Genomic DNA, 49,492 nt, shown 5'->3' on the forward strand with positions numbered 1-49,492 from the left:
CGCGCGGGGCCGGGCCCGCCCTCGCCCTGTTCGCGCCCCAGCTCGACCGCGCGCGAGCAGCAGCTGTTGCGCGTGAGCGCGCACGCGCAGGTGGGGGCAGGTGGCAGCGCGATATATGTGAAGTCGAATCGGTCCCAATTATTGTACCGCGCGCGCGCGAAGCTGCGGGTAACCCGGGCGATGTCGGGGAGGACGGGGAAGGCGGCGATGGCGAGGGGCGAGCGTGTAGTCATGCGCGTGCGCATAATCGTTATCGGCCCAAAGCAAAACCCCTCCCGCAAGCGGGAGGGGCAAAGATCCTCCCCATGGCGAAGCCAAGGGGAGGTGGCAGCGCGGAGCGCTGACGGAGGGGTTGGCGCTGCCGTAGAAACCCCTCCACCACCGCTTTGCGGCGGTCCCCCTCCCCAACGCTTCGCGATGGGGAGGATCTTCGGCTTAACCCGGAATGCCGCTGATCGACTTCACTTCCATGAAGTCCTTGAGCCCGAACACGCCGCCTTCGCGGCCGTTGCCCGACGCCTTGTAGCCGCCGAACGCCGCGCCCGGACCGGGACCCCACGCGTTGACCGCGACCATGCCGGCGCGCAGCTTCGGTGCCACGTCGGCCGCCTTGGCGGGGTCGCCCGAAATCACCGCCGACAGGCCGTATTCGGTATCGTTGGCGATATCGACGGCTTCGTCGAGGTCGCCATAGGCCATGATCGTCGCGACGGGGCCGAAGATTTCCTCGTTGGCGATGCGCATGTCGCGCGTGACGCCCGAGAATACGGTCGGCTTGATATAATAGCCGCGGTTGACGTTGCTCGGCAGGCCGGTGCCGCCGGTTTCGAGCGTCGCGCCTTCGTCGATCGCCGACTGGATCAGGCCCTGGATCTTGTCGAACTGCGCCTTGTTGACGACGGGGCCGATGTGGCCGCCCTCGGCCTGCGGATCGCCCACGGAAGTGCCGTCGAACATCGCCTTGATCACGCCGACCGCCTCGGCCTCGCGCTCCTTCTGGACGAGGATGCGAGTCGGGGCGATGCAGCTCTGACCGGTGTTGACGAGCACGCCCTGCACCGTCGGCGGCAGCACCGCGGCGAAATCGGCGTCGGGCAGGACGATGTTCGGCGACTTGCCGCCGAGTTCCTGATGGACGCGCTTGACGGTGTCGGCGGCCGCCTTGGCGACGAGGATGCCCGCGCGGGTCGATCCGGTGAAGCTGACCATTTCGATGCCGGGATGCGCGCTGATTGCGTTGCCGACGGTGGGTCCGTCGCCTTGCACGAGGTTGAACACGCCCGGCGGGACGCCCGCGGCGTCGAGGATTTCGGCGAAGATCGTCGCGTTGCCGGGGCATTCTTCGGAGGGCTTCAGCACCATCGTATTGCCGCCGGCGAGCGCCGGGGCGACCTTCAGTGCGATCTGGTTGAGCGGCCAGTTCCACGGCGTGATCATGCCGACGACGCCGATCGGTTCATAGGCGATGACGCCCGCGGCATATTTTTCGGTGAAGGCGAAATCTTTGAGCGCCGCGATCGTGCCGAGGAAGCCGCCGATGCCAGCGCCGACCTGTGCGGTGCCCGCGAAGCTGACGGGAGCGCCCATTTCGCTCGCCATCGACTTGGCAAGGTCGGGGGCGCGCTTCTTATATTCCTCGACGATGCGGTTCAGCAGCTCGAGCCGTTCTTCGCGCGTCGTCCGCGACCAGCTCTTCAGCGCTTCGCGCGCCGCGGCGACGGCATCGTCGACGTCGGCGGCGGTGCCAAGGACGATCGTCGAGGCGGCTTCCTCGGTCGCCGGGTTGATGACGTCGTGCGGCTTGCCGCCTTTGCTGTCGACCCAGCGGCCGCCGATGTAATTCTGTTTGAGGTGCGTTTCGGTGCTCATGTCCTGTCTCCCATCGGCGGTGAATCCGTCTCGGATTGCTACCTAATCACTGTGGCGGATGAATCAAGCGAAGGCCAACTGCCAATTGCGGCAGGTCAGCGTTTTTCAGCAGAAAGGCGTGACATCAGGATGGCAGCGCGCGTTGCCTGCCGCGCGATGCTGGGGATGTCGACCGCCTCCCCCGGGGCATGGTCGCCCGTGCTGTATGGCCCGAGTCCCGCCAGTCCGTCGATGTCGGCGGCGACGAAGCTGATGTCGCCCGCGCCGCGCTTCAGCGGGTCGAGCGGCGCCATTTCGGCGAGGCCGAGGTCACGGTTCACGCCGTTGAGCTTCGTGAGCAGCGCGCGGTTGCCATCGGTCGGCGCCATCGACGGATAGCCGCCCGGATCGAAAGTAATCTTCGCATCGGTGCCGGGGGCGTGCTCGGCGACGATCGCCGTCATTTTCGTCTTCACGCGCGCGATCTGTTCGGGCGACAGCGCGCGGAGGTCGCCGCGCGCGACCGCGATCGGCGCGATGATGTTGGTCTTGCCGGTCACCGTCGCGCGGATGCCGCCCGCGTCGAGATCGGCCTGCTGCCCGCCTGCGATCAGCCCGACGTTGAAGGTGAGGTTCGGCTCGGGCAGCTCGGTGCGGAAGCGGTGGACGATGCGCGTGAGTTCATAGATCGCGCCGTCGCCCGCCGCGGCGCTGAAGATACCCGAACTGTGCGCGCTCTTGCCCGTCGCGGTGACGGTCCAGCTGTCCGACGAGCGCCGCGCGACCGAACCCATGTCGGCACCACCATCGCGCACAAGCCCCTCGAAATCGAGCGCGACGTCGCTGCGCTTGCCCGCCGCGATCAGGTCCGCTCGCGCCTTCTCGATCGGGCTGCCCGAATCTTCCTCGTCGCCGGTCATGTGGATTTCGATATTGGCATCCTTCAGCGTCCCGGCCGCCTGCATCGCGCGCAGCGCCGCGACGATCACGACCATACCGCCCTTGTCGTCGCCCGCGCCGGGGCCTTCGCCCATATCGCCCTTGCGCGTGAATTTCTGGAAGGGCGAGTCGGGCTCGAACACCGTGTCGAGATGCGCGATGAGGAGCAGGCGCTTGGTATCGGGTTTGCCGCTGTGCGTGGCGATCAAATGGCCGGCGCGGCCGGTGTCGCGCATCGGCTTCCATTCGACCTTGAAACCCAAGGGTTCGAGTTCGGCGCGCATCATCGCCCCGACCTTCTCGACCCCTTCGAGATTGAGCGAGCCGCTGTTCTGATTGACGAGCTTTTCGAGCAAGGCGAGCGAACGATCCTGCTCGGCCGCAACCGTCTTCGCCATGCCGCTCTCGGCCTTCGAGAGCTTGGCCTCCGCCGCCGGGGCGAGTGCGAGCTGGAAGGCGACGAGAGCGGAAAACGGCAGTGATTTCATGGGGAGGCTCCTCTGGACACCCTCTTGTGCAGCCTCGACCGCGCCTCGGCAAGCGCTCAGCCGGGATAGGGCGCTTGTTTGAGTAGTCTTGCGAGGTGCGCCGCGTTGGCGGCAACCATCTTCGCGGTTTCGGTCACCTTGCGCGGCCGGTGTTCCAGATCCTTAAAGTCGGTCGATCCCATCGCCTCGCCGACCCAATAGCAAGCGGCGACCGCGGGGATCGTCCAGCCGACATCGTTCAGCGCCTGGAAGATTTGCGCCGAGACATTGTGCGCGCCATCCTCATTGCCGACGATCGCGGCGACCGCGACCTTCGAATAGCTCGGCATGCGCCCCCGATCGTCGGCTTCCGACAGGAAGGCGTCCATGCGCTCCATCACGAGCTTGGCGACGCTCGACGCCTGCCCCATCCAGATCGGGGTGCCGAAGATCAAGATGTCGGCGGCGAGGATCTGTTTGCGGATCGCGGGCCAGTCGTCGTCCGGCCCCTGGTTTGAGGTCACACCCCATTTGACGTTGTGCGCGGCGATGCGGATCGGGTCGGCGACCGTCACGCCCAGCGCCGCGAAATGTTCGGCGAGCACGGCGATCATTGCGTCGGTCGAACTGGCGCGGCCCTTGGCCGAAAGCGAGCAGTTGATGGCGGCGGCAGTCAGGGGAGCAGGCATGTCATGTCCTTGCGGGCTGGCACCCCCCGCAAGGAAATGGCCGGGAACCCGCTCAGGTTCCGGGGCGGACCATGAAAATATCGCCGCCGATGCTGATCAGGAAGAGGTTGCCCGCGCTGTCCTCGCCGAACGAGGCGATCGAATTCAGCGTCCCGGCGTCGGGTGCAAAATCCTCGTTCCGCCGCGCGAAGCGCGAGGAGGCGAGCGTCTGGCCGGGGACGAGGCTGGCGAAAGGCACCGACCAGATATTGCCCGAGACGAAATCGGCGAAGACATATTGACCCTGCAAGGACGTCACCGGGCCGCGATAGACATAGCCGCCGGTGATCGAATTGCCCTGCCGCGGACCGCTGCCATGGCCATATTCGGCGACCGGGTCGGTGAGCCCGCCGGGTGCCGTGCCGGTGAAAGGCTGGGTCCCTTCCTTGAAGCGCCAGCCGAAGTTCAGCCCCGGCCCGGTGGTCGTCACCATGTCGATTTCTTCGACCGCGCCTTGCCCAACGTCGCCGATGATCAGCGTCGAGCCCGAGAAGGAGGTACGGAACGGATTGCGGAGGCCAAGGGCATAGACGTACGGATCCCCGCCGCCGCTGAGATAGGGGTTGCCCGGCGCCGGGGTGAAGAAGGTCGGCGACGCACCCGCATAGGGATCTTCGACCACCCTGATCCGCAATATCTTGCCGAGCCGCGAATTGGGGTTCTGGGCGTTGTTGCCGGGATCGCCCGCGCCGCCGCCATCGCCCACCCCCACATAGAGAAAGCCGTCGGGACCGAAGACCATCGAGCCGCCGTTATGATTGTTCGCGCCGGGATGCGGTATCGTGAGCCTTTCCAATATTTGCGGCGATCCGGAGAGGGTTCCATATTCGCGAAGCTCGATATCGCCCGCGGCATTGGTGCAATAGATCATGAAGCGATCGGAATTCGCCGGGTTCGGCAACAGCGCCATGCTCAGCAATCCGCGCTCGCCGTCGGTCGATAGATCGCCGACCGTGTAGCGCAATGTCTTCACGCCGGTCGAGGGATTCAGGCGATAGACCCGTCCCGCCTTTTCCAGCACATAGACGTCGCTGCTGCCCGGAATGCCGAGAACATAGGTTGGCTGGCTGAAACCGGTCCCGACGCGCGCGACAACGATGCCCTCGCGGCTGTTGGTGACGGTGATGTTGACCGTTTGCGTCGCACTGGCGCTGGCGTCGCTGACGCGGAGCTGGACCGTATAGACATTGTCGCCATTGGCATCGCCGGGCAGGTCGTAATCGGGCGCCTCGTTGAAGCGGAGCGCGCCGGCGGCGGTGATCGAGAAGCGTGCCGCGTCGGCGCCGCCGTCGATCGCAAAGGTCAGGACATCGCCATTGGGGTCGCTCGCGGTCGCCTGATAGGCGGCGGCGGTGTTTTCCGCGACGCTGGCGGTCTGGAGCGAGGTGAAGGCTGGCGGCGCATTGGCCGCGGGCGGTGTGCTGCCCCCGCCATCGCCTCCGCCGCACGACGCGAGGAGGAAAGGGGCAAGGGCGGCAAAGACGCGCATCCGCATGGCCGAACAGCCTTTCGTGATCGAACCCCACCCCGACTGCAATCTGCCATCGGGGGGCGGGGATCGCAACCCCGCCGGGTTCGCCATACGGGCGGCGATCCCGGGCCGCCTCAGGCGGGCTCTTTGACCTCCTCGAAATCGTCGAGCTTGCCCAGCGCGTCGCGGGCAATTTTGGTCAGTGCGGAGCGATTGACCGCCAAGCCTTTCGTCTCGGTGCCCGTCAGGTCGTCGATGGCGAACGCGACGCGGGTGCGATCGGGCGCCAGCTCGTCGAAGGTGAACTTCAGCCCCGTGGACAGCGCGCCGTCGTCGACGCTGTAGATCAGATGCGCTTCGCGTGGGATCTCCATCGCGACGGCGATCTTGACCTTATATGCCTCGGGCCGCTCGTCGGGCACCATTTGTTCGAACCCGGGTTCGCCCTTTTGCACGACGAGTTCGTAGAGGCGCGTCGACCCGCCGTTGGTGACGAGCGGAAGCCCGGCGAACGCGCTGCCGTCGCCGAACATCTTGGCGAACACCTGTTCGCGCGGCGCCGCGACGGTCCGCGTCTGGTTCGCCAGTTCAGCCATTTTGCCGCAGCCGGTCGCGAGCAGCATCGCTGCAATCGGCACCATCATGCGAAACATCGAGCATTCCCCCCGGAAAGACTGGCCCTCTCTTAACGCGAAGGGCTTACCAAAGCGTAATGGGGACGGGCGGCCAAAATAAGGAAAGGGCGCCCGGTTCCCCCGAACCGGACGCCCTCCCTTAGGCGATCTGACCCTGTAGGATCAGGCGCTGTAGTACATGTCGAATTCGACCGGGCTCGGAGTCTGTTCGAAACGATAGACCTCGTCCCACTTCAGTTCGACATAGGCTTCGATCTGATCCTTGCTGAACACGTCGCCCTTGAGCAGGAAGTCGTGGTCGGCGAGCAGGCTGTCGAGCGCTTCGCGAAGCGAACCGCAGACGGTCGGGACTTCGCTCAGTTCCTCGGGCGGCAGGTCGTACAGATTCTTGTCCATCGGGTCGCCCGGGTGGATCTTGTTCTGGATGCCGTCGAGGCCCGCCATCAGCAGCGCCGAATAGCAGAGATAGGGGTTGGCCATCGCGTCGGGGAAGCGGAATTCGACGCGCTTCGACTTGGCGCCAGCACCGTACGGGATACGGCACGACGCCGAACGGTTGCGGCTCGAGTAAGCGAGCAGCACCGGCGCTTCGAAGCCCGGGACGAGGCGCTTGTAGCTGTTCGTCGTCGGGTTGGTGAAGGCGTTGAGCGCCTTGGCATGCTTGACCACGCCGCCGATGAAATAGAGGCACATGTCGCTGAGGCCAGCATAGCCATTGCCGGCGAAGAGCGGCTTGCCCTTTTCCCAGATCGAGATGTGGGTGTGCATGCCGCTGCCGTTATCGTCCTTGATCGGCTTCGGCATGAAGGTCGCGGTCTTGCCGTAAGCATGCGCGACCTGGTGCACGACATATTTGTAGATCTGCATGCGGTCGGCGGTTTCGGTCAGCGTGCCGAAGGTCAGGCCAAGCTCGTGCTGCGCGGCGGCGACCTCATGGTGATGCTTGTCGCACGGAAGGCCGAGTTCGAGCATCGTCGAGACCATTTCGGCGCGGATGTCGACGGCGCTGTCGACCGGGGCGACGGGGAAATAGCCGCCCTTGGCGCGCGGACGGTGGGCGAGGTTGCCGCCTTCGTACGCGCGGCCGGTGTTGGTCGGCAGTTCGATGTCGTCGATCTCGAAGCCCGACTTGTTATAGCCGGTTTCGAAGCGGACATCGTCGAACATGAAGAATTCGGCTTCGGGGCCGACATAGACGGTGTCGCCGATGCCGGTCGAGGCGACATAGGCTTCGGCGCGCTTTGCGGTGGTGCGCGGGTCGCGGGCATAGCCTTCGCCGGTCGACGGTTCGACAATGTCGCAGAAGATCACGAGCATCGGGGTCGCCGAGAAGGGGTCGTCATAGACGGCGTCGAGGTCGGGCTTCAGGATCATGTCCGACTCGTTGATCGCCTTCCAGCCTTCGATCGACGAGCCGTCGAACATCAGGCCGTCTTCAAGCTCGTCCTCGCCGAGGACCGAGGCGACCATCGTCAGATGCTGCCACTTGCCCTTGGGGTCGGTGAAGCGCAGGTCGACCCACTCGATGTCGTTTTCCTTGATCCGCGCGATGATATCCTTGGGCTTCGTAGCCATCGTCTATGCTTCCTTCTTGCGAAATGGTCCGGCGTGCCGGGGATTGTTGAGGGTATGAAAAATGCGAAAGATTAAAGCGCGTCCTCGTTGCGTTCGCCGGTGCGGATGCGGAGCGCCGTCTCGACCGGAATGACGAAGATCTTGCCGTCGCCGATGCGGCCGGTCTGCGCGGCGGCGGCGATCGCCTCCACCACACGTTCGGCCATCGAATCCTCGACGATAACCTCCAGCTTCACCTTGGGCAGGAAATCGACGACATATTCGGCGCCGCGATACAGCTCGGTGTGACCCTTCTGCCGGCCGAAACCCTTGGCCTCGGTGACGGTGATGCCGCTGACACCCACTTCGTGCAGCGCTTCCTTCACTTCGTCGAGTTTGAACGGCTTGATGATCGCCTCAATCTTCTTCACGCTTCTCGTCCCCCTTTGGGCTGGCCGCCGCCCCTTGCGCATCGAGCCGGATCAGGTGTGCCTGCCCGGTTCGCCGTCGAGTCGGTGCGGTGTCCCGCCATCTTGCACCAATCAAAAGCCGTGCCAATTGGCGAATCGCGGGGTTTTGGTAAGAAATTTGAAACGAAATAACGCCGTTGCCCAAGGGGTGGGCAGCGGCGTTATTTGGATGCCTAAATTTTGGGCAATCAGCGGCCCATCGGCGCCGCGGAGTCCGCCAGATTGGCCTTGGTCCAGTTCGACCGCTCGATGACATAGGCGCGAATCGCCTCGGCATCGGCGGGCGTCAGCACCTTCGCAAAGCTTACCATCCCGCGGTCCTTGAGCGCGCCGTCGATGATCACCGACTTCCACGCATCCGCGTTGGTGAGCGTGCCCGAGACGCGCAAATCGGGGGTGAAGCCGTTGCCGATCGCGCTGTCGCCGTGACAGACGATGCAATAGCGCCCGAAATGCGCCTTGCCCGCTGCGACCTGCGCGGGCGTGCCGAACTGCGGCGGCGGGTTCCACGCGAGCGCCGCCGCGGCGGGTGGGGCGGGGAGCTTTACCGTGCCGCCGATCTTCATCACGACGAGGCGCGGGATATTGGGCACCTTGCGCGTCACACCGCCTGCGACCCCGGCGACAAGCGGAAAGGCGCCGCCCTTGCTCGTCTGGAAGGCGACATATTGCACCCCGCCGACGCGGAAGGTCGAGGGCGCGCTGACGATCCCCGACTGCATGTCGAGGTCGAGGAGTTGCTTGCCGGTGTCGGCGGCATAGGCGCGGAAGCGGCCGGTGCTCGTTCCTTGGAACACCAGATTGCCCGCAGTCGTCATCGTGCCGCCGTTCCACGCCGCGGGATGGTCGACCGCCCACGCGACCTTGCCCGTGCGCGGATCGAAGGCGACGAGGCGGCCGGTCGTCGCGGCGACCGCGGCGCGATACGCCGCCTTGTCGTCGGGCATCATCGTTGCGGTCAGCGACGAGCCGATGTTGAAGCCGACCACCTTGCGTTTGTCGAGTTCGGTCATGTCGGCGAGATAGCCCTGCGGAATCTGCTGTGCGGGGATGTAAACGAGCCCTGTCGCCGGATTATAGCTCATCGGGTGCCAGTTGTGCGCGCCCAAGGCGCCCGGGATCGCGATGAAAGGCTTACCCGTCTTGTAAAAGCGCGCCTCGGGATTCTCGATCGGGCGGCCGGTGGCCATGTCGTAGCCGGTCGCCCAGTTGATCCCGTCGACGAAGGGCTTAGCGTCGATCAGCTTGCCGCTCGCGCGGTCGATGGTGAAGAAGAAGCCGTTCTTCGGCGCATGGTACAGCACTTTGGTCGGCGTACCGTTCACCGCCTGCTCGGCGAGGATGATCGGCTGCGTCGCGGTATAGTCCCACGTCTCGCCCGGGGTTTCCTGATAATGCCATTTATACTTGCCGTTCGACGCATCGAGCGCGACGACCGAGGAAAGGAACCAGTTGTCGCCCTCGCCATTCGAGCGCGTGCCATGGTTCCACGGATTGCCGTTACCGACGCCGAGATAGATCTGGTCGAGATCCTTGTCGTAGACGATCGCATCCCACACCGTGCCGCCGCCGCCCGAGGTCTGCCACTCGCCCTTGTCGGACCAGGTCGCGTTCGCCTTGCTCGCAAAGATGTCGTCCGATGCCGCGCCATCCTTCGCCCTGGTCGGATTAGGCGCGGTGTAGAAGCGCCAGCGCTCCTTGCCGGTATCGGCGTCGTAGGCGGTGACATAGCCGCGCACCCCGAATTCGGCGCCGCCGTTGCCGATCAGCACCATATCCTTCACGACGCGCGGCGCGCCAGTGATGGTGTAAGGTTTCGACGCGTCGAAGGTCTGCGTCGACCACAGCTCCTTACCCGTCTTTTTGTCGAGCGCGATCAAGCGGCCGTCGAGGGCGCCGACGAAGACCTTATCGCCCCACACCGCGACGCCGCGGTTGACGACGTCGCAGCAGGCCGAAACCGCGCGCTCGCCTGGAACTTTGGGGTCGAATTTCCACAAGGGTTTGCCGGTCGCCGCATCCCATGCGCTGACCTTCGACCAGGCGTGGGTCACATACATCACCCCGTCGACGACGACGGGGGTCGCTTCCTGCCCGCGCGCATCGTCGAGGTCGGCAGTCCACGCAATGCCAAGGGTGCCCACATTTTTGTCGTCGATATCGGTCAGCGGGCTGAAGCGCTGCTCGTCATAGCTGTAGCCGATGGCGCCCCAATCGTCGCCATTGCCGCCGGTCTTGAGCAGGGTCTCGCTGGCTTTCTCGGCATCGTCGAGCGATCCGGTCCCCGAGATGCTCTCATTCTTCGATGCGTTGCATGAAGCCAGTGCCAGTGCCGCGCAGCCCAGCAGCGCGGCCGAAAAGACCCGTTTCGCCATCCCTTGCTCTCCCGTTCGACGCCTTGTGCTTGACGTTCACGTCAAGTCTGCGTCCGAAGCTATAACGGCGCAAGCGGGAAATTGAAATAACGATTGTTGTCTTTATTTCCAGGGCGGCGCGTTCAGGCCCGTCGGGCTCGCGGTAAAAATCTCGCAGCCTGTCTCGGTGATCCCGATGCTGTGCTCGAACTGCGCCGAGAGCGAACGGTCGCGCGTCACCGCGGTCCAGCCGTCGGCGAGCATCTTCACCGCATATTTGCCGGTGTTGATCATCGGCTCGATCGTGAAGAACATGCCGGGGCGCAGTTCCGGCCCGGTGCCGGGGCGTCCGGCATGGACGACCTCGGGCGCGTCGTGGAACATCTGGCCGAGTCCATGGCCGCAGAAATCGCGGACGACCGAATAGCGATGCTTTTCGGCGTGGGTCTGGATCGCATGCGCGACGTCGCCCATGCGGTTGCCGGGCTTCGCCTGCTCGATGCCAAGCATCAGGCATTCATAGGTGATTTCGACGAGGCGCTTCGCCTTGATCGGTACGTCGCCGACCAGATACATGCGGCTCGTGTCGCCGTGCCAGCCGTCGACGATGCTGGTGACGTCGATGTTGACGATATCGCCTTCGCGCACCGGCTTGTCGTCGGGGATGCCGTGGCACACGACATGGTTGATGCTGGTGCAGCAGCTGTGCGTGAAACCGCGATAACCCAATGTCGCGGGAATGCCGCCGCCGTCGAGCATCATCGTGCGAACAAGGTCGTCGATCGCCGCCGTGGTCACGCCGGGCTGGACGAAGGGAACGAGCGCGTCGAGGATTTCGGCCGACAGCCGCCCCGCCTTGCGCATGCCGGCAAAGCCCGCCTCGTCGTGCAGCTTGATCGTGCCATCGCGAACGCGGGCGGGGGCCGAGGCTTCGTCGGCGGTTACTGAGACATAGTCGTACATAAGAGCGATATAGTCGCTGGAGGCCGAAAAAGCGAGGGGCGGCCACCGGCCGCCCCGTCACCTTTATTCCGCCGCCTTCTTCGCCTTGTCGGCTTTCGGCTTGCCCTTGCTCGCCTTGGGCGGGGCGGGGGTGATTTCAAAGGCCAGCGGGTTGCCGACATGCGCGTCGTCGCCGGTCTTCATCTTCACCTTGACCTCGCCGCCATGAACGAGCTTGCCGAACAGCAGCTCCTCGGCGAGCGGCTGCTTGATCTTTTCCTGGATCAGGCGGCCCATCGGACGCGCGCCATAGAGCTTGTCATAGCCCTTGCCGGTCAGCCATTCGCGCGCCGCATCGTCGAGCTGGATATGGACGTTGCGGTCGGCGAGCTGCAGCTCGAGTTCGAGGATGAACTTGTCGACGACGCGTGCGACCACTTCGGGCGGCAGATAGCCGAAGGGCACGATCGCATCGAGGCGGTTGCGGAATTCGGGGGTGAAGAGATTCTTCACCGCTTCCTCCTGCACATCCTCGCGGGTGAACTGGCCGAAGCCGATGCCCTCGCGCGCCATGTCGCTGGCGCCCGCATTGGTCGTCATGATCAGGATGACGTTGCGGAAGTCGACCGTCTTGCCGTGATGATCGGTCAGTCGGCCATGGTCCATGACCTGCAACAATATGTTGAACAGGTCGGGATGCGCCTTTTCGATCTCGTCGAGCAGCAGCACGCAATGCGGGTTCTGGTCGATCGCATCGGTGAGCAAACCGCCCTGATCATAACCGACATAGCCCGGGGGCGCGCCGATCAGGCGGCTCACCGAGTGGCGTTCCATATATTCGGACATGTCGAAGCGCTGGAGCGGGATGCCCATGATCGACGCGAGCTGCTTGGCGACCTCGGTCTTGCCGACGCCGGTCGGGCCGCTGAACAGATAGTTTCCGATCGGCTTTTCGGGATCGCGCAGACCCGCGCGGCTCAGCTTGATCGCCGACGACAGCACCTCGATCGCGGTGTTCTGGCCGAAGACAACGCGCTTGAGGTCGGTTTCCAAGCTCGCGAGCGTCGCCTTGTCGTCGCTCGACACCGATTTGGGCGGGATGCGCGCCATCGTCGCGATCACGGCCTCGATCTCCTTCGCGGTGATCGTCTTTTTGCGCTTCGACGGGGCGACGAGCATCTGCATCGCGCCGACCTCGTCGATCACGTCGATCGCCTTGTCGGGCAATTTCCGGTCGTTGATGTAGCGCGCCGACAGGTCGACCGCGGCGTTGATCGCCTCCTGCGTGTAACGCACCTGGTGGTGCGCCTCGAACGCGCTGCGCAGACCCGCGAGGATTTTTTTCGTATCCTCGAGGCTCGGCTCGATCACGTCGATCTTCTGGAACCGGCGCAGCAGCGCGCGGTCCTTTTCGAAATGGTTGCGGAATTCCTTGTACGTCGTCGAGCCGATGCAGCGGATCACGCCGCCCGAGAGCGCGGGCTTCAGGAGGTTCGACGCATCCATCGCGCCGCCGCTGGTCGCGCCGGCACCGATGACGGTGTGGATTTCGTCGATGAACAGGATCGCGTGCGGCAGGCCTTCGAGTTCGGTCACGACCTGCTTCAGCCGCTCCTCGAAATCACCGCGATAGCGCGTGCCGGCGAGCAGCGCGCCCATGTCGAGCGAATAGATCACCGCGGGCAGCAGCACCTCGGGCACGTCGCCCTCGATGATCTTGCGCGCGAGGCCTTCGGCGATCGCAGTCTTGCCGACGCCGGGATCGCCGACATAGAGCGGGTTGTTCTTGCTGCGGCGGCAGAGAATCTGGATCGTGCGGTCGACCTCGGCATTACGGCCGATCAGCGGGTCGACCTTGCCGACCTTGGCCTTTTCGTTGAGGTTGACGGTGAACTGGTCGAGCGCGGTCTCTTTCTTGTTCTTGCCGCCGCTGTCCTTGTCCTTCGTCTCCTCCTTTTCCTCGGGCTCGGCCTGCGGCGAGGGCTTGCCGCCCTTGCCGACGCCGTGGCTGAGGTAGGAGACCGCGTCGAGGCGCGTCAGGTCCTGCTGCTGCAGGAAATAGACGGCGTAGCTTTCGCGTTCGGAGAAGAGCGCGACGAGGACGTTGGCGCCCGTCACCTCATCCTTGCCCGACGACTGGACGTGCAGGATCGCGCGCTGGACGACGCGCTGGAATCCGCTCGTCGGCGACGGGTCGCTGTGCCCCTCGACCTTCAGGCTATCGAGTTCGGTATCGAGATAGTGGACGACCGCCGATTGCAGGTCGTCGAGCGCGACGCCGCACGCGCGCATCACTTCGGCGGCATGATCGTCGTCGATCAGCGCATAGAGCAGATGCTCGAGCGTCGCATATTCGTGATGGCGCTCCGAAGCGGCCTTCAGCGCATTATGTAGTGTCTTTTCGAGGCTTTCCGAAAAGGACGGCATGGTCTTCATCTCCTTGCGGGGACCAGGCCGGGGAGAGCGGCCCCCTTAGAAATGCAACGTGGCGATGCCGCCGCCCCACCGCAAGGGAAAAGCGGTCGGCTTTGTGAAATTACGATGACGGGGGTTGCAGTGTGGTTAACGGGGCGTTGAGAATTTGGATGGCCAGTGCGCAATTTCCTTTCAAAGGTCTCAAAGGTCACACTCCCCTCCGGTATAATGATACCTGTTGGCTGCGCGCAGGACTTAAGGTTCGAGGATCGCGGGAGCGCGGCAGGGGCGGTCATAGTCGGTCGAGGCCATGCGCTCCAAATAATGTAGGACAGCGGTTTTTCAGGATTGTAGCTGGTGTCCGTTCTGGGGTGGGAAGCTGTCATAAAGATCCTCCCTGCGGCGAAGCCGTGGGGAGGGGGACCGCCGCGAAGCGGTGGTGGAGGGGTGGCAACCTCGCGTCAAAACCCCTCCGTCAGCGCTGCGCGCTGCCACCTCCCCATCGCTGCGCGACAGGGAGGATCTTATGGCAACATTCGGTCGCTAGCCGCCGTTACTTTCGCCCGCTCGATCCACCATATCCATGAAATCGCGTGCCGTATTCCGCTCGCTCTCGTCCTTGAACGCTACGTCAAGATCGGGCGCAACGCCTAGCATGTACATCAGCGCCCACAGCGCGAAGCGGCGGCCGGGGTTGGTTTCGAGGCCGAAGTCGACGCGCATGCGTTCGGTGCCCGCTGCGTGCGCCTCGGGGTGGATCGCCGCGAGGTCGGCGGTGCCGAAATAGCGGCGGAGCTGGTCGTCGAAATCCATGCGCCCTTTTGGCGCCTTCGTGCCGCTTGGCAAGCTCGCGCGGCAAAATCGGGCGATCCGAAGACCCGCCCGGTTGTCTTTGCCCAAGCGCCCCGATAGGGCGGCGTCCGTGAAGACCAGCATCGAGATCGGAACCGACAGCACCGGGCAGGGCGTGCACATCAACGTCCAGGAACTGCTGGCGACGCGTCTGCTCGTCCAGGGCAATTCGGGGTCGGGCAAGTCGCACCTCTTGCGCCGTATCCTCGAGGAAAGCGCCGAGCTGGTGCAGCAGATCGTGATCGACCCCGAGGGCGATTTCGTCACGCTCGCCGATGCGTACAGCCATGTCGTGATCAATGGCGGCGATTATAACGAGCGCGAGATCGCGGCGATGGGCGCGCGCATCCGCGAGCATCGCGCGTCGATCATCCTCAGCCTCGAATCGCTCGATATCGAGGCGCAGATGACCTGCGCCGCGGCGTTCCTGAACGCGCTGTTCGATGCGCCGCGCGAGCACTGGTTTCCGGCGCTGGTGGTGGTCGACGAGGCGCAGATGTTCGCGCCGAGCGTCGCGGGCGACGTCGCCGACAATGTGCGGCGCGCGAGCCTGTCCGCGATGACCAACCTGATGTGCCGCGGGCGCAAGCGCGGCCTTGCGGGCGCGATCGCGACGCAGCGGCTGGCCAAGCTCGCGAAGAATGTCGCCGCCGAGGCGAGCAATTTCCTGATGGGGCGCACCTTCCTCGACATCGATATGGCGCGCGCCGCCGACCTGCTCGGCATGGAGCGGCGGCAGGCCGAGGCGATCCGCGACCTCGAGCGCGGGCATTTCCTCGGGCTCGGCCCCGCGATCTCGCGGCGGCCGCTCTCGGTGCGTATCGGATCGACGCAGACCGCGACGCGGATGGGAACGCACAGCCTGATGCCGCTGCCTGTCGCGGGCGGCGAGGATATGCGCTCGATGCTGTTCACCGAGATGGAGGCGCCGGTGGCGCCGCGCGTCTTTGCGCCCGAACCCGAACCCGTCGCCGCGAGCGAGCTGTTGGAGCGGATCGCGGCGAGCGAAGGGCTGCACGAGGATCTGGACGCGCCGCCGGTGCTCGACATCGTCGAGGCGGCGGAGGAAGCGGGGCACAGCGATGCGGTGGTGATCGCGATGCTCGAAGAGATGCTGTCCGACCCCGACAGCGCGTTCCAGCCCGAAGCCTATCTCTATCAGGATTTTTCGGTGCGTTGCCGGATGCAGAAGCTGAAGAAGGTGCCGCTCGACCTCGCCGCCTTCCGCCGCCGCTTCGCGCTCGCCAAGGGGGGCGTGTTCGATCCGTCGGAGCCGCGCTGGCGCGAGATGCTCGCCGTCGCCGATCGGCTTCCGCACGATATGTTCGCACCCTTCCTGCAGATCGCGCGCGCTGCGATGGACGGCGAGCCCTGCCCCGACGACGAGATTCTCGGCCGCGCCTATGGCAGCCGCTCGCCGGGGCGCATCCGCCGCCTCGTCGAATATATGGAAAAGCAGGGCGTGATCGTCGTGCGCGCCGATTTCGGCGGGCGGCGCTCGATCGGCATTCCCGAACTCGGCCTCAGCACCGAGGCCGAATAGCTAGCCCTTCCTGAACAGCGCCTCGGCGGCCGCTTTCTGGCTGGTCGCGGAGCTGCGGTGCGCTTTGACGCGCTCGATCTCGGCTTCGAGGATTTCGATGCGTTCGCCCAGTTCGTCGACCGACAGCGGGTCGAGCGGCTGCTTGATCAGCGCCGTCAGAACATCGTCGCGGCGGCGGGGAAGGTCGTCATCGTCCATGGCGCATCCTCCTGGTCCCTAAGGTTAAAAGGCGCGCGACTGTTGACCCGTGTCGCGGCTCTGTCAATAAGGCGAGGCAGGGGGTAGGGGACGAAGGACCAGTGGGGGAAATAGCAGCGTGACCAGCGTGCCAGTAGAGATGACCGCCATCGCCATCAGCGCGCCGGGCGGGCCCGAGGTGTTGCAGCCTACAACGCGCCCGGTGCCGCAGCCCGGAGCGGGCGAGGTGCTGATCCGCGTCGCGGCCGCGGGGGTGAACCGTCCCGACGTGCTTCAGCGCATGGGATTTTATCCGCCGCCGCCGGGGGCGTCGGACCTGCCGGGGCTCGAGATTTCGGGGACGATCGTCGCGGTCGGTCCCGGCGGCGATCCCGAGCTTTTGGGGCAGGCGGTGTGCGCGCTCGTCGCAGGCGGCGGCTATGCCGAATATTGCACCGCGCCGGCCGGTAGCTGCCTGCCGGTGCCGAAGGGCCTTTCGATGGAAGAGGCCGCGGCGCTGCCCGAGACGGTCTTCACCGTGTGGCATAACCTCTTTGAGCGCGGTTATGTGCGCGACGGCGAGACCGTGCTCGTCCACGGCGGCACCAGCGGCATCGGGACGACCGCGATCGGCCTTTGCAAGCTGTTCGACATCAAGATCATCGTGACCTGCGGCAGCGCCGACAAGTGCGCCGCCGCGACCGCGCTCGGCGCCGACCTCGCGGTCGATTATTCGGCCGAGGATTATGTCGAGGCGGTAAAGGGCTTTACCGGCGGCAAGGGCGTCAATGTCGTGCTCGACATGGTCGGCGGCGACTATCTGCCGCGCAACCTCGCCTGCCTCGCCGAGGACGGGCGCCATGTCACCATCGCGTTCCAGCGCGGCGCGAAGGTCGAATTCGACATCGCCGATGTGATGCGCCGCAGGCTGACGCTGACCGGCTCGACGCTCCGCGCCCGCAGCGCCGATTTCAAAGCGGCGCTGGCGGACGAAATCCATGGCACGCTCTGGCAGCGGCTCGCCGACGGCGGATGGAAGCCCGCGATGGATCAAGTCTTCCCGCTCGCCGACGCCGCTGCCGCGCACGCGCGGATGCAGGCGGGCGAGCATGTGGGGAAGATCGTGCTCCGCGTGGGATGAACCGAGGGAACATTCGATCAGGATCGGCGGTTGAGCGAGCGGGGGCCAATCAAAAGAGGATGATCTCTCCTGATGAAGATGCGTAGTTTGTTGCTTCTCGCCACCGCTCTCTCCTTTGCCCTTGCGGCCTGTTCCGGGCCCGCCGAAACCGAAAAGACCCCGACCGCATCCTATGACGGTGACGTCGTGCCCGAGGGCAGGGCGGCCGAACCGGCCGTGCCCGCGATCAAGCCCGTCGACATCCCGACGCGCGGCGGCGACGGATCGCCGATCGAACTGGCGGCGCTCACCGAAGCCGACGTCAGCGGCGCCAAGCTCAAGGGCGAACTCGCGTGCAGCTTCGCCGCCGACGAAGCCGCGCAACCGATCCTTCATGCGCAGGGCGACGTCGCCTCGGCGGACCCGTCGCGCGGCATCGTGAAGGTCGGCGATACGATCGAGGCCGTGTCGGCGAACGGCGGCTTCGATGCGATGGCAAAGGGCACCAAATTCTTCAGCAAGGGCGTGCAGCTCCGCGTCGCGCTGGTCGGCCCGGCGCCCGGCGGCGGCGAATCGCCGCCGCGTCCCGCGACGCTGACCGCCGACCGCGCCGACGGCGCACAGCGCGTCTTCGCGGGGCTGTGGCGCTGCGGTCCGTAACGCCTGCTTGCGGGCACCGCGCGCACGCCGCATAGAGGCGTCGCCGCGGTGTCGGGGGACAGCGGCGATTCATCGATATGGGGGCTGCAATGGGCGACAGGCCGATCCTTCACGAATATGCTGCGAGCGGCAATTGCTACAAGATCCGCCTGACCGCGGCGCTGCTCGACTGCCCGATCGAACGGCGCGAATATGACATTATGAAGGGCGAGACGCGCACGCCCGACTTCCTCGCGAACGTCAACGCCAATGGCCGCATCCCGGTGCTGCAGGTCGGCGACAAATTCCTGCCCGAAAGCAATGCCGCCTGCTTCTGGCTCGCCGACGGGACGCACCTCATCCCCTATGATCGGTTCGAACGCGCCGACATGCTGCACTGGATGTTCTTCGAACAATATAATCACGAACCCAATGTTGCGACCTTGCGTTTCTGGATGAAGTGGATCGGCGAGGCGAATTTCACCGAGCTCCAGCGCGCGCAGGTGCCGGCGAAGCAGGCGGCAGGCGCCGCGGCGCTGCAGCTGATGGACGACCATCTGGCGGCGCACGACTGGTTCGCCGGGCAGGACCTCTCGCTCGCCGACATCACGCTCTATGCCTATACGCATGTCGCCGAGGAGGGCGGGTGCTTCGCGCTGTCCGATTATCCGGCGGTGCAGCGCTGGCTGACGCGGGTGGAGGCCGAGCCCGGCTATATCGGGATGGGATAAAGGTCAGGCCGCCACGCACTGTTTCAGATCGGTAACCAACCGGTCGACCAGCGCATCGACGCGGCTTTCGGCGGCGGCGATCGATCGGGCGAGGCGTTCGTCGGCGAACTCGTCAAATTCGACCGCGATCGAATCGGTCTCGCGAAGCCCGATATAGGCGAGCGGCGCTTTCAGGCCGGTCTCGACGAAATTGACGTCGGCCTGGCGACCGCCCGGATCATAACCATAATCGCCGCGCGCGCCGAGGATGACCAGCCGCTTGCCGGAAGGCAGCATCGGCCAATAGGGATCGCCCGCTCGCGCGCGGTCGAAACCGAACGTGACGCCGACGCGAACGATGTTGTCGAGCCACGCCTTCAGCGGTGCCGGCATGCCGAAATTATACATGGGCGCCCCGATGACGACGAGATCCGCCGCGATCAGTTCGGCGACCAGCCGGTCGCTTTCGGCCAGCCGCGCGCGCTGTTCGTCGCTGCGCGCGCCGGGCGGGGAGAAAGCGGCGGCGATCCATTCGGCGTCGACATGCGACGGCGGAGCAAGGCCGACGTCGCGATAGACGATCTCATCCTGCGGCCGTGCGATCGACCAGCGGCGTATCATGCGTTCGCCCAGTCGCCGGCTGTGCGAACCGTGCCGGTCCTGACCCGAAATGCCCGGCCGGGCGCTGGAATCGATGTGGAGTATACGCAGGGGCGATGTTGCAGGGGCATTCATAGAAGAGTCCAGTTCATTTAATGAGGTGACTGAGTGCATATATCTCCCTATAATTTGGGTAGTCGAACGCGAATATCTCAGCCAATGGATCGATTTTACTCATCTATGATACGGAACCGGAAACTGCCGCCGCTCGCGACGTTGCGCGCCTTCGAGGCCGCGGCGCGCCATCTCAGTTTTCGAAAGGCCGCGGGCGAGCTGGGAGTGACGCCGACGGCGATCAGCCACCAGATTCGTCTGCTGGAGGATGTGCTGGGGCTCGCGCTGTTCACGCGCCGCGTGCGGCAGGTCGCGCTGACCGAAGCGGGCGAGCGACTATATCCAACTCTGCGCGACGGATTCGATGCATTCGACCGGACGCTCGCCGATCTCGCTCCGGAGTCCCGGCGTGCGGCGGTGACATTGACCGCGACGATCCAGTTTACGGCGCGCAGGCTGCTGCCCGCGCTTGGCTCGTTTCGCGAACGCTTTCCCGATTTCGACCTGCGGCTGCATTCCTCGAACGAGGCAGTCGATCTGGCTGCGGGACTGGCCGATGTCGCGGTTCGTTATGGTCGCGGGCCCTTCGACGGGCTGGTCAGCCGGCCGCTTTTTTCGGAGCGCTTCGGATTGCTTTGCAGCCCGAAGCTCGGTCTCACCGGGCCAGAGGACCTCGCGCGCGCCACCTTGCTGCACGTCGACTGGTGCCAGCCCGCCAACGCGTCGGACTGGCGGCGGTGGGCGCGGATTGCCGGGATGGAGGGGCTGGCCGTCGATGAAGGGCCGCGTTTCAGTTCGGACGATCACGCCTTGCAGGCGGCGGTCGCGGGGCATGGCGTGGCGATCGGCAGCCTGATCCTCGCCCGGCCCGAGATCGATGCCGGGCTGCTGGTCCACCCCTTTGGCCCGGTCATCGAAGGGGAGAGCTACCATATGCTCGCGACCCCCGCGAACATGGCCTGCGCCGACGTGCGGGCGGTTTGCGCGTGGCTGGTCGAATCTGTCGCGGGCTTCGCCGCCGGCGACCACCTCTTGCCCGCAGCCTAAAACAGGTCTACATCAGCCGCCGAACGGCCGCCCCGCGAGGGGCGGCCCTTATTATTTCCGCTTGGAGAGTTTCCGTCATGGCCAACGCCGATGCCACCCCGCTGATGCCGCACGCGACCGCCGCCTGGCTGGTCGACAACACTGGCCTCACCTTTGCCCAGATCGCCGAATATTGCGGCATCCACATCCTGGAAGTGCAGGCGATCGCCGACGAGACCGCCGCTACCAAATATACCGGACGCGACCCCGTCCGCGCGCACGAGCTGTCGATGGAAGAGATCGAAAAGGGTCAGAAGGACCCGAACTACAAGCTCAAGATGAGCAAGCAGGCGCAGGACACGATTCGCCGTACCCGCGGCCCGCGCTACACCCCGGTCAGCAAGCGCCAGGACAAGCCAGACGGCATCGCCTGGATCCTGAAGAACCATCCCGAGGTTTCGGACGGCGCGATCGGCAAGCTGATCGGCACCACCCGCAACACGATCGGCGCGATCCGCGACCGCAGCCACTGGAACAGCGCGAATATCGTGCCCAAGGATCCGGTGACGCTTGGCCTCTGCTCGCAGCGCGAACTCGACGCGCTCGTCGCCAAGGCGGCGAAGAAGGCCGGCATCAAGGCGCCCGAAGACAGCCGTTTCGAAGGCGACCGCGAAGCTTTACTCGAAGAACTGCGCGCCGAACGCACCGCCGCGAACGAAGCGCGCGCTGCCGAAGAAGCCGAAGCCGACGGCGAAGCCTGAGGCATGGCGGGGACGGACGAGGACAATATCCCGGCGGCCAGCGGCTCGCCGGACGCCTCGCTGACCCAGGACGACAGCTTTACCGCGACGAGCCATGCGGGCCTCACCTATCCGTGGGGCGAGGCGGCGCCGGGGGCGGGCGAGACGATCCGCATCGCGAACGGGATCAGCTGGGCGCGCATCCCGATGCCGGGGTCGCTCGGCCATATCAACAGCTGGCTGCTCGACGATGACGACGGCGTCGCTGTCGTGGACACCGGCATTTGCCTGACGATGTGCTCCGATGCGTGGAAGGCGCTCTACGCCGGGGCGCTCAAGGACAAGCGCATCACGCGCGTGATCGGCACGCATTTGCACCCCGATCACATCGGCCTCGCGGGCTGGATCGCGAAGAAACAGGACGTCAAACTGTGGATGACGCGCGGCGAGATGCTCACCGCGCGCGCGATCGTCGCCGATTCGTCCGACACCGCGCCCGACGAAGTGATCGTGCAATCGCGCGCCGCGGGCTGGGATGAGGCGGCGATCGAGGCACAGCGCTCGCGCGGCTGGAATATGTTCCAGCGGATGATCTTCACCCTGCCGCGCTCCTATGTGCGGATCAAGGATGGCGACCGGCTCGACATGGGCGGACACCAGTGGCGTGTCGTTACCGGGTCCGGACACAGCCCCGAACATGCGTGCCTGTGGAACGAGAAAGAGGGCGTGCTCGTCTCGGGCGACCAGGTGCTGCCGCGGATCAGCTCGAACGTCTCGGTCAACATCACCGAACCCGACGCCGATCCCTTGGGCGAATGGCTCGCGTCGATCGACAAATTGCTCGCGACGGTGCCCGCCGATGTTGTCACCTGCCCCGCGCATGGCGAGCCGTTCAAGGGGCTGCACGTCCGCCTGATGGCGCTGCGCGACGAGCATCGCATGCGGCTCTACAATCTGGCCGAAGCCGCGGCGAAGGCGCCGATGCGCGCGGTCGACAGTTTCCCGCTGCTGTTCAACCGTCCGATCGGCGAGCATAATCAGGGGCTCGCAACGGGCGAGGCGCTTGCGCATCTGAAGCGGCTCGAGGTCGAAGGGCGCGTGCAGCGTGAGGACCGCGACGGCGTGTGGTGGTATCACGGCGTAGCCTGATGCGCGGTCTGATGGCGATCCTGCTGGCTACCGCGACGGTGGCATCGCCCGCCGCGTGGGCGGCCGAGCCGCCGGCTACCGATCAGGCGAATGACGAAATCGTCGTCACCGCACGCCGGTCGGGCGCGCCGATGTGGACGATCCGGACGCGGACCGGTGTCGTCATCCTCGTCGGCGAGATCGCGGCGGTTCCGAAAGCCACACCTTGGCGTCCCGAGCGGCTCGAAGGCGCGACCGATCGGGCGCAGCGCGTCATCCTCGGCACCAAGGCGAAGGTGTCGCCGGGCGACATCTTGCGGCTGATCTTCAAGGGCGGCGGGCTCACCAAATTGCCGAAGGGGCGCGTTGCGGGCGATTATCTCGATGCGCGCCAGATGCAGCGGCTCCATGCGCTCGAAACGCGTTTCGATCAGGATTATGCGCGCGCGAATTTCCTGATGACCGCCTTCGACCTGCTGTCGAAACGCCTCGCTTTCAACAAGGACAGCGCCGACGACGCCTCCGACGTCGTGCGCAAGGCGGCGCGGCAGTCGAAAATTCCGACCCAGCCCGTCGGCGAGGTGCGCGGCGAGGATATGCTCGACAATCTCTTCGCCGCGGCGCCCGAAACGCATGTCCCGTGCCTCGAAGCCGCGATGGCGGCGGCCGAGGCGGGCGGCGATGTGGTGACCGAGCGCGGCCGCGCGTGGACCGAATTCGACGTGCCCGCGGTGATGGCGAACCCGCTCGAAGAAGCGCTCGGGCGCTGCTGGCCGTGGACGAACGACAGCTTCGGTCCCGCGCTGCGTCAGACCTGGGTCGGTGCGATCCGCGACGCGACGACGCAGTCCGGCGTGACGCTGGCGGTCGTGCCCTTGCGCATATTGGCCGAGAGGGACGGCGTGCTCGACCAGCTCAAGTTGCAGGGCCTGCCGATCGCCGGCCCCGCCTGGTAGCCACGGCCTATCGCGGTCTTTGCATGATCCAGCTGAACGCCATCGCGTTAAAGATCGTATAAAGGCCATAGAGCATCAGCGCGGTGAACCAGTTCCGCGTCGCGATCGCCATCGCGCCGACGAGCAGCAGGAATTCAAAAACATAGGTGATGTTCGGCCCGACCTTGTCCGCGAGCGGCTTGACCATCTGCTGGATCAGCGGATCGTCGCTTTCCATGAAGGCGCGGTGCATCGCGAAATTGCCGACCCCGGCGCAGAAAATGGCGATGAGCGCGATAACCATAGGTTTGCAAATGGGGGACGCGGGGTGGAAATGCCAGCAACTTTCGGTTTATAGGGACGCATCGCTCGCGCACCGGCCCCGCGCGAACGATCGAACGAACCCGGCTCCTGCCCCCCAGAGAAGGACGTCTTCGGTGACAACTCTCCCCCGCCTGGCCGCGCTTTGCCTGCCGCTCGCTCTTGCTGTTCCTTCGGCGCACGCGTCGCAGGAACCGGTCGATCCGCCGCAGCCGAACCCCGTGCTCGTCGACCCGGTACTGGCCAATCCGATTCCCACGGCACTGATGGAGCTCGACCCGGCGTTGCCCGGCTCGGTGCGCGCGATGATCGACGCCGCCTTCGCGAGCGGCGACAACGATGATGTCGAAGCGGTGGCCAAGGTCGCCAGACGGACCAACCCGCGTAATATCGGCGAAATCGACGCGCTCCTTGCTTATTATCGCAGCGAGCATCCACCGGAGACGCCGCCTGATCCGGTGGGCAATATGCTCGCGGCCGCGATGGCGACAGCCAAGGATGCCGAAGTCGAGGCGGTGGCAAAGCTCGCGAAGGAAACCAATCCCGAGAATGCGGCGGAGATCGAGGAACGGCTGCTCGCTTATCGCGCCGAACGAAAGCGCCTGCGGGACGAGGCGGCGGCGGCCGAGCGCGCCAGGCTGGCCGCGTCGAGATTCTGGCAGAATTGGAAGGGCGAGGGGCAGATCGGTGCGTCGCAGAGCAGCGGCAACACCGAGTCCGTCGGGCTGAGCGCCGGCGTCGCGCTCGCGCGCAAGGGGATCGACTGGACGCACAAGTTTCGCGCGCAGGCCGATTACCAGCGCACCAACGGCAAGACGTCGGTCGAACGCTATCTGAGCGAGATCGAGCCGCAATATCGGATCAACGACCGGACGTTCGCCTTTGGCCTCGGCCGCTGGGAACATGACCGGATACTCGGGTACGACACGCGCTGGAACCTGTCGGGCGGGCTCGGTTACAAGGTCGTCGATAGCAAGAAGATGACGCTGAGCCTGAAGGGCGGCCCGGCGTTCCGGCAGACCGATTTCGTGAACGGTGAAGAGGACACCGAACTGACCGCGCTCGCGGGGCTCGATTTCGGCTGGCAGATATCGCCGACGCTGCGGCTGACGCAGGTCGCATCGACGATTATCGGCGAGGCCAACGGGTCGACCAGCTCGCAGACCGCGCTGAGTGCCAAGCTGACCGGCGCGCTGTCGGCGCGCATCGCCTATTCGGCGCAGATCGACACGAGCCCGCCGCCGGGCATCGAAAGCGTCGACACGCAGACGCGCTTTACGCTGGTGTACGGGTTCTAGTCTGCTGCGCCGGCTGAAACATCGCGGCAATCGTGCCGCCCTTTGTCTTCGCCATCGCCTCGATCCGCTGCCGGCCCTCATAATAGGGGATGGCGGGATGAGTGGTGCCGCTCTGCTTGAGCCACTGATATTCCGCTGCGCTCAGGCTGGTTTCCTGTGCGATGTAATCGGCATATCCCTCGCGCTGCCAGTTCGGCAGCAGCGCGTTTTCGACAAGGCCCAGCGCGCGGCCGGTCCAGATATGCGTGCGTTCGTGCGCGATCACGCCGCTCAATTTCCGTCGCCCGCCGATGGGGCGCCCGTTGAACGCCATGTCGGCCATCGAGTCAGCGCGGTTCACGACGACCGCATCCGACACGATCGTCGAGATCGGGCGCGTATAGGCAAAGGCGCCGCGCGATGTCAGCGCGAGGATCGTCCAGCGCCATCCGCCGTCGGTGAGGAAGATACGCGTTCCGGCGGGGTCGGATCGGCCGGTGCGCAAGGTCAGCGCATCGGACCGCGCCAAGATCCGGCGCATGTCATCGGTGCGGAACGGCGTCTCCGAATAAACGCGCGTCGTCCCGATTTCGGCATGGTGGGGAAAGGCGAGCAATTGGGGCGCGGCGAGCGCCGACATCCAGAGCGCGAGCGGCAGGCCAAGGGCGAGCGACAGCCCGCGCCGCCGCTTCGCCTTCGTCTTTCGTTTTTTGTCCATGTTGCGACCTATTTGATCGCCGCCAGCACATAGAGGAATTCGGCGAAGCCCATCGTCGCGTCGACCAGCCCCGCGACCTTCGGATTGGTCGAATCGATCAGGAAATATTCGTCGGGGGCGTGCGCGCCCGAGCCGTGACCGATGCCGAAATGCGCCGCGGGGATCGACACCGGCGGCGCGGTGAAGGTCGATCCCGGCCAGCTGCCCGCCATCCGCGGGTTGAGGCTCGTCGCGACACCGAGCTTCTTGTAGGTCGCGAGTTCCGAGCGGATGAGGCGGCTGTCCTCGGCAACCTCGGTCGGATCGTAACCGCCTGATACATTGACCTCGACATCGGTGAAGCCATGCTTGTCGAGATGCGCGCGCAGCTTCTTCTCGGCCTCGGCGCGCGTCTGGTTGGGAACGAGCCGGAGGTCGAGCTTCGCGACCGCCTTGCCGGGCAGCACGGTCTTGCCGCCGGGGCCGGTGTAGCCCGCAACGAGCCCCTCGATATTGACCGTCGGTTCCTGCGCGAGGCGGATCAGCGCGTCGTCAAAGGACAGGTTGTCGATCCAGTGAGTGACGCCGAGCGCCGCCTTCTGCTGCGCCTCGTCGCCGGCCTTTGCCGCTTCGCGGATCAGCGATTTTTCGCGGTCGGTGAGCGGACGGACATTTTCGAACCAGCCCTCGATCGCCGGCTTATTGCCACCCTCGGTAACAAGCGTCTGGAGCGCTTGCACCAGCCGCCATGCGGGCGAATCGACCATCGCCTTCAGGCTCGAATGCACGTCGCCTTTCGGTCCGCGGCCCCACTTCTCGCCGCTCGCGACCAGTTCGAGTTCGATGATCCCCTTCGATCCCAGGTTGACCGTGACGTTGCCCGTCTTGCCCTGCGAGGCGAAGGGGATGAAGATTCCCTCGCACTTCTTCAGCGCGGCGAGGATGTTCGGCTTGGTCGCGATCTGGCGGAAGTGCGGCGATCCGATCTCTTCCTCGCCCTCGCACACGAGCACGATGTTGACCGGCAGCTTGCGCCCCGCGGCGCGGATCGCGTGGAGCGCGGCGAGGAAGGTCGCCTCGGGCCCCTTCTGGTTCACCGCGCCGCGGCCCATGATCGCCTGCCCGAAACCGGGGCGCTCGACCATCTTGCCCTCGAGCGGCGGCGACGACCATTCGGCGGGGTCGAATTGTTTGACGTCATACATGAAATAGATACCGAGCGTGCGCTTGGCGCCGACGTCGATCGTCCCGAACACCCCGGGGTGGCCGTCGGTGGGCACGATCTCGACATTGGTGAAGCCCGCGTCTTTCGCGAGTTCGGCCATATAGGCCGCGCCTTCGGGCATGCTGCGGTTTTCGGCAGCGATCGAGGGCAGGGCGATCCAGTCGCGGATGCGCTTGATCGACGCGTCCTTGCCCGCCTCGGCGGCCTTGCGGATATCCGTCATCGTCCCCGACTGCGCCCAGAGCGGAACAGGCTGCATGAACGCGGCGCCCGCCCCCAGCATCGCGGTGCCGCGCAACATGTCGCGGCGGTTCAGTCGGTTAAGCTCACGGAAATCCATCATAAGTCCCCTGCCTGCTTTGTATACGAAGCAATGTGCCGAATCGGCGGCGAAACGCAAGCGCGTGTCGGGGACTTACCGTTACAGGTGGGGCTAGCGTCGATTTTCGCGGCGCAGGAAGGTCCGTTGCCTCGCCGCCGCCACTTTTTGCGGGCGGTCAGCGAAACTCATGCCGCGCGTCGCTGCCAAGCGTAAGTTCGACAAAATCGACCAAAACCAACCCAGCGCGCCGCTCCCTGCTGGCACTCCACAGCAGCAAGATCAGAGCAACGGCGCATAGGGCCAGCATCATTGCGGCGGACGGGCCCATCTGGCCATCACGGTATAATCCTGCTGCGACCACCGCAAGCAACACCCCGGTGAGGGCTAGGTAGAGCATGCCGTTGATGTCAGAACCAGACCGGCCGGCGATCCGGCAGCCCATTCCGTCATCGCGAATCCGGCCGATCAGCATCGGACCCTGACTCTGGACAACGCTGCTCCACAAACAGATGAAGCGGCCGACAATGAAGCCGCGCGGACCGTCGGACGGATCATACCAAGGCTGTTTGCATTGCCGGATGCGGCGTTTGCTTTCGGCGAGATCGAGCGGCGTCCGCAGTTCAAAGGCAAAGCCAAAGGGACGAAAGGCCATGCCTTATGCCCGCTCCAGCAGCCCCTCGTCGGCGATGCGTTTCTGCCACAGCTTCGGCGCGTTGACGTGGACATTCTGGCCTTCGCTGTCGACCGCGACGGTGACGGGGAAGTCCTGGACCTCGAACTCGTAGATCGCCTCCATGCCAAGGTCTGCGAAGCCGACGACCTTCGACCCCTTGATAGCGCGCGCGACGAGATACGCCGCGCCGCCGACTGCCATGAGGTAGGCGCTTTTGTGCTTGGCGATCGCCTGCGTCGCGGCGGGGCCGCGCTCGGCCTTGCCGACACAGGCGAGCAAGCCCTGATCCAGCATCATGTCCATGAACTTGTCCATGCGCGTCGCGGTCGTGGGACCCGCGGGGCCGACGATTTCCTCGCCGACCGGATCGACCGGGCCGACATAATAGATGACGCGGCCCTTGAACTCGACGGGCAGCTCTTCGCCCTTCGCGAGCATGTCGGCGATGCGCTTGTGCGCGGCGTCGCGGCCGGTGAGCATCTTGCCGTTGAGGAGGATGCGGTCGCCCTGTTTCCAGCTCGCGACCACCTCGGGCGTGAGATTATCGAGGTCGACGCGGATCGCGGCCTTGTCGGGCGCCCAGTCGATCTGCGGATAGTCGGCGAGCACCGGCGGTTCGAGGAAGGCCGGGCCGCTGCCGTCGAGCGTCACATGCGCGTGGCGCGTCGCGGCGCAGTTCGGGATCATCGCGACGGGCTTCGACGCGGCGTGCGTCGGCCAGTCCGCAATCTTGATGTCGAGAACGGTCGCGAGGCCGCCGAGCCCCTGCGCGCCGATGCCGAGCGCGTTGACCTTTTCATACAGCTCGATGCGCAATTCTTCGGTCGGATTGCTCGGCCCGCGCGCGAGCAGCTCGGTCATGTCGATCGGGTCCATCAGCGATTGCTTGGCGAGCAGCATCGCCTTTTCGGCGGTGCCGCCGATGCCGATGCCGAGCATGCCGGGCGGGCACCAGCCGGCGCCCATCTGCGGGACCATTTCAAGCACCCAGTCGACGATCGAATCCGACGGGTTCATCATCTTGAACTTCGACTTATTCTCGCTGCCGCCGCCCTTCGCGGCGACGTCGATATGGACCTTCGCGCCGGGAACCATCTCGACGTTGAGCACCGACGGCGTGTTGTCCTTGGTGTTGACGCGGCTGAACGCGGGGTCGGCGAGGATCGAGGCGCGGAGCTTGTTGTCGGGGTGGAGATACGCCTTGCGCACGCCCTCGTCGACGACCTGCTGCAGGCTGCGGGGGCTGTCGAGGCGGCAGTCCATGCCCCATTTGATGAAGACGGTGACGATGCCCGTGTCCTGGCAGATCGGGCGATGCCCTTCGGCGCACATGCGGCTGTTCGAGAGGATCTGCGCCATCGCGTCCTTCGCCGCGGGCGACACTTCGCGTTCATACGCGGCGCCCAGCGCGCGGATATAGTCCATCGGATGAAAATAGCTGATGTACTGGAGCGCGTCGGCGATCGTTTCGATGAGGTCGTCTTCGCGGATGATCACGGTGTTCATGTGCAGCCCTTCGCCCTTTTGCAGGATTCGCGGCCTCCCTAGACCTGCACGGCCGGGGTGGACAAGGGGTCAGGTGCGGCGGCGGCCGAAGACGCGGCGCGTCGGTGAGGCGGGTTGTGGTTCGTCGGACACGGGGACCGCCGTCCCCAAATCGACAAGCGGGCGTTTGCGGATAAGCGCCTGCCAACTGCCTACAGCGGCGAGCGCAAGGAGCAGAAGCCAGCCGCCCGCCGCCGAGGGGATCAGCGCCCAGGCGAAGGCGGCGGGGGTGATGATCGCCATCACCGTCGGGATCGCGGCGAGGATCGCGATCGTCCCGAACAGCGCCCACCAGCGCCCGATCTGCGTCGCCGCCGCGCCGATCACGACATTGGTCGCGGCAAGCAGCAGGAACTTGGCGGCAACGGGATAGGGCAGGCTCGCCATTGCGGGCGAATAGTCGCCGAGCGTGAAAGCGGCCTGGATGTCGAAGAGCAGGTAATTCTCCCACGCGTCGCATAGCGCCGCGGCGACCGGCAGCACGGCGGCGGCAAGAAGCGCGCGGAGGCGAAGCTCGTGCCACAGCGCGATGCAGCCGCTGGCGAGGAAGCTGGCGTAGAGCAGCATATAGAGATAGTCGCGCTCGTTGCCGGTCCGCATCGCGGCGAGGCGCGTGACCTGCTCGGGATCGGTATAGAAGCCGAAGATCGCTTCGAGGTCGGCCTGCCCGCCGGCGAACTCGAAAGCGAGTACGGGGGCGCCATAGCCGGGCGCGATGTCATGGCCCGTTTGCGGGAAGACCTGACCCAGATACAGGCCGAAAAGCAGCGTCGCGATGCCGAACGCCAAGCTCCAATACCAAGCGCGCGTCGGTGCGGGCGGCCGCGTCCGCTGCGTTTCGATCCAATGCTGGAGCCCCCCGATCGGCATCTAGCCGTCCGGTGGAGCGCGCTCGCTCACCTTATTGGCACTCGGCGCATTTGCCGCGCACTTCGATCACCGGGCGCTCGGCGGCGAAGCCTGTCGCCTCGGCCGCGGCGCGGACGCCGCCTGAAATCTTGTCGTTGTCGACATGCACCGCGGTGCCGCACGTGTCGCAGATCAGGAAGATGCAGTCGTGGAGGCAGCCGGGGTGGCTGTTCGCGACAAAGGCGTTCGCGCTCTCGACGCGGCGGACGAGGTTGTTGGCCACGAACAGGTCGAGGATGCGATAGACGCTGTTCGGCGCGACGCGCTTGCCGCGTTTTTGCGAGACGATGTCGGCGATTTCATAGGCGCTCGCGGGCTTGCCGATTTCGGCGACCGCGTCGAAAATCTGCGAACGCATGTCGGTCCAGGCTTCGCCCGCGCCCTCGAGCGCCGCCTGCGCCGCCTTGGCGAGCGAGGCGCCGCTGGCCTCGACGTGCGGATGATCATGCTTGCCCATTGGCGTTTCCTCAGGCGTGGGAAATCCCGCGCTAACTATCGTCGCAATGTAGGCTGTTTAGGGGGCGCCCGCAAGTTGCGGACATCTCCGATGCGGTGGGATCAGTGCCGCGCGCGGCGGTTGAGGTCGTGACCCAGGGCGACGACCGCGACGCCGATCATCGTCGCGATCACTTCGCTGCCGTCGTGCGGCCGCGACAGCGCGCCCGCCATCATGCCGAGCCCGAAGCTACCGACCGCGAAGGGCATCATATAGCCGTGGCTGAGCACGCCCGAAACGAGCGTGATCAGGGCAAAGCCGATCGCGATGATCAGCCCGATCTCGTGGAACAGGTGATTGTCGAGAAACACCCCGCCGACCGAGGCGATCGAGGCGAAAAAGATCGTCGTCGCGAGGCAGTGGACGAGGCACAGCCCCGACAATCCCATCGCCAGCTGGTCGCCGCTCAAGGAGGTCAGCGGACGCGAATCGCGCGCAGCCCGAACCACCGCGCCGAGGCGCGTCAGGGCAGGGGCATGGCTGGCGACGTGCGTCACCCGATTCTCCGTTCGACGATTGCGGCGCTTGATATGGCATAACATGACCAAGGTTACAACATCACATACGCGAATCTTTTTGACTTGCCTCAAGGGGCCGGTCAGTCCGTTTCATAAGAAAACCAATGGGGAGGGTGCGCATGAGCCTTTTGTCGGAACCGCTGACGCTGCCCTGCGGCGCGACATTGCCCAACCGGATCGCCAAGGCCGCGATGACCGAGGGGATGGCGACCCCCGACGGGCGCCCGACCCCCGAACTCGACCGGCTTTACGGCCTGTGGTCCGACGGTGGCGCGGGGTTGCTGATCGGCGGCAATCTGGTGATCGACCGCGATCATCTCGAACGGCCGGGCAATGTCGTGATCGACCGTGCGCCCGACGCCGACATGCGCGAGCGTCTCTCGCGCTGGGCAGGTGCCGCAACGCGCGGCGGCAATCATTTCTGGGCGCAGATCAGCCATAGCGGGCGGCAGACGCCGGCGGTGGTCAACCGCCATCCCAAATCGGCCTCGGACGTCAAGCTCGGGCTGCCCGGCGGGCAGTTCGGCCAGCCCGAGCCGCTGACTCGCGAAGAAATTAGCGAACTGGTCGATCGCTGGGCGGTGGCGGCAAAGGCATGCCAGGATGCGGGCTTCACCGGGGTGCAGGTGCACGCCGCGCACGGCTATCTGATGTCGCAGTTCCTGAGCCCGCTTTCGAACCGGCGGACCGACGATTATGGCGGCACCCTCGAAAATCGGGCGCGTCTGTTGCTCGACGTAATTGCGGCGATCCGCGCGGCGACCGGGCCCGCCTTCCCGATCTCGGTCAAGCTCAACAGCGCCGATTTCCAGAAGGGCGGCTTCGCGTTCGAGGATAGCCTGACCGTCGCCGGGTGGCTCGAAGCCGCAAGCGTCGACCTGATCGAGATTTCGGGCGGCACCTATGAGCAGCCGAAGCTGCTCGGGATCGAGGGCATGGAGGAGAGCGCGCCGCAGAATGTCGCGCCGTCGACCCTCGCGCGCGAAGCCTATTTCGTCGATTTCGCGCTGGCGATGCAGGCGCGGGTGTCGGTGCCGCTGATGGTCACGGGCGGCTTTCGTAGCCGTGCCGCGATGGAGCAGGCGATCGAGCGCGCCGCCGCCGACGTGATCGGCCTCGGCCGGCCGATGTGCCTCATGACCGACGCGCCGAAACGGCTGCTCGCGGGCGCCGGGATATTGCCGCGCTATGAGGACGGCCTCGGGCTTGTTCCCGGCTGGCTCGGCTTCCTCAAGCGCCTCCAGATGGTCAAGGCGATCGACGGCTTCGCGGGCATCTACTGGTTCTACCAGCAGCTCTGGCTGATCGGCCACAAGGGGCGGATCGACGAAAGACTGAGCGTCTTTTCGGCCTTCCGCACGCTCGAGGCGCGCAACAAGGCGATTATGAAGGCGCGGGGCTAGCTGCCCGCTTCCTCCGCGCGCAACGCCTTGCGGTCGAGCTTGCCGATCATCGTCTTGGGCAGGTTCAGCCGCACCTCGACCTCGCGCACGCGTTCGTGCTTGCCGAGCTGCGGGTTGAGCCAGGCGGCGAGCGCCTCGCCGCTCACCTGGAACCCATCCTCCAGTGTCACGAACGCCTTGGGCGCTTCGCCGCGATAGGCGTCGGGCACGCCGAGCACGATCGCTTCCTTGACCGCGGGATGCTCATAGAGATGCGCCTCGATCACGCTCGGATAGACTTTGAACCCGCCGACCGCGATCATGTCCTTCAGCCGGTCGACGATGCGGATATAACCGTCGGCCTCGACCACCGCGACGTCGCCGGTGCGCAGCCAGCCGTCGTCGGTGAAGCTGTCCTTGTCCGCGTCGGGGCGATTCCAGTAACCCTGCATGATCTGCGGTCCCTTGACCGCGAGCTCGCCGGGCTCGCCATCGGGGGCGTCCTTCGTCGGATCCTCCTTGTCGAGCAGGCGGATGTGCGTCGCGGGGAGCGGCTGGCCGATCGTGCCCGGCTGGACGGGGCCTTCATAGGGGTTGGTCGCCACGACGCCCGAGCTTTCGGTGAGGCCATAGCCTTCGACGAGCGAGGCGCCGGTCGCCGCGGTGAATTTCTCACGCAATTCACCGGGCATCGGCGCGCCGCCCGAAATGCAGATGCGCAAGCTGGAGAAGTCGGTCTTTGCGAGATCGGGGTGGTCGAGCAGCGCCTGATACATTGTCGGCACGCCCGGGAGCGCGGTCGTTTTCGTTCGCGTGATCGCGTCGAGCGCCTGCTTGGCATCGAAGCGCGGCAGCATCGTGATCGAACCACCGTTGAGCACCGTGCGGTTGAGCACGCAGGTGTTCGCGAAGACGTGAAAAAAGGGCAGCACGCCGAGGATGCGATCGTCGGCGTCATGGTCGGGGTCGATCGCATTCACCTGCCGCGCATTGGCGGTGAGGTTCTGGTGCGTCAGCTTGGCGCCCTTGGGCGTCCCGGTGGTGCCCCCGGTATATTGGATCAGCGCAATATCCTTTTCGGCGTCGATCGCGACGGCATCGGGTTTGCCATCATTGTCGGTGAGCGCCGAGAAACGGATGATGCGCGGGTCGGCCGGCAACGCCGCGACTTCGCTGCGCTTGAACAGGCGATAGAGCATCGACTTCGCCGCGGGGAGCCCGCCCGCGACCGAGCCGACGACAAGCTGTTTGAGGCTCGATCCGTCGAGCACCTTGAGTGCGGTGGGAAGCAGCGCCGCGGCGCTGATCGTGAACAGCGTCTCGGTGCCCGAATCCTCCACCTGCGCCTCGAGTTCGGCGACGGTATAGAGCGGCGAGAAATTGACCACCGTCGCCCCGGCGGCGAGCGCGCCATAATAGGCGGCGACATAATGCGGGACGTTGGGCAGGAAGAGGCCGACGCGGCTGCCCTTGCCGATCCCGCGCTGCTGCAATCCGCGGGCAACGCGCGCCGCACCGCGCGCAACCTCGGCATAGCTGAACTCGCGGCCCAGAAAATCGAGCATCGGCGCATCGCCGCGCCGCGCGACGCTGGCGGCGAGCATGTCGGGCAGCGACAGCGGCGCAAACTCCTGGTCCCAGGCCGTGGGATGGCGATAATCGGTCGACCAGGAAAAGCGGCTGTCCATCGGCGGTGATATCCTCTTCGAATATGCGGGGTTCCTTACACTAGGGTCAGTAAGGTGATTTGCAACCGGGCTCGCTTGCGGCGCGCAGTCCGGACGGCTAGGCAGCGCATATTGTCTTCGCCAGGGGTTTTGCCATGCTGCAGCTGTCATCGCGCGTCGCCGCGCCATTCGTCGTACTCGCCTGCGCGCTCGCCGTTCCGGCCGCCGCGAAGGACAAGCTGCCGCCGGCACAGCCTGCGCAGATCCGGGAGCTCTATGCGTGCCGCGACATCGCCGATCCGGCGGCGCGCCTCGCCTGTTTCGACCGCGAGGTCGGCGAGCTGTCGACCGCCGATCAGGCGCGCGAAATCACTTTCACCGACCGCGAGACCGCCAAAAAGGCGCGGCGCGGGCTGTTCGGCTTTGCCTTCCCCAAGCTCGGCGGAATTTTCGGCGGCGATGAGGATGAGGTCAAGGAGATCGAAACGACGATCCGCTCGGCGAGCATCGACCGGTCGGGCAAATATACGCTGGTGATGGAAGATGACGCGGTGTGGGTGCAGATCGACACCACCAGCCTGCCGCGCCAGCCGAAGGCGGGGCAGAAGGTGAAGATCAAGGTCGCGACGATGGGCAGCTATTTCGCGTCCATCGACGGCGGCCGCACGATCCGCATGAAGCGCGACCGCTGACAACCGCCGGCGCGATCGACACCCGTGACCTAGCGATGACGATACAGCGATGACGGGCGGCGACGCGATCCCGCTTCCGGGGCCGGGCTGTCCGCCCTTCGTGCTGCTCGACGACGCGCGCGCCGAGGGCGCGGCGGCGGCGCGGCTGTTCGCCTGCCCGGTCGAAGTGCTGACCGCCCATTCCGCGGCCGAGGTTCCGGCGCTGCTTTCGGCGCTCGAAGCGGCGCAGGCGCGCGGGCTCCACGCGGCGGGCTATCTGACGTACGAGGCGGGCAAGGCGCTCGCGCCGGCATGGCGCGGGGCGGTCGATGCCGAAACCGGCGATGCGCCGCTCGGCTGGTTCGGGCTGTTCGACACGGTCCGGCGGATCGATGCCGACAAGGTGGCGGACCTGCTCCCCGATCCGGCGTCGGCGTGGATCGGCAAGGTCGCGCCGCGCGTCGCGCGCGCCGACTATCTGGCCGCGGTCGAAGCCGTGCTCGGGCTGATCCGTGCGGGCGACATCTATCAGGCGAATTTCACCTTTCGCGCCGACGTTCCCGTGCGCGGCAATCCGCTCGCGGTTCATGCACGGCTGCGCCGCACCGCGCGCGCGGGTTATGGCGGGGTGATCTGGACCGGCGAACAGGCGATCGTCTCGCACTCGCCCGAGCTCTTCTTCGCGCTGCGGGGCGGGCAGGTGATGGCGCGGCCGATGAAGGGAACCGCGGCGCGGCTTTCCGATCCCGAGGCCGATGCGGCCGCGGCGCGCGAGCTTGCCGAAGATCCCAAGCAGCGCGCCGAAAATCTGATGATCGTCGACCTGATCCGCAACGACCTGTCGCGCGTCGCGGTGCCGGGGTCGGTCGCGGTGCCTGACCTGTTCCGTGTCGAAAGCTTTCCGACGATCCACCAGCTCGTCTCCGATGTCAGTGCGCGCCTGCCCGAGGGCGCCGGGGCGGTCGACGTGTTGCGCGCCGCTTTTCCGTGCGGGTCGATCACCGGGGCGCCGAAAGTGCGCGCGATGGAAATCATCGACGAGCTGGAATCGGGTGCGCGCGGGCTTTATACGGGCTCGATCGGGTTCATTGAGCCGGGGGGCGATGCGGCATTCAATGTTGCGATCCGGACGCTTTTGTTACCGCAAAGCGCCTTGCAGGACGGTCCTGCTTGCGCCACGCTGGGACTGGGCTCCGGAATCGTCGCCGACAGCGAACCGGTTGAAGAATGGCGCGAATGTCTGGCCAAGGGGGAATTTGTGGGCGCAGCGGGGGAAAGCTTCGACCTCATCGAAACGATGTTCTTCGATCCGGTCGAAGGCGTCCAGCGGATCGAGGGGCATCTGGCGCGGATGAAGGCGAGCGCCGCGGCGCTGGGTTTCACCTTCGACCGGCACGGCGCGCGCAACGTCCTGCAATCGGCGACCTTCCGCCTGCGCAGCGCCGCGCGGGTGCGGATGCGGCTCGCGCCGTCGGGCGCGCTCGCGATCGAGGTGTCGCCGCTGCCACGGCTCGCCGAGCTGCCGGTGCCCGTCGCGGTGCGTCCCGCGCCGATGGCCGCCGACGATTTCCGCCTGACGCACAAGACGAGCCTGCGCGCCGCCTATGACAGCGCGCGGCACGCGAGCGGCGCCGCCGAGGTCGTCTTCGTCGACGAGCCCGGCTTCGTCACCGAGGGCAGCTGGAGCAATATTTTCGTCGAGCGCGACGGCCAGTTGCTCACCCCGCCGCTCGCGCTCGGGCTGCTTCCCGGGGTGCTGCGCGCCGAGCTGATCGACAAGGGGCGCGCGGTCGAATCGCACCTGCGGCTCGCCGATCTGGAGAGCGGATTCTTCATCGGCAATTCGCTGCGCGGACTGATCCCGGCGCGGCTGGCGGACGCTGCGGCATCCGCGATAGGCTGACCTGCCATCTGCATAGGTAAATTATCAACCAGCGCGCTTGCGAATATCGGTCAGAGGCTTTAGGCGCGGCCGCGCGCAATTTCCTGTCCTTTTGCAGCCGACCGCGCAAGCCACGGAAGATATCGTCATGTCGCTGAAGCCCCATGTCTCCGCCGCCCTCAACCGCATCCAGCCGTCGGCAACGCTCGCGATGACCGCGCGCGTGACGGCGCTGAAAGCCGCGGGCGTCGATGTGATCGGTCTCAGCGCCGGCGAGCCCGATTTCGACACCCCCGATTTCGTCAAGGAAGCGGCGATCGAGGCGATCCGCAACGGCCAGACCAAATATACGCTCGTCGACGGCACCGTCGCGCTGAAGGAAGCGATCCGCGGCAAGTTTCGCCGCGACAATGGGCTCGATTTCGGGCTCGACCAGATTTCGGTCAACGTCGGCGGCAAGCACACCCTGTTCAACGCGCTCGTCGCGACCGTCGACAAGGGCGATGAGGTGATCATCCCCGCACCCTATTGGGTGAGCTATCCCGACATCGTCGCCTTCGCGGGCGGCACGCCGGTGATCATCGAGGGCACCGCGGCGCAGAATTACAAGATCACGCCGGCGCAGCTCGACGCCGCGATCACGCCGAAGACGCGCTGGGTGATGTTCAACTCGCCGTCGAACCCGTCGGGCGCCGCCTATTCGGGCGAGGAACTCGACGCGCTTGGCGAAGTCATCCGTCGTCACCCGCATGTGATGGTGATGACCGACGATATGTACGAGCATGTCTGGTACGCCGATTTCGCCTTCACGACCTTCGCGCAGCGCTGCCCCGACCTGATCGACCGCATCCTGACGGTGAACGGCTGTTCGAAAGCCTATGCGATGACCGGCTGGCGCATCGGCTATGCCGGCGGCCCCGCGTGGATCATCAAGGCGATGGGCAAGCTCCAGTCGCAGTCGACGTCGAACCCCTGTTCGATCGCGCAGGCCGCCGCCGCCGCCGCGCTCGGCGGCCCGCAGCATTTCCTCGACGACCGCAACGCCGCGTTCAGGAAGCGTCGCGACATGGTCGTCGCGATGCTCAACGACGCGCCCGGCCTCAACTGCCCGGTCCCCGATGGCGCTTTCTATGTCTATCCCGACGCGTCGGGCTGCATCGGCAAGAAGACCCCCGACGGCAAGCTGATCGACAGCGACGAGGCGCTCATCGACTATTTCCTCGACAGCGCGAAGGTCGCGGCGGTGCACGGCGGCGCCTTTGGCCTGTCGCCGGCGTTCCGCGTCTCCTACGCGACGTCGGAAGCGGTGCTCAAGGAAGCGTGCGTGCGCATCCAGCAGGCGTGCGCAGCGCTCAGCTAAGCGGCATTTCAGCCGCGCACGATTATTTTGTACCGATCGGTCTTGTAATCGCGGCGGCGGCGACTATTTGAACCTGAACGGCGGTTAACCGCCCGGTTCACCGGATAGTAAGTCATTTCCGTTAAGGGTGACTGCCATCACTGCACGGCTGGTCGGGGCGCTCCATATCGTCGGTGTAACCAAAGCGGCAAAAGCCGCGAATCGACAAGATATGAAAAGAGGCCCATATGCTCTCCATGCTCCGCTCCGACTGGTTCCTGACCATGCTCGCTGGCTTCGCGATTGGCGCAACCTACATCGTGCTCAATCAGCCGGCGCTGCCGATCCCGGCGTGACGCCGCTGCGGCGCAGCCTCTCGCTTCGCGCCGCCACGGCGCTGGTTGCAGGCGCGATCGTCGCGCAATGCACCCCGGCGCAGGCCGAAAGCGTCGTCAAGCTGCCCGCCGCACTCGTCGATCCCGCCGTCAATGCGAAACGCGCGACCGCGGTGCTTGCCGGGGGCTGCTTCTGGGGCGTCGAAGGCGTCTTTTCCAACGTCAAAGGCGTGATTTCGGTCGAATCGGGCTATCATGGCGGCAGCGCCGCGACCGCCAAATATGAACTGACCCACGATGGCAAATCGGGTCATGCCGAGGCAGTCCGCATCGTCTATGACCCGTCGCAGGTCAGCTATGGCAGTCTGCTTCGCATCCTCTTTTCGGTGATCGCTGACCCGACGCTCAAAAATCGTCAGGGTCCCGACACGGGCCCGCAATATCGCGCCGCCATCGTCCCGCTCGACGCCAGCCAGCGCCAGGTCGCGACCGCCTATCTGTCGCAGATCGGCGGCGGCAAATATTTCGCCAAGCCCCTCGTCGTCCCGGTCGAGGCGTATAAGCGTTTTTATCCCGCCGAAGCGAACCACCAGGATTTCATGCGCCGCAACCCCAAGAACGGCTATATCCTGCGCTGGGACGCACCCAAGCTGGCGGCGCTGAAGCGGCTCTATCCCGATATGGTGCGGGCGAAGCCAGCACCCTGACAACGGCGTGCGGGCGAAGCCCGCGTCCTGAAACCGCCCGGTTCCGCCGTTGGTCGCGGCAGAAGAATCATTCACCGCAAATCGCTGGCCCCTCCCGCGTGCCTGCGTGACGCAGGAAAAGCCCGAACGGGGTCGGGATGCTATAAAAGTCGCAAATGCGGGGTTTGGATGAAGTTTGAGTTTTCCGGCAGGCCGCTCCTCGCCGTGACGATGAGCGCCGCGGTGCTTGCGGGTTGCGTCAGCAGCGCCGCGATCGTGCCGCAGCCGCGCGCGCAGCAACCGGCGGCGGTGCGTGGCCCGTCCGGCGCGGTCACCGTTCCGATCGGCCAGCCGGTGCGTTCGCAAATGCCGCGCCCGGCAGGACCGCTCGATCCCGGCTTTCGCCGCGCTCCCGCCGGCCTCAACGATCGCATCTTCGAATTATGGCGCGCCTTCCCGGGCAAGACCGGCATTGCGGTGCAGCGCATCGACGGCGAATGGTCATTGTCGCAGCGCGGCGCCGAGTTGTTCCCGCAGCAGAGCGTGTCGAAGCTGTGGGTCACGCTCACCGTGCTCGACGCGGTCGATCAGGGGCGGATGACGATGGACCAGCGCGTCCGCATCGGCCCCGAGGATCTCACCCTGTTCCACCAGCCGATCGCGGCGCGCGTGCGCGCCGAGGGTTCGGTGACGATGAGCGTCCGCGACCTCATCGAAACCGCGATCACGCACAGCGACAACACCGCGAACGACAGCCTGCTGCGCACCGTCGGCGGCCCGAGCGCAGTGCGCGCTTTCGTCGCGAAAAAGGACCTCGGCTCGATCCGCTTCGGTCCGGGTGAGCGCTTGTTGCAGGCGGGGACCGCCGGGCTGACCTGGCAGCAAAGCTATTCGGTCGGCCGCAATTTCGAGGCCGCGCGCGCCGCGCTGTCGGCCGCGACGCGCCAGGCCGCGATGAACAATTACCTCGCCAATCCCGTCGACGGCGCGAGCCCGGCCGCGATCGCGAGCGCGCTCACGCGGCTCGCACGCGGCACCTTGCTTTCGCCCGAATCGACCGAATATCTGCAAGGCGTGATGAGCCGGACACGAAGCGGGCCGCGCCGGCTCAAGGCCGGTCTGCCGCCGGGCTGGCAGTTCATGCACAAGACCGGCACCGGGCAGAATCTGGGCGGCATGACCGCGGGCTATAACGACATCGGCATCGCGACCGCGCCCGACGGCACGCGCTATGCGATCGTCGTGATGATGGGTAGCACGACCTCGGGCATTCCGGCGCGCATGGCGCTGATGCAGTCGGTCTCGTCGGCCGTCGCCGAATATCACGGAAGGTAATCGAGGATGAAGCTTGCTGCCCTGCCGCTGGCCCTGCTGGCGCTCGCGCTCGCCGGATGTGCGACGCCCGAAACGCGGCTGCGCACCGGCCTCAACAATGCCGGCCTGTCGAAGGCGATGTCGGCGTGCATGGCCGAACGCATGGTCGACCGGCTGTCGCTGGTCCAGCTGCGCCGCCTGTCGGCGCTCGGCAGCCTCAAGGACAAGCGCGTCACCGATCTCTCGCTCGACCAGTTTTTTCACAAGGTCCGCGCGCTCAAGGATCCCGAGATCCTGACGGTGTCGACCAGCTCCGCCGCGCTCTGCGCGCTGCGCTAAGCCGTCAATCGCCCGGAAAGCGCACGACGAGGTTCGGCGGCGGAAAGCTGTTCCGCACCGTTTCGGAGCGATCGGCCGGCGGCCATGCTTCGCGGCGGGAAAAGCTTTCGATCGTGGCATATTGCCCCAGCCGCGTGAGCGCGGTGACGACATAGGGCTGCCCCTCGGCGCCGAGGATCGACGCGCGGTCGGCGAGGTGGAAATGCAGGTGCGGCGCGCTGGCCTGCCCGGTGAAGCCGAGAAAGCCGACGACCTGCCCCACCTTGACGCGGTCGCCGACCGCGACCGGGGCGCCCTGTTTCATATGTTCGTAGGTCGCGATGCGGCCGCCGCCGATGTCGAGCATAACGAAATTGCCGCTGGCGTCGGCGATGCCGGGCCTCGGCCGGCCCGATATGGTGGCGGGATCGGGGACATCGTCGCGCACCGCGACGATCGTGCCGTCGGCGACCGCGAGCACCTCGGCGCCGAATCCATAATGATTTGCCGGGATATTGGCGTCGCCCGACGACAATTTTCCTTTCGTGTCGACCTTCATATAGTCGATCGCGAAGCGGCCGGGCAGCGTGGCCGACCCCTCGGTGGCGTAGAAGACACGGCGGTGCCCGCGCTCCATGCCGGGATCGTACACCGCGACCCATGGCCCGCCGCGCAGCGGCGGCGACAGGCGGGCTAGGGCGGTGGTTTCCGGCGTCGCTGTGCCACCCGAGATCGTGAAGCTGGCGCCGTCGGCACCGGCCTTGCCGAGCGTGAGTTCATGCGAAATCCCGCCGCGCGGCAAATCGGCCATGACCGGTGCGTTGATATAGACGACCGCGCGGCGACCGGGCGGAATGATTCGCGCATCGGGCTCGACCGGTCCGACAAGCCCGATGGCCTTCGCCAGCTCGTCGCCGGCGTAGGTCTTGAGCGGCGTTCCCTTGTCGCCGACTTTCACGACAAGCTGGTCCAGCCGCAGCGGAAGACTGGCAAAATTGGTAAGGTGCAGTTCGTAAACGAGCTGGTCGGCAGCGCCGATGCGTACAACATCGGGCGTCTCGGCGACCTGGATATCGAGCGCCTGGTTCACTTGTGCCGTCGCGGCGCCCTGGCCGGCGAGCGCCGACAACACCAAAACTAGAAGCTTTATCCGCATCTTCGCTTCCCTCATCCCACATTTCGACCTTGCCCGATTATCAACTCGGGCCCGGGACGTCATCCGAAAGACGGACCGGCTCGCCGCACGCCTTTGCCGCGCACAAGAATATCTGAGGCTACCCGGGGGTAGAATTGGCGCCGAACTTGTGCTTAGGCGGCGCCGATCCTCTCCCCTTCCAGAGTCGAAAGGCCCGGCAGACCTCATGAACATCCACGAATATCAGGCAAAAGAACTGCTCGCGAAATTTGGCGTCGCCGTGCCCAAGGGCATTGCCGCGATGAGCGTCGAAGAGGCCGTCGCGGCCGCGAAGCAGCTCCCCGGGCCGCTCTATGTCGTCAAATCGCAGATCCACGCCGGTGGCCGCGGCAAGGGCAAGTTCAAGGAACTCGGCCCCGACGCGAAGGGCGGCGTCCGCCTTGCCAAGACCATCGAGGAAGTCGAAGCGCATGCCAAGGATATGCTCGGCAACACACTGGTGACGATCCAGACCGGCGACGCCGGCAAGCAGGTCAACCGCCTCTACATCACCGACGGCGCCGACATTAAGCAGGAATTTTACCTCGCTTTGCTCGTCGATCGCGCCACCAGCCGTATCGCGGTCGTCGCCTCGACCGAAGGCGGCATGGACATCGAAACCGTCGCGCACGACACGCCCGAAAAGATCCACACGATCGTCGTGGACCCCGCCACCGGCCTCCAGCCGCACCACGGCCGCAGCGTCGCCGCGGCGCTCGGCCTGTCGGGTGATCTCGCCAAGCAGGCGGCCAAGGTTCTTGCGGGCCTCTACGCCGCGTTCCTCGGCACCGACGCCGAACAGATCGAAATCAACCCGCTCGCCGTCTGCGAAGGCGCGAACGGCGACGAACTGCTCGTGCTCGACGCCAAGGTGGCGTTCGACGGCAACGCGATGTTCCGCCACAAGGATCTCGCCGATCTCCGCGACCTGACCGAGGAAGACCCGGCCGAGGTCGAGGCGTCGGAATATGACCTCGCCTACATCAAGCTCGACGGCAACATCGGCTGCATGGTGAATGGCGCCGGTCTCGCGATGGCGACGATGGACATCATCAAGCTCAACGGCGAATTCCCCGCCAACTTCCTCGACGTCGGCGGCGGCGCTTCGAAGGAAAAGGTCACCGCGGCGTTCAAGATCATCCTCAAGGACCCCGCCGTGAAGGGCATCCTCGTCAACATCTTCGGCGGCATCATGAAGTGCGACATCATCGCCGACGGCATCGTCGCCGCGGCGAAGGAAGTGAACCTCTCGGTCCCGCTCGTCGTCCGCCTCGAAGGCACGAACGTCCAAGAAGGCAAGGACATCCTCGCCAATTCGGGCCTGCCGATCGTTGCGGCCAATGATCTGGGCGACGCGGCAAAGAAAATCGTCGCCGAGGTGAACAAGGCGGCGTGAAAATCCAACCCTCCCTCGCACCCGCGAGGGAGGAGTAGGGACTGCTAGTTGACGTTTACGTAAACGCCAATTATGGCGCAGTGCACAATTTTTCGAGAGGAGCTGTCGAAGCTATGAAAATCCTCGTCCCCGTAAAGCGGGTGCTCGATTATAACGTCAAGCCGCGGGTCAAGGCCGACGGCACGGGCGTTGACCTGGCCAATGTGAAGATGTCGATGAACCCGTTCGATGAGATCGGCGTCGAAGAAGCGATTCGCCTGAAGGAAAAGGGCGTCGCGACCGAGATCATCGCGGTTTCCGTCGGCCCGGCCAAGGCGCAGGAAACGCTGCGCACCGCGCTCGCGATGGGCGCCGACCGCGCAATCCTCGTCCAGACCGATGACGCCGTTGAGCCGCTCGCGCTCGCGAAGATCTTCAAGGCGATCGCCGATGCCGAACAGCCGGGTCTCGTGATCCTCGGCAAGCAGGCGATCGACGACGACAACAACCAGACCGGCCAGATGCTCGCTGCACTCACCGGCTGGGCGCAGGGCACCTTCGCCAGCGCGGTCAACGTCGATGGCGATAGCGTCAATGTGACGCGCGAAGTCGACGGCGGCCTCGAGACGGTGAAGCTGAAACTTCCCGCGATCGTCACCACCGACCTTCGTCTGAACGAGCCGCGCTACGCGTCGCTGCCGAACATCATGAAGGCAAAGTCGAAGCCGCTCGATACCAAGTCGCCCGCCGATTACGGCGTCGATACGGCGCCGCGCGTCAAGACGCTCAAGGTTTCGGAACCGCCCGTCCGCTCGGCCGGCGTCAAGGTCGCCGATGTCGATGAACTGGTTGCCAAGCTCAAAGCGCTGGGAGTGCATTCATGAAAACTCTGGTTTGGGTCGAACATGACGGCAGCGCCGTCAAGGACGCCACGCTCGCCGCGGTGACCGCCGCCGCGAAGCTCGGCGAAGTCCACCTCCTCGTCGCCGGTAGCGGCGTCGATGGCGTCGCCAAGGAAGCCGCGCAGATCGCCGGCGTGGGCAAGGTGCATGTCGCCGACAACGCCGCTTTCGGTCACAACCTGCCCGAAAATGTCGCACCGCTCGTCGCCGACCTCATGGGTTCGCACGATGCATTCGTTGCGCCCGCGACGACCACCGGCAAGAATATCGCGCCGCGCGTCGCCGCCTTGCTCGACGTGATGCAGATTTCGGAAATCCTGTCGGTCGAAGGTCCGAAGACCTTCACCCGTCCGATCTACGCCGGCAACGCGATCGCGACCGTCGAGAGCAGCGACGCGAAGCTCGTTCTCACCGTTCGCGGCACCGCCTTTGAAAAGGCTGCCACCTCGGGCGGTTCGGGCGCGGTCGAAGCCGTCTCGGCTGGCGGCGATACCGGCATCTCGAGCTTCGTCGGCGCCGAAATCGCCAAGTCGGAGCGTCCCGAGCTGACCTCGGCGAAGATCATCGTGTCAGGCGGCCGCGCGCTCGGTTCGAGCGAGAAGTATGAGGAAGTCATCGTACCGCTCGCCGACAAGCTCGGCGCCGCGCTCGGTGCTTCGCGCGCCGCGGTCGATGCGGGTTATGTCCCCAACGACTATCAGGTCGGCCAGACCGGCAAGATCGTCGCGCCGCAGGTCTATTTCGCGATCGGCATCTCGGGCGCGATCCAGCATCTCGCCGGGATGAAGGATTCGAAGACGATCGTCGCGATCAACAAGGACGAAGACGCCCCGATCTTCCAGGTCGCCGACTTCGGCCTCGTCGCCGATCTCTTCAATGCCGTTCCCGAACTGACCGGCAAGATCTAACCGGCAGCTGCAGTGGCCGGTAACCATCCCGGAGTGCCCGGACTGGGCGACGCGCCGTTCAATGCCGGCGGTCGCCGCGCGGCGCGGAACGCGGACCATCACGATGCGGTCGAGGGCGACGACGCCCTCGACCGCTCGTTGATTCTGGCGAGCGTTGCGCGCGATGCGCGGCTCGACAAGAAATTCCTCCTGCTGACCATCCTCGCGGCGATGATCGCCACGCTGGGCCTGCTGCAAAGCTCGACCGCGGTCGTCATCGGCGCGATGCTCGTGTCGCCGCTGATGGGGCCGATCATGGGGGTTGGCTTCGGCCTTGCGACCCTCGAAACCAATCTGATTCGCCGCTCGCTCGTGACGCTCGCCGCGGGCATGGCGGTCGCGGTGCTCGTCGCGATGCTGATCATCTGGCTGTCGCCGATCAAGGACGTCACCCCCGAACTTCGCGCGCGGACCCAGCCCACCCTGCTCGACCTCGGGGTCGCGGTGGTTGGCGGGATTGCCGGCGTCTATGCGATCATGCGCAAGCTGTCGGGGGTGATGGTCGGCGTTGCGATTGCGACCGCGCTGGTGCCGCCGCTGTCGACCGTCGGCTTCGGCCTCGCGACGGGCCGCCTCGATTTCGCACTCGGCGCGGCGCTCCTCTTCCTCACCAACACGCTCGCCATCGCCTTTGCCGCGACGATCGTCGCGCGCCTCAATCATTTTGGGCCGTCGCTGACGCCGCAGCATACGGCGATGCAGGTCGTGGGCATCGCCCTGACGCTCGGCATATTGTCGATCCCGCTCGCGCTCACGCTCAACAGCCTGGCGGGCGAAGTCCGCGCGCGGTCGGTGGTCCAGACCGAACTGCGCGCCATGCTCGGCGAAAGCGACCGCGTCGACAGCCTCAACGTGCGGATGGAACATGACGCCATCGCGGTCGATGGCGTCGTGCTGGTCGATCGCTATGCGGGCCGGCTCGATACGCAACTCGCGGCGAAGATCGGCGCCGAGCTGGGTCGCGAGGTGCACGTCAATATCGTCCAGCTGCGGCAGCAGACCAACGCCGCGGTGCAGGTCGAGGAACAGCTCAATCGCCGTCTCGCCGCGCTCGAACAGCGCGATGAGGACAGCCGCGCAATCCTCGCCGGCCTGACCGTCGGTGAATTGCTGCCGCGCGAACGGGTGCTGGTCGACGGGCAGGCGCGCCGTGTCATCGTCCAGCGCGACCGCGAGGCAGAGGGCGAGCAGGTCGCCGCCGCGATCGACCGCATCATGGCTTCGGTACAGGCGGACCATCCGCAATGGCTGATCCAGAACGGAAGCCTCACGGCCGCAGAGGCGCCCGCGGCGGAAACAGCCGCGACCGAATAACCCTGCGCAGACCTATTCGGGTTGACCTGTGGCGCCCGATCCCATGTGATGTGCGCCGAACCCGGCGGACGGCCGGGCAGGGGAGAGGCGATATGCGCGGCAAGCGACTGGCGTTGGCGATGATGATGGCGAGTGCGGGCGTGGCGGCGATCGCTCCGCCGTTCCATGCACAGGCAGCGCCGCGCGAAGCGGTGACGATCGACAAGGCGCGGATCGATGCCGCGCTGAAGGCGATGATCGCCGACGGCCGCGCTGCGGGCAGCTCGGCGCTGATCTGGCAGGACGGGCGCGAAGTCTATTTCGGCAGCGCCGGCATGGCCGACCGCGACGCGAAGCGCCCGATGCGCCGCGACACGATCGCGCAAATCTATTCGATGACCAAGCCCGTGACCGGCGTCGCGCTGATGCAGCTCTGGGAGGCGGGCAAGTTCCGCCTCGACGACCCGCTCGCCAAATATCTCCCCGAATATGCGAATATGCGCGTCTATGCCGGGAAGGACACCGCGGGCCAGCCGCGCTATGTCGCGGCCGAACGCCCGATCACCGTCCGCGACATCCTGCGCCACACTGCGGGTTTCGCCTATGGCGCCGGACCGACGCCCGCACACGACGCCTATGTCGCCGCCGAACCGCTCGCGCTGGCGATTCCGCTTGCCGAAGCGAGCAAGCGACTGGCGACAGTGCCGCTGCTGTACCAGCCCGGCACCCAGTGGGAATATAGCATCGCGGTCGATGTGCAGGCGGCGCTCGTCGAGAAGCTCTCGGGCCAGCCCTTCGCGGCCTATGTCCAAACCCATATCTTCGAACCGCTGGGGATGCGGGAGACCGCGTGGCGCCAGCCCGACGCGCGGCTGCCGCGCTTCGCGGCGATGAATGTGAAGAAGGATGGCAAGCTGATCCAGCAAGCCGCGGCCGAGGCGCAGGTGCTGAATTTCAGGGATCATGCGCTGACCCCCGGCGGCTTCGGCCTCGCCTCCACCCTCGACGATTATCAGCGCTTCGCCCGGATGTTGTTGAACAAGGGGGAACTCGATGGCGCGCGCATCCTCAAGCCTTCGACCGTCAAGCTGATGGCGACCGACCAGCTCGACCCCGCGATCAAGGAACGCGCGTGGCTCCCCGGCAAGGGCGCGGTCGGCTTCGGTTTCGACTTCGCGGTGCGCAAATCGCCGCCGCAGACGTCACAGGAAAATCGCGGCGCGACGGGCGAATATTTCTGGGACGGCATGGCCTCGACCCTCTTCTGGGTCGATCCGGCGAACAAGCTGACCGCGGTCTTCTTCGTCCAGACCATTCCTTATGACGGCACCCTCCACCGCGATTTTCGCGCTGCCGTCTATGGGCTGGACTATAAGGGACCGGCGGGCGATTAGCCTGTCATCCTTTTGTCATCGCGATGTCCTTGAGCGGCGCGAGGAGTTTTCAGATGTCCCAGCCCGACAAACGCACCCTGCTCGCCGAAGGCCTTGCGGCCGGCGATGACGATAGCGCGCTCCACGCGCGCCTCGCCGCCGCGGGCGTGTCGGCGGCGGCGGCGAAATATGAGGTCGACCGGCTGGCGAAGGATCCGATGGCGGCGATGCTGCGGCGGCAGGCGGCGCGGATGGCGAAGCAGGGCTGGCTGCTCGCCAATCAGGAACGGCTGGCGCGCGAGGCCGAGGGCGGCTTCGCGCTCGACACGCTCGCTGCGCCCGATGCCGAGCATTTCTATCGCCACTATTATGAGGTCAACCGGCCCGCGAAGCTGACGGGCATCGTCGATCATTGGCCCGCGCTGGCGCGCTGGTCGCTCGACCATTTCGCCGCGGCCGCGGGCGATGCCGTGGTCGAGGCGCAGGTCGAGCGCGAGCGCGACCCCGACTATGAGCTGGCGAAGGACGATCACCGCCGCCTCGTCCGTTTCGCCGAACTGATCGACTGGCTCCGCAAGGACGAGGCGAGCAACGACATTTACCTCACCGCTTACAACAGCGGAGCCAACGCCGCGGCGCTCGCTCCCTTGTGGGACGATATGGCGCCGATCGCGCTGCTCGACGATACGCGCCCGCGCGACGGCTTTTTCTGGCTCGGACCCAGGGGCACGCTGACCCCCTGGCACCATGATCTCACCAACAATCTGCTCGTGCAGGTGATCGGGCGCAAGCGCGTGCGGATGGCGCCGCCATGGGCGTTCGCGCGGATGCGCAACAGCCGCCATTGCTTCTCCGACTGGGGCAATGAGGCGCTGCCCGCCGGCCATGGTGATGCGGCCGTACCGCCGGTACTCGAAACAATCATCGGCCCGGGCGAAGCGATCTTCCTTCCCGTCGGCTGGTGGCATCAGGTCGAAGCGCTCGACCTGTCGGCGAGCATGAGTTTCACGAGCTTTCGCCGGCCCAACACGCATGTCGAGGACTATGCATCATGGGGCGATTTGTGACGGTCTAGCGGATTTGGCGCTCCTTGAGGCGGTGTTTTCGCTTTCTTGGTCCGTACCTATCCTGACGCGATTGGCGGCTTGCGCTCATCGGCCCAAGACCGCACGATCCCCGCATGACGGTTCTTCCTGACTTGCTCCCGGCCTTGATGGCGCGCGTCGCCGGCCCCGGCGTTTTGTCGGGCCTGACGCGCTTGTCGGGCGGCGCGAACATGGAGAGCTTCGCGTTCGATTGGGCGGGGGAAGGCTATGTGCTGCGGCGTGCGCCGTCGGCGGATTATATGGCGGACCGTCCGTTCGGCCATGTCGACGAGGCGGCGCTGGTGATGGCGGCGTTTGATGCGGGGGTGAAGGCGCCCGAGGTGGTCGGCGTGCTCGCG

At 65.8% G+C, this 49,492-nt stretch carries 45 protein-coding genes and 2 pseudogenes; 23 read left to right on the plus strand and 24 right to left on the minus strand.

Annotation, left to right across the window (positions count from 1 at the left end; genetic code table 11):
- The 12 genes and pseudogenes from FG91_RS18670 to FG91_RS18725 form a co-directional block, all read right to left on the minus strand.
- Window positions 1-233, minus strand: a pseudogene (locus tag FG91_RS18670) (bifunctional glutamate N-acetyltransferase/amino-acid acetyltransferase ArgJ); the annotation flags it as partial.
- Between the two features lie 202 nt (window positions 234-435).
- Complete coding sequence (locus FG91_RS18675) at window positions 436-1,869, minus strand: aldehyde dehydrogenase family protein (RefSeq protein ID WP_037518097.1); 1,434 nt, start codon at window positions 1,867-1,869, stop codon at window positions 436-438.
- 95 nt (window positions 1,870-1,964) lie between these two features.
- A complete protein-coding gene (locus FG91_RS18680; protein ID WP_037518099.1) occupies window positions 1,965-3,275 on the minus strand; it encodes a M20/M25/M40 family metallo-hydrolase in 1,311 nt (436 codons plus the stop codon).
- A 56-nt stretch (window positions 3,276-3,331) separates the two neighbouring features.
- Complete coding sequence (locus tag FG91_RS18685; protein ID WP_037518104.1) at window positions 3,332-3,943, minus strand: flavodoxin family protein; 612 nt, start codon at window positions 3,941-3,943, stop codon at window positions 3,332-3,334.
- A gap of 52 nt (window positions 3,944-3,995) precedes the next feature.
- Window positions 3,996-5,477, minus strand: a complete 1,482-nt coding sequence (locus tag FG91_RS18690; RefSeq protein WP_161785677.1) for a PQQ-dependent sugar dehydrogenase — start codon at window positions 5,475-5,477, stop codon at window positions 3,996-3,998.
- A 110-nt stretch (window positions 5,478-5,587) separates the two neighbouring features.
- Window positions 5,588-6,106: a hypothetical protein gene (locus FG91_RS18695; protein ID WP_037518106.1), complete on the minus strand. Its 519-nt coding sequence runs from the start codon at window positions 6,104-6,106 to the stop codon at window positions 5,588-5,590.
- Between the two features lie 144 nt (window positions 6,107-6,250).
- The gene (glnA, locus tag FG91_RS18700) at window positions 6,251-7,663 is read right to left on the minus strand and encodes a type I glutamate--ammonia ligase (protein WP_037518108.1); all 1,413 of its coding nucleotides are present in this window, start codon (window positions 7,661-7,663) and stop codon (window positions 6,251-6,253) included.
- Between the two features lie 71 nt (window positions 7,664-7,734).
- Complete coding sequence (locus FG91_RS18705; RefSeq protein WP_037518110.1) at window positions 7,735-8,073, minus strand: P-II family nitrogen regulator; 339 nt, start codon at window positions 8,071-8,073, stop codon at window positions 7,735-7,737.
- 227 nt (window positions 8,074-8,300) lie between these two features.
- Window positions 8,301-10,487 carry a PQQ-dependent dehydrogenase, methanol/ethanol family gene (locus tag FG91_RS18710; RefSeq protein WP_037518113.1) on the minus strand — a complete coding sequence of 729 codons (2,187 nt, stop codon included), beginning with the start codon at window positions 10,485-10,487 and terminating at the stop codon, window positions 8,301-8,303.
- 102 nt (window positions 10,488-10,589) lie between these two features.
- Window positions 10,590-11,429 carry a type I methionyl aminopeptidase gene (gene map / locus FG91_RS18715; protein WP_037518116.1) on the minus strand — a complete coding sequence of 280 codons (840 nt, stop codon included), beginning with the start codon at window positions 11,427-11,429 and terminating at the stop codon, window positions 10,590-10,592.
- Between the two features lie 63 nt (window positions 11,430-11,492).
- Complete coding sequence (gene clpA / locus FG91_RS18720) at window positions 11,493-13,835, minus strand: ATP-dependent Clp protease ATP-binding subunit ClpA (protein WP_037518119.1); 2,343 nt, start codon at window positions 13,833-13,835, stop codon at window positions 11,493-11,495.
- A 531-nt stretch (window positions 13,836-14,366) separates the two neighbouring features.
- A complete protein-coding gene (locus FG91_RS18725; protein WP_037518122.1) occupies window positions 14,367-14,636 on the minus strand; it encodes a hypothetical protein in 270 nt (89 codons plus the stop codon).
- A gap of 109 nt (window positions 14,637-14,745) precedes the next feature.
- Between FG91_RS18725 and FG91_RS18730 the strand changes: the two genes are divergently transcribed.
- On the plus strand, window positions 14,746-16,218 hold the full coding sequence (locus FG91_RS18730) for an ATP-binding protein (RefSeq protein ID WP_037518191.1): 1,473 nt from the start codon (window positions 14,746-14,748) through the stop codon (window positions 16,216-16,218).
- Here FG91_RS18730 and FG91_RS18735 read toward each other — a convergent pair whose 3' ends face one another.
- The gene (locus tag FG91_RS18735; RefSeq protein ID WP_037518125.1) at window positions 16,219-16,416 is read right to left on the minus strand and encodes a DUF1192 domain-containing protein; all 198 of its coding nucleotides are present in this window, start codon (window positions 16,414-16,416) and stop codon (window positions 16,219-16,221) included. It lies immediately after the preceding gene.
- Between the two features lie 139 nt (window positions 16,417-16,555).
- Between FG91_RS18735 and FG91_RS18740 the strand changes: the two genes are divergently transcribed.
- The 3 genes from FG91_RS18740 (at window position 16,556) to FG91_RS18750 (ending at window position 18,885) form a co-directional block, all read left to right on the plus strand.
- The gene (locus FG91_RS18740; RefSeq protein ID WP_037518128.1) at window positions 16,556-17,536 is read left to right on the plus strand and encodes an NAD(P)H-quinone oxidoreductase; all 981 of its coding nucleotides are present in this window, start codon (window positions 16,556-16,558) and stop codon (window positions 17,534-17,536) included.
- A 72-nt stretch (window positions 17,537-17,608) separates the two neighbouring features.
- Entirely contained in the window at window positions 17,609-18,175 is a 567-nt protein-coding gene (locus FG91_RS21145) for a hypothetical protein (protein ID WP_052187901.1), read from the plus strand.
- An 89-nt stretch (window positions 18,176-18,264) separates the two neighbouring features.
- Complete coding sequence (locus FG91_RS18750; protein WP_037518130.1) at window positions 18,265-18,885, plus strand: glutathione S-transferase family protein; 621 nt, start codon at window positions 18,265-18,267, stop codon at window positions 18,883-18,885.
- A gap of 3 nt (window positions 18,886-18,888) precedes the next feature.
- Here FG91_RS18750 and FG91_RS18755 read toward each other — a convergent pair whose 3' ends face one another.
- Window positions 18,889-19,599, minus strand: a complete 711-nt coding sequence (locus FG91_RS18755) for an FMN-dependent NADH-azoreductase (RefSeq protein WP_037518133.1) — start codon at window positions 19,597-19,599, stop codon at window positions 18,889-18,891.
- 105 nt (window positions 19,600-19,704) lie between these two features.
- Between FG91_RS18755 and FG91_RS18760 the strand changes: the two genes are divergently transcribed.
- From FG91_RS18760 to FG91_RS18775, 4 genes are all read left to right on the plus strand, one after another.
- Entirely contained in the window at window positions 19,705-20,625 is a 921-nt protein-coding gene (locus tag FG91_RS18760; protein WP_037518135.1) for a LysR substrate-binding domain-containing protein, read from the plus strand.
- Between the two features lie 104 nt (window positions 20,626-20,729).
- Window positions 20,730-21,365, plus strand: coding sequence for a DUF1013 domain-containing protein (locus FG91_RS18765; protein WP_037518196.1), 636 nt, complete (start codon window positions 20,730-20,732; stop codon window positions 21,363-21,365).
- A 3-nt stretch (window positions 21,366-21,368) separates the two neighbouring features.
- On the plus strand, window positions 21,369-22,493 hold the full coding sequence (locus FG91_RS18770; RefSeq protein WP_052187905.1) for an MBL fold metallo-hydrolase: 1,125 nt from the start codon (window positions 21,369-21,371) through the stop codon (window positions 22,491-22,493).
- Window positions 22,493-23,428: a TraB/GumN family protein gene (locus FG91_RS18775; RefSeq protein WP_037518138.1), complete on the plus strand. Its 936-nt coding sequence runs from the start codon at window positions 22,493-22,495 to the stop codon at window positions 23,426-23,428. Before FG91_RS18770 ends, FG91_RS18775 begins: the two co-directional genes overlap by 1 nt.
- A gap of 7 nt (window positions 23,429-23,435) precedes the next feature.
- On the opposite strand, the gene FG91_RS18780 is transcribed toward FG91_RS18775, so the two are convergent.
- Window positions 23,436-23,711, minus strand: a complete 276-nt coding sequence (locus tag FG91_RS18780; RefSeq protein WP_037518141.1) for a hypothetical protein — start codon at window positions 23,709-23,711, stop codon at window positions 23,436-23,438.
- A 133-nt stretch (window positions 23,712-23,844) separates the two neighbouring features.
- On the opposite strand from FG91_RS18780, the gene FG91_RS18785 reads away from it, so the two are divergent.
- Complete coding sequence (locus FG91_RS18785) at window positions 23,845-25,026, plus strand: DUF481 domain-containing protein (protein WP_235212100.1); 1,182 nt, start codon at window positions 23,845-23,847, stop codon at window positions 25,024-25,026.
- Here FG91_RS18785 and FG91_RS18790 read toward each other — a convergent pair.
- The 7 genes from FG91_RS18790 to FG91_RS18820 all read right to left on the minus strand — a co-directional run bounded on the left by FG91_RS18790 (window position 25,004) and on the right by FG91_RS18820 (window position 31,369).
- Window positions 25,004-25,723 (minus strand): hypothetical protein, encoded by a 720-nt coding sequence (locus tag FG91_RS18790; RefSeq protein ID WP_037518143.1) that lies wholly within the window; start codon window positions 25,721-25,723, stop codon window positions 25,004-25,006. The genes FG91_RS18785 and FG91_RS18790 overlap by 23 nt on opposite strands.
- 8 nt (window positions 25,724-25,731) lie before the next feature.
- Window positions 25,732-27,270: a M20/M25/M40 family metallo-hydrolase gene (locus FG91_RS18795; protein WP_443027748.1), complete on the minus strand. Its 1,539-nt coding sequence runs from the start codon at window positions 27,268-27,270 to the stop codon at window positions 25,732-25,734.
- Between the two features lie 154 nt (window positions 27,271-27,424).
- Window positions 27,425-27,901, minus strand: coding sequence for a hypothetical protein (locus FG91_RS21150; RefSeq protein WP_052187906.1), 477 nt, complete (start codon window positions 27,899-27,901; stop codon window positions 27,425-27,427).
- Between the two features lie 3 nt (window positions 27,902-27,904).
- Window positions 27,905-29,428, minus strand: coding sequence for a fumarate hydratase (locus FG91_RS18805; protein ID WP_037518149.1), 1,524 nt, complete (start codon window positions 29,426-29,428; stop codon window positions 27,905-27,907).
- 69 nt (window positions 29,429-29,497) lie between these two features.
- On the minus strand, window positions 29,498-30,337 hold the full coding sequence (locus FG91_RS18810) for a hypothetical protein (RefSeq protein WP_200878487.1): 840 nt from the start codon (window positions 30,335-30,337) through the stop codon (window positions 29,498-29,500).
- 31 nt (window positions 30,338-30,368) lie between these two features.
- Window positions 30,369-30,833: a Fur family transcriptional regulator gene (locus FG91_RS18815; protein WP_037518152.1), complete on the minus strand. Its 465-nt coding sequence runs from the start codon at window positions 30,831-30,833 to the stop codon at window positions 30,369-30,371.
- 101 nt (window positions 30,834-30,934) lie between these two features.
- Window positions 30,935-31,369 (minus strand): MerC domain-containing protein, encoded by a 435-nt coding sequence (locus FG91_RS18820; RefSeq protein ID WP_081940679.1) that lies wholly within the window; start codon window positions 31,367-31,369, stop codon window positions 30,935-30,937.
- A 140-nt stretch (window positions 31,370-31,509) separates the two neighbouring features.
- Here FG91_RS18820 and FG91_RS18825 point away from each other — a divergent pair, with 140 nt between their 5' ends.
- A complete protein-coding gene (locus tag FG91_RS18825; protein WP_037518155.1) occupies window positions 31,510-32,793 on the plus strand; it encodes an NADH:flavin oxidoreductase/NADH oxidase family protein in 1,284 nt (427 codons plus the stop codon).
- Here the strand turns inward: FG91_RS18825 and FG91_RS18830 are convergent.
- The gene (locus tag FG91_RS18830) at window positions 32,790-34,460 is read right to left on the minus strand and encodes a long-chain-fatty-acid--CoA ligase (RefSeq protein WP_037518157.1); all 1,671 of its coding nucleotides are present in this window, start codon (window positions 34,458-34,460) and stop codon (window positions 32,790-32,792) included. The genes FG91_RS18825 and FG91_RS18830 overlap by 4 nt on opposite strands.
- A 134-nt stretch (window positions 34,461-34,594) precedes the next feature.
- On the opposite strand from FG91_RS18830, the gene FG91_RS18835 reads away from it, so the two are divergent.
- The 6 genes from FG91_RS18835 to FG91_RS18860 all read left to right on the plus strand — a co-directional run bounded on the left by FG91_RS18835 (window position 34,595) and on the right by FG91_RS18860 (window position 41,005).
- Window positions 34,595-35,131, plus strand: a complete 537-nt coding sequence (locus tag FG91_RS18835; protein ID WP_037518160.1) for a hypothetical protein — start codon at window positions 34,595-34,597, stop codon at window positions 35,129-35,131.
- A gap of 49 nt (window positions 35,132-35,180) precedes the next feature.
- The gene (gene pabB / locus FG91_RS18840) at window positions 35,181-37,013 is read left to right on the plus strand and encodes an aminodeoxychorismate synthase component I (RefSeq protein ID WP_200878488.1); all 1,833 of its coding nucleotides are present in this window, start codon (window positions 35,181-35,183) and stop codon (window positions 37,011-37,013) included.
- A 127-nt stretch (window positions 37,014-37,140) separates the two neighbouring features.
- Window positions 37,141-38,352, plus strand: coding sequence for a pyridoxal phosphate-dependent aminotransferase (locus FG91_RS18845; RefSeq protein ID WP_037518216.1), 1,212 nt, complete (start codon window positions 37,141-37,143; stop codon window positions 38,350-38,352).
- A gap of 340 nt (window positions 38,353-38,692) precedes the next feature.
- Window positions 38,693-39,373 (plus strand): peptide-methionine (S)-S-oxide reductase MsrA, encoded by a 681-nt coding sequence (gene msrA, locus FG91_RS18850; RefSeq protein ID WP_037518219.1) that lies wholly within the window; start codon window positions 38,693-38,695, stop codon window positions 39,371-39,373.
- A 168-nt stretch (window positions 39,374-39,541) separates the two neighbouring features.
- Window positions 39,542-40,687, plus strand: coding sequence for a serine hydrolase (locus FG91_RS18855; protein ID WP_037518163.1), 1,146 nt, complete (start codon window positions 39,542-39,544; stop codon window positions 40,685-40,687).
- Between the two features lie 6 nt (window positions 40,688-40,693).
- The gene (locus tag FG91_RS18860; RefSeq protein WP_037518166.1) at window positions 40,694-41,005 is read left to right on the plus strand and encodes a hypothetical protein; all 312 of its coding nucleotides are present in this window, start codon (window positions 40,694-40,696) and stop codon (window positions 41,003-41,005) included.
- Window positions 41,006-41,009: 4 nt separating this feature from the next.
- On the opposite strand, the gene FG91_RS18865 is transcribed toward FG91_RS18860, so the two are convergent.
- Entirely contained in the window at window positions 41,010-42,140 is a 1,131-nt protein-coding gene (locus tag FG91_RS18865; RefSeq protein WP_161785678.1) for a M23 family metallopeptidase, read from the minus strand.
- A gap of 205 nt (window positions 42,141-42,345) precedes the next feature.
- Between FG91_RS18865 and sucC the strand changes: the two genes are divergently transcribed.
- The 7 genes and pseudogenes from sucC to FG91_RS18900 form a co-directional block, all read left to right on the plus strand.
- Window positions 42,346-43,554 (plus strand): ADP-forming succinate--CoA ligase subunit beta, encoded by a 1,209-nt coding sequence (gene sucC / locus FG91_RS18870; protein WP_037518170.1) that lies wholly within the window; start codon window positions 42,346-42,348, stop codon window positions 43,552-43,554.
- Between the two features lie 113 nt (window positions 43,555-43,667).
- Window positions 43,668-44,417, plus strand: a complete 750-nt coding sequence (locus tag FG91_RS18875; protein WP_037518173.1) for an electron transfer flavoprotein subunit beta/FixA family protein — start codon at window positions 43,668-43,670, stop codon at window positions 44,415-44,417.
- Complete coding sequence (locus tag FG91_RS18880) at window positions 44,414-45,343, plus strand: electron transfer flavoprotein subunit alpha/FixB family protein (RefSeq protein WP_037518176.1); 930 nt, start codon at window positions 44,414-44,416, stop codon at window positions 45,341-45,343. Before FG91_RS18875 ends, FG91_RS18880 begins: the two co-directional genes overlap by 4 nt.
- Window positions 45,344-45,355: 12 nt before the next feature.
- Complete coding sequence (locus tag FG91_RS18885) at window positions 45,356-46,696, plus strand: DUF389 domain-containing protein (protein WP_037518179.1); 1,341 nt, start codon at window positions 45,356-45,358, stop codon at window positions 46,694-46,696.
- A gap of 92 nt (window positions 46,697-46,788) precedes the next feature.
- Window positions 46,789-48,069: a serine hydrolase domain-containing protein gene (locus FG91_RS18890; protein WP_037518182.1), complete on the plus strand. Its 1,281-nt coding sequence runs from the start codon at window positions 46,789-46,791 to the stop codon at window positions 48,067-48,069.
- Window positions 48,070-48,122: 53 nt separating this feature from the next.
- A complete protein-coding gene (locus tag FG91_RS18895) occupies window positions 48,123-49,115 on the plus strand; it encodes a cupin-like domain-containing protein (RefSeq protein WP_052187907.1) in 993 nt (330 codons plus the stop codon).
- A gap of 113 nt (window positions 49,116-49,228) precedes the next feature.
- Window positions 49,229-49,492: pseudogene (locus tag FG91_RS18900) on the plus strand (phosphotransferase family protein); the annotation flags it as partial.

This window comes from Sphingopyxis sp. LC81, assembly GCF_000756375.1.
Taxonomy (GTDB): Bacteria; Pseudomonadota; Alphaproteobacteria; order Sphingomonadales; family Sphingomonadaceae; genus Sphingopyxis.

Coding starts and splice junctions, on each gene's coding strand:
- FG91_RS18675 (WP_037518097.1), bottom strand. CDS start 1,869: ATGAGCACCGAAACGCACCTCAAACAGAATTACATCGGCGGCCGCTGG.
- FG91_RS18680 (WP_037518099.1), bottom strand. CDS start 3,275: ATGAAATCACTGCCGTTTTCCGCTCTCGTCGCCTTCCAGCTCGCACTC.
- FG91_RS18685 (WP_037518104.1), bottom strand. CDS start 3,943: ATGCCTGCTCCCCTGACTGCCGCCGCCATCAACTGCTCGCTTTCGGCC.
- FG91_RS18690 (WP_161785677.1), bottom strand. CDS start 5,477: ATGCGGATGCGCGTCTTTGCCGCCCTTGCCCCTTTCCTCCTCGCGTCG.
- FG91_RS18695 (WP_037518106.1), bottom strand. CDS start 6,106: ATGTTTCGCATGATGGTGCCGATTGCAGCGATGCTGCTCGCGACCGGC.
- glnA (WP_037518108.1), bottom strand. CDS start 7,663: ATGGCTACGAAGCCCAAGGATATCATCGCGCGGATCAAGGAAAACGAC.
- FG91_RS18710 (WP_037518113.1), bottom strand. CDS start 10,487: ATGGCGAAACGGGTCTTTTCGGCCGCGCTGCTGGGCTGCGCGGCACTG.
- map (WP_037518116.1), bottom strand. CDS start 11,429: ATGTACGACTATGTCTCAGTAACCGCCGACGAAGCCTCGGCCCCCGCC.
- clpA (WP_037518119.1), bottom strand. CDS start 13,835: ATGCCGTCCTTTTCGGAAAGCCTCGAAAAGACACTACATAATGCGCTG.
- FG91_RS18725 (WP_037518122.1), bottom strand. CDS start 14,636: ATGGATTTCGACGACCAGCTCCGCCGCTATTTCGGCACCGCCGACCTC.
- FG91_RS18735 (WP_037518125.1), bottom strand. CDS start 16,416: ATGGACGATGACGACCTTCCCCGCCGCCGCGACGATGTTCTGACGGCG.
- FG91_RS18740 (WP_037518128.1), top strand. CDS start 16,556: ATGACCGCCATCGCCATCAGCGCGCCGGGCGGGCCCGAGGTGTTGCAG.
- FG91_RS21145 (WP_052187901.1), top strand. CDS start 17,609: ATGAAGATGCGTAGTTTGTTGCTTCTCGCCACCGCTCTCTCCTTTGCC.
- FG91_RS18750 (WP_037518130.1), top strand. CDS start 18,265: ATGGGCGACAGGCCGATCCTTCACGAATATGCTGCGAGCGGCAATTGC.
- FG91_RS18755 (WP_037518133.1), bottom strand. CDS start 19,599: ATGAATGCCCCTGCAACATCGCCCCTGCGTATACTCCACATCGATTCC.
- FG91_RS18760 (WP_037518135.1), top strand. CDS start 19,705: ATGATACGGAACCGGAAACTGCCGCCGCTCGCGACGTTGCGCGCCTTC.
- FG91_RS18765 (WP_037518196.1), top strand. CDS start 20,730: ATGCCGCACGCGACCGCCGCCTGGCTGGTCGACAACACTGGCCTCACC.
- FG91_RS18770 (WP_052187905.1), top strand. CDS start 21,369: ATGGCGGGGACGGACGAGGACAATATCCCGGCGGCCAGCGGCTCGCCG.
- FG91_RS18775 (WP_037518138.1), top strand. CDS start 22,493: ATGCGCGGTCTGATGGCGATCCTGCTGGCTACCGCGACGGTGGCATCG.
- FG91_RS18780 (WP_037518141.1), bottom strand. CDS start 23,711: ATGGTTATCGCGCTCATCGCCATTTTCTGCGCCGGGGTCGGCAATTTC.
- FG91_RS18790 (WP_037518143.1), bottom strand. CDS start 25,723: ATGGACAAAAAACGAAAGACGAAGGCGAAGCGGCGGCGCGGGCTGTCG.
- FG91_RS18795 (WP_443027748.1), bottom strand. CDS start 27,270: ATGATGGATTTCCGTGAGCTTAACCGACTGAACCGCCGCGACATGTTG.
- FG91_RS21150 (WP_052187906.1), bottom strand. CDS start 27,901: ATGGCCTTTCGTCCCTTTGGCTTTGCCTTTGAACTGCGGACGCCGCTC.
- FG91_RS18805 (WP_037518149.1), bottom strand. CDS start 29,428: ATGAACACCGTGATCATCCGCGAAGACGACCTCATCGAAACGATCGCC.
- FG91_RS18810 (WP_200878487.1), bottom strand. CDS start 30,337: ATGCCGATCGGGGGGCTCCAGCATTGGATCGAAACGCAGCGGACGCGG.
- FG91_RS18815 (WP_037518152.1), bottom strand. CDS start 30,833: ATGGGCAAGCATGATCATCCGCACGTCGAGGCCAGCGGCGCCTCGCTC.
- FG91_RS18825 (WP_037518155.1), top strand. CDS start 31,510: ATGAGCCTTTTGTCGGAACCGCTGACGCTGCCCTGCGGCGCGACATTG.
- FG91_RS18830 (WP_037518157.1), bottom strand. CDS start 34,460: ATGGACAGCCGCTTTTCCTGGTCGACCGATTATCGCCATCCCACGGCC.
- FG91_RS18835 (WP_037518160.1), top strand. CDS start 34,595: ATGCTGCAGCTGTCATCGCGCGTCGCCGCGCCATTCGTCGTACTCGCC.
- pabB (WP_200878488.1), top strand. CDS start 35,181: ATGACGGGCGGCGACGCGATCCCGCTTCCGGGGCCGGGCTGTCCGCCC.
- FG91_RS18845 (WP_037518216.1), top strand. CDS start 37,141: ATGTCGCTGAAGCCCCATGTCTCCGCCGCCCTCAACCGCATCCAGCCG.
- FG91_RS18855 (WP_037518163.1), top strand. CDS start 39,542: ATGAAGTTTGAGTTTTCCGGCAGGCCGCTCCTCGCCGTGACGATGAGC.
- FG91_RS18860 (WP_037518166.1), top strand. CDS start 40,694: ATGAAGCTTGCTGCCCTGCCGCTGGCCCTGCTGGCGCTCGCGCTCGCC.
- FG91_RS18865 (WP_161785678.1), bottom strand. CDS start 42,140: ATGCGGATAAAGCTTCTAGTTTTGGTGTTGTCGGCGCTCGCCGGCCAG.
- sucC (WP_037518170.1), top strand. CDS start 42,346: ATGAACATCCACGAATATCAGGCAAAAGAACTGCTCGCGAAATTTGGC.
- FG91_RS18875 (WP_037518173.1), top strand. CDS start 43,668: ATGAAAATCCTCGTCCCCGTAAAGCGGGTGCTCGATTATAACGTCAAG.
- FG91_RS18880 (WP_037518176.1), top strand. CDS start 44,414: ATGAAAACTCTGGTTTGGGTCGAACATGACGGCAGCGCCGTCAAGGAC.
- FG91_RS18890 (WP_037518182.1), top strand. CDS start 46,789: ATGCGCGGCAAGCGACTGGCGTTGGCGATGATGATGGCGAGTGCGGGC.
- FG91_RS18895 (WP_052187907.1), top strand. CDS start 48,123: ATGTCCCAGCCCGACAAACGCACCCTGCTCGCCGAAGGCCTTGCGGCC.